This is a genomic window from Corallococcus sp. AB011P (assembly GCF_003611605.1).
In the GTDB taxonomy this organism is placed as follows: domain Bacteria; phylum Myxococcota; class Myxococcia; order Myxococcales; family Myxococcaceae; genus Corallococcus; species Corallococcus coralloides.
Genome location: NZ_RAVX01000008.1, coordinates 229,732 through 287,402, shown reverse-complemented (window position 1 = coordinate 287,402; position 57,671 = coordinate 229,732). Strand labels below are relative to the sequence as shown.

General features: G+C 68.3%; 47 protein-coding genes and 1 tRNA gene (2 of these 48 only partly in view). 25 read left to right on the top strand and 23 right to left on the bottom strand.

The window, feature by feature from the left end; translation table 11 throughout:
• Positions 1-1,988 carry the 3' portion of a CHC2 zinc finger domain-containing protein gene (locus tag D7X30_RS22430; protein WP_120564974.1) on the top strand. The gene continues 1,024 nt to the left of window position 1, outside the view, so only the last 1,988 of its 3,012 coding nucleotides appear in the window; its start codon lies beyond the left edge, outside the window; its stop codon occupies positions 1,986-1,988.
• Positions 1,989-2,075: 87 nt separating this feature from the next.
• Here the strand turns inward: D7X30_RS22430 and D7X30_RS22425 are convergent, their stop codons facing one another.
• Positions 2,076-2,828, bottom strand: coding sequence for an ATP-binding protein (locus tag D7X30_RS22425; protein WP_120564973.1), 753 nt, complete (start codon positions 2,826-2,828; stop codon positions 2,076-2,078).
• Positions 2,825-4,336 (bottom strand): IS21 family transposase, encoded by a 1,512-nt coding sequence (istA, locus tag D7X30_RS22420; RefSeq protein ID WP_158619325.1) that lies wholly within the window; start codon positions 4,334-4,336, stop codon positions 2,825-2,827. Before istA ends, D7X30_RS22425 begins: the two co-directional genes overlap by 4 nt.
• Positions 4,337-5,420: 1,084 nt before the next feature.
• Here istA and D7X30_RS22415 point away from each other — a divergent pair.
• The 5 genes from D7X30_RS22415 to D7X30_RS22395 all read left to right on the top strand — a co-directional run bounded on the left by D7X30_RS22415 (position 5,421) and on the right by D7X30_RS22395 (position 8,797).
• A complete protein-coding gene (locus tag D7X30_RS22415; RefSeq protein ID WP_120564971.1) occupies positions 5,421-5,978 on the top strand; it encodes a DUF2924 domain-containing protein in 558 nt (185 codons plus the stop codon).
• Positions 5,975-6,175, top strand: coding sequence for a hypothetical protein (locus tag D7X30_RS22410; protein WP_120564970.1), 201 nt, complete (start codon positions 5,975-5,977; stop codon positions 6,173-6,175). Before D7X30_RS22415 ends, D7X30_RS22410 begins: the two co-directional genes overlap by 4 nt.
• On the top strand, positions 6,172-7,719 hold the full coding sequence (locus D7X30_RS22405; protein ID WP_120564969.1) for a recombinase family protein: 1,548 nt from the start codon (positions 6,172-6,174) through the stop codon (positions 7,717-7,719). The genes D7X30_RS22410 and D7X30_RS22405 overlap by 4 nt, the downstream gene beginning before the upstream one ends.
• A complete protein-coding gene (locus D7X30_RS22400) occupies positions 7,716-8,138 on the top strand; it encodes a hypothetical protein (RefSeq protein WP_120564968.1) in 423 nt (140 codons plus the stop codon). The genes D7X30_RS22405 and D7X30_RS22400 overlap by 4 nt, the downstream gene beginning before the upstream one ends.
• Positions 8,139-8,254: 116 nt before the next feature.
• A complete protein-coding gene (locus tag D7X30_RS22395; RefSeq protein ID WP_120564967.1) occupies positions 8,255-8,797 on the top strand; it encodes a PspA in 543 nt (180 codons plus the stop codon).
• Positions 8,798-8,878: 81 nt separating this feature from the next.
• Here the strand turns inward: D7X30_RS22395 and D7X30_RS22390 are convergent, their stop codons facing one another.
• Entirely contained in the window at positions 8,879-9,259 is a 381-nt protein-coding gene (locus D7X30_RS22390; RefSeq protein WP_120564966.1) for a DUSAM domain-containing protein, read from the bottom strand.
• 257 nt (positions 9,260-9,516) lie between these two features.
• On the opposite strand from D7X30_RS22390, the gene D7X30_RS22385 reads away from it, so the two are divergent.
• Positions 9,517-10,689, top strand: a complete 1,173-nt coding sequence (locus tag D7X30_RS22385; RefSeq protein WP_120564965.1) for a serine/threonine-protein kinase — start codon at positions 9,517-9,519, stop codon at positions 10,687-10,689.
• 7 nt (positions 10,690-10,696) lie between these two features.
• Entirely contained in the window at positions 10,697-11,080 is a 384-nt protein-coding gene (locus tag D7X30_RS22380; protein ID WP_120564964.1) for a hypothetical protein, read from the top strand.
• A gap of 223 nt (positions 11,081-11,303) precedes the next feature.
• On the opposite strand, the gene D7X30_RS43435 is transcribed toward D7X30_RS22380, so the two are convergent.
• Positions 11,304-11,651 carry a helix-turn-helix domain-containing protein gene (locus D7X30_RS43435; protein WP_120564963.1) on the bottom strand — a complete coding sequence of 116 codons (348 nt, stop codon included), beginning with the start codon at positions 11,649-11,651 and terminating at the stop codon, positions 11,304-11,306.
• A 52-nt stretch (positions 11,652-11,703) separates the two neighbouring features.
• A complete protein-coding gene (locus D7X30_RS22370) occupies positions 11,704-12,021 on the bottom strand; it encodes a helix-turn-helix transcriptional regulator (RefSeq protein WP_233591708.1) in 318 nt (105 codons plus the stop codon).
• 258 nt (positions 12,022-12,279) lie between these two features.
• Between D7X30_RS22370 and D7X30_RS22365 the strand changes: the two genes are divergently transcribed.
• The 7 genes from D7X30_RS22365 to D7X30_RS42010 all read left to right on the top strand — a co-directional run bounded on the left by D7X30_RS22365 (position 12,280) and on the right by D7X30_RS42010 (position 24,909).
• Positions 12,280-14,217 (top strand): serine/threonine-protein kinase, encoded by a 1,938-nt coding sequence (locus D7X30_RS22365; protein ID WP_120564961.1) that lies wholly within the window; start codon positions 12,280-12,282, stop codon positions 14,215-14,217.
• Positions 14,218-14,278: 61 nt separating this feature from the next.
• The gene (locus tag D7X30_RS22360) at positions 14,279-15,199 is read left to right on the top strand and encodes a DUF2381 family protein (RefSeq protein WP_120564960.1); all 921 of its coding nucleotides are present in this window, start codon (positions 14,279-14,281) and stop codon (positions 15,197-15,199) included.
• A 431-nt stretch (positions 15,200-15,630) separates the two neighbouring features.
• Positions 15,631-17,076 carry a hypothetical protein gene (locus tag D7X30_RS22355; protein ID WP_120564959.1) on the top strand — a complete coding sequence of 482 codons (1,446 nt, stop codon included), beginning with the start codon at positions 15,631-15,633 and terminating at the stop codon, positions 17,074-17,076.
• Complete coding sequence (locus D7X30_RS22350; RefSeq protein ID WP_120564958.1) at positions 17,066-19,261, top strand: hypothetical protein; 2,196 nt, start codon at positions 17,066-17,068, stop codon at positions 19,259-19,261. The genes D7X30_RS22355 and D7X30_RS22350 overlap by 11 nt, the downstream gene beginning before the upstream one ends.
• Positions 19,258-20,592 carry a hypothetical protein gene (locus tag D7X30_RS22345; RefSeq protein WP_370051532.1) on the top strand — a complete coding sequence of 445 codons (1,335 nt, stop codon included), beginning with the start codon at positions 19,258-19,260 and terminating at the stop codon, positions 20,590-20,592. Before D7X30_RS22350 ends, D7X30_RS22345 begins: the two co-directional genes overlap by 4 nt.
• Positions 20,593-21,217: 625 nt before the next feature.
• Entirely contained in the window at positions 21,218-24,337 is a 3,120-nt protein-coding gene (locus D7X30_RS41700) for a reverse transcriptase domain-containing protein (RefSeq protein ID WP_370051530.1), read from the top strand.
• Positions 24,338-24,747: 410 nt separating this feature from the next.
• On the top strand, positions 24,748-24,909 hold the full coding sequence (locus tag D7X30_RS42010) for a hypothetical protein (protein ID WP_158619323.1): 162 nt from the start codon (positions 24,748-24,750) through the stop codon (positions 24,907-24,909).
• A gap of 871 nt (positions 24,910-25,780) precedes the next feature.
• Here D7X30_RS42010 and D7X30_RS22335 read toward each other — a convergent pair.
• A tRNA-Asn gene (locus tag D7X30_RS22335) sits at positions 25,781-25,853 on the bottom strand.
• A gap of 141 nt (positions 25,854-25,994) precedes the next feature.
• On the opposite strand from D7X30_RS22335, the gene D7X30_RS22330 reads away from it, so the two are divergent.
• From D7X30_RS22330 to D7X30_RS22305, 6 genes are all read left to right on the top strand, one after another.
• Positions 25,995-27,188: an RsmB/NOP family class I SAM-dependent RNA methyltransferase gene (locus D7X30_RS22330; protein ID WP_199724485.1), complete on the top strand. Its 1,194-nt coding sequence runs from the start codon at positions 25,995-25,997 to the stop codon at positions 27,186-27,188.
• A gap of 157 nt (positions 27,189-27,345) precedes the next feature.
• Positions 27,346-28,260, top strand: coding sequence for an LD-carboxypeptidase (locus D7X30_RS22325; RefSeq protein ID WP_120564955.1), 915 nt, complete (start codon positions 27,346-27,348; stop codon positions 28,258-28,260).
• On the top strand, positions 28,257-29,420 hold the full coding sequence (locus D7X30_RS22320; RefSeq protein WP_120564954.1) for a serine hydrolase: 1,164 nt from the start codon (positions 28,257-28,259) through the stop codon (positions 29,418-29,420). Before D7X30_RS22325 ends, D7X30_RS22320 begins: the two co-directional genes overlap by 4 nt.
• A gap of 12 nt (positions 29,421-29,432) precedes the next feature.
• Complete coding sequence (gene mpl / locus D7X30_RS22315) at positions 29,433-30,902, top strand: UDP-N-acetylmuramate:L-alanyl-gamma-D-glutamyl-meso-diaminopimelate ligase (protein ID WP_120564953.1); 1,470 nt, start codon at positions 29,433-29,435, stop codon at positions 30,900-30,902.
• A 3-nt stretch (positions 30,903-30,905) separates the two neighbouring features.
• Positions 30,906-31,490: a TlpA disulfide reductase family protein gene (locus D7X30_RS22310; protein ID WP_120564952.1), complete on the top strand. Its 585-nt coding sequence runs from the start codon at positions 30,906-30,908 to the stop codon at positions 31,488-31,490.
• A 24-nt stretch (positions 31,491-31,514) separates the two neighbouring features.
• Positions 31,515-32,339 carry an inositol monophosphatase family protein gene (locus D7X30_RS22305; protein ID WP_120564951.1) on the top strand — a complete coding sequence of 275 codons (825 nt, stop codon included), beginning with the start codon at positions 31,515-31,517 and terminating at the stop codon, positions 32,337-32,339.
• Here D7X30_RS22305 and D7X30_RS22300 read toward each other — a convergent pair.
• The 12 genes from D7X30_RS22300 to mglB form a co-directional block, all read right to left on the bottom strand.
• Positions 32,336-32,950, bottom strand: a complete 615-nt coding sequence (locus tag D7X30_RS22300) for a polysaccharide biosynthesis/export family protein (protein WP_120564950.1) — start codon at positions 32,948-32,950, stop codon at positions 32,336-32,338. The two genes, D7X30_RS22305 and D7X30_RS22300, sit on opposite strands and share 4 nt — an antisense overlap.
• A 14-nt stretch (positions 32,951-32,964) precedes the next feature.
• The gene (locus tag D7X30_RS22295; protein WP_120564949.1) at positions 32,965-34,224 is read right to left on the bottom strand and encodes a hypothetical protein; all 1,260 of its coding nucleotides are present in this window, start codon (positions 34,222-34,224) and stop codon (positions 32,965-32,967) included.
• Positions 34,225-34,334: 110 nt separating this feature from the next.
• Positions 34,335-34,898 carry a hypothetical protein gene (locus D7X30_RS22290; RefSeq protein WP_014394786.1) on the bottom strand — a complete coding sequence of 188 codons (564 nt, stop codon included), beginning with the start codon at positions 34,896-34,898 and terminating at the stop codon, positions 34,335-34,337.
• Positions 34,899-35,016: 118 nt separating this feature from the next.
• Positions 35,017-35,463, bottom strand: a complete 447-nt coding sequence (locus D7X30_RS22285) for a cyclic nucleotide-binding domain-containing protein (protein WP_120564948.1) — start codon at positions 35,461-35,463, stop codon at positions 35,017-35,019.
• Between the two features lie 47 nt (positions 35,464-35,510).
• Positions 35,511-36,860 carry an AgmX/PglI C-terminal domain-containing protein gene (locus D7X30_RS22280; protein ID WP_120564947.1) on the bottom strand — a complete coding sequence of 450 codons (1,350 nt, stop codon included), beginning with the start codon at positions 36,858-36,860 and terminating at the stop codon, positions 35,511-35,513.
• Between the two features lie 4 nt (positions 36,861-36,864).
• A complete protein-coding gene (locus D7X30_RS22275) occupies positions 36,865-37,155 on the bottom strand; it encodes a hypothetical protein (protein WP_120564946.1) in 291 nt (96 codons plus the stop codon).
• 15 nt (positions 37,156-37,170) lie between these two features.
• Entirely contained in the window at positions 37,171-38,538 is a 1,368-nt protein-coding gene (locus D7X30_RS22270; protein ID WP_120564945.1) for a tetratricopeptide repeat protein, read from the bottom strand.
• On the bottom strand, positions 38,535-41,963 hold the full coding sequence (locus D7X30_RS22265; protein WP_120564944.1) for a tetratricopeptide repeat protein: 3,429 nt from the start codon (positions 41,961-41,963) through the stop codon (positions 38,535-38,537). The genes D7X30_RS22270 and D7X30_RS22265 overlap by 4 nt, the downstream gene beginning before the upstream one ends.
• 5 nt (positions 41,964-41,968) lie before the next feature.
• A complete protein-coding gene (locus D7X30_RS22260) occupies positions 41,969-44,374 on the bottom strand; it encodes a tetratricopeptide repeat protein (protein ID WP_120564943.1) in 2,406 nt (801 codons plus the stop codon).
• A 13-nt stretch (positions 44,375-44,387) separates the two neighbouring features.
• Positions 44,388-45,197: a dihydrolipoamide acetyltransferase gene (locus D7X30_RS22255; protein ID WP_120564942.1), complete on the bottom strand. Its 810-nt coding sequence runs from the start codon at positions 45,195-45,197 to the stop codon at positions 44,388-44,390.
• A 108-nt stretch (positions 45,198-45,305) separates the two neighbouring features.
• The gene (mglA, locus tag D7X30_RS22250) at positions 45,306-45,893 is read right to left on the bottom strand and encodes a gliding-motility regulator Ras-like GTPase MglA (protein WP_014394794.1); all 588 of its coding nucleotides are present in this window, start codon (positions 45,891-45,893) and stop codon (positions 45,306-45,308) included.
• Positions 45,894-45,904: 11 nt separating this feature from the next.
• Positions 45,905-46,384 (bottom strand): gliding-motility regulator GTPase-activating protein MglB, encoded by a 480-nt coding sequence (gene mglB / locus D7X30_RS22245; protein WP_002637270.1) that lies wholly within the window; start codon positions 46,382-46,384, stop codon positions 45,905-45,907.
• 223 nt (positions 46,385-46,607) lie between these two features.
• Between mglB and D7X30_RS22240 the strand changes: the two genes are divergently transcribed.
• Genes D7X30_RS22240 through D7X30_RS22230 form a run of 3 tightly spaced genes read left to right on the top strand, consistent with a single transcriptional unit; the run spans position 46,608 to position 52,098 of the window.
• The gene (locus tag D7X30_RS22240; RefSeq protein ID WP_120564941.1) at positions 46,608-48,173 is read left to right on the top strand and encodes a carboxypeptidase regulatory-like domain-containing protein; all 1,566 of its coding nucleotides are present in this window, start codon (positions 46,608-46,610) and stop codon (positions 48,171-48,173) included.
• 49 nt (positions 48,174-48,222) lie between these two features.
• A complete protein-coding gene (locus D7X30_RS22235; protein WP_120564940.1) occupies positions 48,223-50,190 on the top strand; it encodes a hypothetical protein in 1,968 nt (655 codons plus the stop codon).
• A gap of 3 nt (positions 50,191-50,193) precedes the next feature.
• Positions 50,194-52,098: a protein kinase gene (locus tag D7X30_RS22230; protein WP_120564939.1), complete on the top strand. Its 1,905-nt coding sequence runs from the start codon at positions 50,194-50,196 to the stop codon at positions 52,096-52,098.
• Between the two features lie 54 nt (positions 52,099-52,152).
• Here D7X30_RS22230 and recR read toward each other — a convergent pair whose 3' ends face one another.
• The 5 genes from recR to D7X30_RS22205 form a co-directional block, all read right to left on the bottom strand.
• Positions 52,153-52,746, bottom strand: coding sequence for a recombination mediator RecR (gene recR / locus D7X30_RS22225; RefSeq protein ID WP_120564938.1), 594 nt, complete (start codon positions 52,744-52,746; stop codon positions 52,153-52,155).
• A gap of 6 nt (positions 52,747-52,752) precedes the next feature.
• Positions 52,753-53,070, bottom strand: a complete 318-nt coding sequence (locus D7X30_RS22220) for a YbaB/EbfC family nucleoid-associated protein (RefSeq protein ID WP_120564937.1) — start codon at positions 53,068-53,070, stop codon at positions 52,753-52,755.
• A gap of 98 nt (positions 53,071-53,168) precedes the next feature.
• On the bottom strand, positions 53,169-54,548 hold the full coding sequence (locus D7X30_RS42990) for a DNA polymerase III subunit gamma/tau (RefSeq protein ID WP_233591706.1): 1,380 nt from the start codon (positions 54,546-54,548) through the stop codon (positions 53,169-53,171).
• Between the two features lie 181 nt (positions 54,549-54,729).
• Positions 54,730-55,938, bottom strand: a complete 1,209-nt coding sequence (gene dnaX, locus D7X30_RS22210; protein WP_120564936.1) for a DNA polymerase III subunit gamma/tau — start codon at positions 55,936-55,938, stop codon at positions 54,730-54,732.
• A gap of 77 nt (positions 55,939-56,015) precedes the next feature.
• Positions 56,016-57,554, bottom strand: a complete 1,539-nt coding sequence (locus D7X30_RS22205; RefSeq protein WP_120564935.1) for an NAD(P)/FAD-dependent oxidoreductase — start codon at positions 57,552-57,554, stop codon at positions 56,016-56,018.
• Between the two features lie 109 nt (positions 57,555-57,663).
• Here D7X30_RS22205 and D7X30_RS22200 point away from each other — a divergent pair, with 109 nt between their 5' ends.
• On the top strand, positions 57,664-57,671 hold the beginning of the coding sequence (locus D7X30_RS22200) for a glycosyltransferase family 39 protein (RefSeq protein ID WP_120564934.1). It continues 1,465 nt past the right edge of the window; only the first 8 of its 1,473 coding nucleotides appear in the window; its start codon is at positions 57,664-57,666; its stop codon lies beyond the right edge, outside the window.

Sequence of the window (57,671 nt, the reverse complement as noted above, 5' to 3'; positions counted from 1 at the left end):
GCGTCGCCCTGCTTCCACGTCCGCAGGGCACCGAGAAGGTGGACGTCAACGCGCTTGTCGCGTCGCAGGGCGCCGCGACGCTTCACGAAGTCCTCGGACGCGCGAGGGCATACCCGGAGTACCTGCTGGATGGCATTCCAGAGAGTGCGCCCAAGGCAGACTTGGACAAGGCGCTGGCGCCCCTCCTGGCCTCATTGCAGCAATGCACGGCAGTCCGAGCCGACGTGGTGCTGGACGCCATTTCGGCGAAGTTTGGCCTCCGGAGGCGGGCACTCAACGCCAACCTCAAGGGGGTGGTGGCGGAGAAGGAGGCGGCGGCCACGGCGCAGCGCCGTGCGTCCGCCGCGCGCCCGGAAATCAACGTGGGCAACCGCCAACTCTGGGCCATTGTCACCGAGGCGCGCCAAGCCGTGGTGCAGGCGAATGAGCGTCGCATGCGGGCTGCCAGCACGCAGGGCTTCGCCAATGAGGCGGCGCCACTCTTTGTGCGAGGCAACGCCCTCGTGCAACTCGCGCAGCCCGAGAAGGAGGCGCCCATTCTCTCGGAGATGACGGAGGCCGCCGTCTACGGAGTCCTCCTCCGGGAGGCGACGTGGGTAACGGAAGTCGAGGGCAGGCCGCACTCCGTCTTCCCGCCGAAGGACGTCGCGCGGGACTTCCTCGCGTACCCGCCCCCGGGCCTTCCCCCAGTGGAGGCCGTCATTACCACGCCGGTATTCGGCCAGGACGGGAAGCTCCTCCTGACGCCCGGGCTGCACCCGGAGGACAGACTCTGGCTGGAGCCCACTCCTGCGCTTCACCTCGGCGCCGTGTCCGAGCGGCCGACACCCGAGGAGGTTGCAGCCGCACGTGCCCTCTTCTTTGACGACGTCTTCGTGGACTTCCCATTTGCCCACCCCAGCGATAAGGCACATGCCCTCGCCGCCGTCCTCCTCCCCTTCGTCCGGCGGATGATTGAGGGGTGCACCCCCCTCCACGTCGTAGAGGCGCCCGCTGTCGGATCCGGCAAGGGCCTCTTGTGCGACCTCGTCTCGTGGGTGGCGACGGGCAGGGCGTTCGCCATTGGCACCTTGCCTGAGAATGAAGAGGAGATTCGAAAGACGCTCACCGCCGAGCTCGCCCTGGCGCGCCCCCTCATCCTCCTCGACAACGCCAATGAGAAGGCGACGCTCTCCTCCGCGGCCCTCGCCGCCATGCTGACGAGTACCTCCTGGACGGACCGTCTCCTGGGCAAGACGCAGAAGCTGACGCTGCCCAATACCGCGATGTGGATGCTCACCGGCAACAACCCGAAGCTTTCAAAGGACATTGCCCGTCGCTCCGTGCGCATCCGCATCGACCCCAAACTGGACAGGGCCTGGACGCGAAGTCGCTTCAAGCATGACCCGATTATCCTCTGGGTGAAGGAGCACCGGAGCGAGTTGGTGCGTGCGGCCCTGACGCTCGTGCAGGCGTGGATTGCCGCGGGGAGGCCCCTGGGGCGCGAGCGGCTGGGTTCCTTCGAGCACTGGGCGGCCGTCATGGGCGGCCTTCTCAAGGTGGCTGGGGTAGAGGGCTTCCTCGGCAACCTCGACGAGCTTTATGCGAATGCGGACGTCGAAGGGGAGTCCTGGCGCGAATTCGTGCAGTCCTGGTGGGCAGCCCACGGGACGGCGGAGGTGCTCGTCTCCAGTCTCAACGAGCTCTGCGAGAAGGACGAACTGATGCTGCAGGTGCGAGGCGAGGGCGGCTCCCGCTCGCAGCAGAGCCGGCTGGGCCGAGCGCTGCAAACGGCGAGGGACCGAGTCTTTGGGGACTTGCGGGTGGTGGTGCGGAACCAGGACCGCAAGAAGCGGACGATGTACGCACTCCAGAAGCTGGCGGGCGAGCCGGAGGTGAATACTGTCGTCACCGGCCCGAAGGAGATCCACTTCCACCGGAATCACCGAGGACCAGAGGACCACCCGGTGATTCCGAGGCGGTTCTCCGCCCGAGCCGACAGCGCATGAGGTGCACAGGGCCAATTGCGCTCGTGGCTGGCGGCGCGGGCGGGCTGAGGGGTCCTCGCCGGTCGAGGGTGGTGGGCGCGTGGCGCGTCAGGTTTCTGGATTTCGGAAGCCCTTGCCGTCGAGAAGAAAGCGCTCGGAGCGCTCTGTCAGACGCTCGGCGATGACCTGCGCGTTGAGCGCGTCGGGAAACACCTTGGGCCATTCCTTGAAGGCCCGATTGGTGGTGATGCAAGTCGAGCGGCGATGGTCGTAGCGCTCGCTGATGACTTGAAAGGCAAGCTTGGCCTGTGCGGCGTCCATCGCGAGCACCGCGAAGTCGTCGAGGACCAGCAGGTCAGCCTTCACGAAGCGGCGGAGCGCCTTCTCCAGGCCACCGTGAAGCTCCGCGCCGTGCAGCTCATTGAGCATGCGTGCCGCGCTGATGACGACGACGCGGCGGTTGGCCTGGCACACGCGCCATGCCAGTGCCCGCGCGAGGTACGTCTTCCCGGTGCCAGGCAGACCGATGAAGAGGGGGTTGATGCCTTTGTCGAGGAATGCGACATCGTGCAGCGCGAGGTAGCGTCCTTTGAGTTTCTTGCGCACCGGGCAGAAGTTGAAGTCGAAGCCATCGACGGTGTTCACCTCGGGGAAGCAGGCGCCCCTCACCTTCGCGGCGACAGAGCTGCGCATCCGGCTGATTCTCTCTTCATCACACAGTCGGCTCACCACCTCGAGCGCGGGCAGATTCTCTTCTGCCGCCTTTGTCAGCAGTGCGGACAGAGTCGAGGCCATGCCTGGCAAGCGCAGCCACTTCAGCTTCGCCAGTGTGAGTTCGACGACGTCCTCGCTGTCGTTCATGGCGCGTCCTCGACTGCGTCAGCCACCAGCATCCTCGAGCTGGGGACAAGGGTGTCGTAGACGGAGAGGTCCGGCTCCGAGAGCGAAATCTCGTCGAGTTCCGGTTGGCCCAGCCGCAGCGGCGCCGCGCTGGGGACGAGCCCCTTCTTTTGCCGCAGGACATACTCGACATAGTCCGCGCCGACATGGCCGGACCTCATCACATCCTCCATTGCCGCCGCGGTCGCCGAGGTGCCGAAGACTTCGGCGAAGAAGACGAGGCGTACCGACTCGCGCTGCAGCGACTTGCTGCCCGCGGCGGCCACCTTGAAGTAGCGCGTAGCGATGTCGCCCATGCGCTGCAACACGGGCGAGAGGGTGCCCTTGCGCGCGCCAGGCTTCGTCTCCAGCGCGGCTTGTCGGTGCACCGCCAATTCGATGTCCTGCCCGACACTCCAGCCTCGCTGGTGGCACGCCACTTCCTTCATCCCGAGGAAGACGCGCACCCAGTCGTCGTTGGCGCGTACCACCACCTGCTGCCCGATGAGGCCAGGTGGCACCGAGTAGAAGTTCCTGTCGAAGCGCACCCGGAAGGACTTCGTCACCCCGACGCCTTCCAATTCATCCGTCTCGAAGCGCGCCGAGGACAGCGGCCTGAGCACCTGCTTCTCCTCATGCTGGAAGACAAGCGCGGGCACCTTGCCTGTGACTTCATGCACGCGGTTGTTGGCGAAGTCATCGCGCCACTTCACGGCCTGGACATTCAAGTCCATCAAATCCGTGAAGCGCCGTCCGGGCCAGAAGCGCTCTCGCACGAAACCGATGGGGCGTTCGACGCGGCCCTTCTCGTTGCCGCGTCGCACGTTGCATGCTCGCACAGCGAAGCCTCGTGAGCGCGCGTAGTCGAGGAAAGTCGTGTTGAAGACGACACCCTTGTCGGTGTGCTGCAGCACCACCGTCCTCATGTTGTCGAAGATGTCGACGTGCGTCGTCCCGCCGAAGAAGCGCAGTCCGTTCTCCATTCTTCGCAGCAAACTGCCCATTGACTGACTCAAGGCGAATTCAAGATACAGGTAGCGTGAATGGCACAGCGCCATGACGAAAGCGCTGACGCGCCTCGGAATGCCTGGCAACGCGAATCCGAAGTCGGCCCAGTCCACCTGCACGGCCTCGCCCGGCGCAAACCTCAAGGTGAGGAAGGCTTCCTTCTCGCGCGGCCGAATCCTCCGCATCCGTTCGCGCAGGATGCTGACGCCGCCCTGATATCCTTCGTGGCGCAGACGCTCCAGCACCGCCGGTGCCCGGAGCTCGGGTGTGTCGTCCAACAGTTGCTTCAACATCGCCTCGTACGGCATCAGCAGAGACGTGCGCGGCTCAACGGGCGCCCGCCTCGGCTGGGGCCGCTTCGCCACGAGGCCGCGCACGGTGTTGCGCGACATGTGCAGACGCTTGGCGATGGCCCGGATGCTGACTCCGTCGACCAAGTGCAACTTCAGCACTTCAGCCTGCCGACCCACATCTGTCTTCACGGTGGCCTCCTGTCTCGAAGCCCCACCCAACCAGGACGACCGCACACCGCGCAGCACAGGGGGACCCCCAGGGGCGCCGCACCGCGCCGCTCGATGAACCTTCCGCTCGTCCTGATTCCTGCGTCGTCGCGCGTGTCACGGGGCTTCTCCGTTTCCGCGACATCCAATGCGCAATCCTCCGGTTTCCTGGAAGACTGATCCGCCACGCGACGCTCCCGTCGTCGCGCTCGCCTCAGGCGCTCCGCGTCTCGATGGTCATCACGGCCTTCAGGCGAACGCCGGTGCTTTCGGCGAGCGGCACGGACCGACACTCGCCGGGATGCGCTGGCGCACGCTGGCCCGCAGTACCGCTGGCCGCGCTCGCACCTGCCGCACAAGCCAAACGCCACACCGCACCACCTGCACTCCCGCGCTCGTAGTTCCACCCATCGCGTGGGCGAGAAGTCGACAGCGGGCACCTGATGCCGCAGTCTCCAGGCTTCGAGACAACGCGGCTCCTCCCGCTGGGCGGCCTGGCTGCCTCCAGGTCGCCCGTCTCACTCACTCCCGCGACCAGCCTTGAGCCGACCCCACCCCCTCGCCAGTTTCGCGACCACAGGGGGCCTCCGCTCGCTTCGCTCGCTCCGGCACCGCCCCGCACCACCTCCCATCACCATGACGGGCATGCGCTTCCAGGTGAGGTCGCGGCTGCTCGCTCCGGTACCGCCGCGCACCACCTGTCATCACCCTTGCTGACCCGGTCCTCGGTGATTCCGGTGGAAATGGATCCCTACGCGGCCGGTGACGACAGTGAATACGGCCACGACTGCCGCGGAGGCGCCGGAAGTCGACCCTTGGGCGTAGCAACTGCCCTGCGCCTCCCTGCGGCAGCGCTGCGAGGATGCTGTGGAGGGCGTGCTGTCCGAGGCGCTCTGGGAGTTGTGGCTGCGTCGACATGCGCAGCCGCAACGACAGACGCCCGCGTGGAGCGCGGAGGAGAGCGCGCATGGCTGAGCCCCAGACTCTCGACTTGTCTTCTTTTGGGGACAGAGCGTCCATGGCTTTCGCCCGAGGGCATGCCGCCCCGGACGAAGGAGAAACCACCATGGCGAAGAAGGGGACTGCACGTGCCGCGCGCACGCAGTTGGCGGACGTGCCACAGCAGCTGGCCGCGCTGGCCAGCATGTCGGTGCCGGATTTGGCGGAGAAGTACCAGGAGCTGTACGGCGAGCCAACGCGCAGCCGCAACCGGGACTACCTGAAGAAGCGCCTGGCCTTCCGGATTCAGGAGCTGGCTGAAGGAGGGCTCTCCACGCGCGCCGTCGCACGCATCTCGGAGCTGGGCGACAAGCTGCCCGAGCGCTGGATGATGCGGCAGGTGGCGGAGACGAAGCCCTCCGCGCCGCCTCCGCCTGCCGCTGCGGACGCACGTGCGCCCGCTGCGGACGGACGCGACGCGCGCCTGCCGCCTCCGGGCACGGTGCTGACGCGCGTGTTCAAGGGCACGCAGCACCGGGTGACGGTGCGCGAGGACGGAATTGAATACGAGGGCCAGCTCCACCGCAGCCTCTCCAGCGTGGCCAAGCTGATTACGGGCACGGCCTGGAATGGCTTCACCTTCTTCAACCTCAAGGACGGCAGCTCGAAGGCGGTGCCGCGATGAGTGGCCCTGCATTCTTCCAGACGCACATGGGGCAGCGCTTCTTCGAGGGGACGGTGCCGCAGATTCTCCGAGAGCTGCGCCGCCTCAACGACAACCTGGAGCGGCCGGTGGCCGTGGCGGAGCAGTTCGCCGGGCAGGAGCAGTCCTCATGCGCCGAGCCTGTGGAGCCGACGCCCGGGGATTCGGAGGGGAAATGAGGAAGAGCAAGTCGCCACCCACAGACGCGAAGCGCTGCGCAGTCTATACGCGCAAGTCCACCGCGGCGGGCCTGGAGATGGAGTTCAACTCCCTGGACGCCCAGCGCGAGACCTGCCTCGCCTACGTGCGGAGTCAACCGGGTTGGACGGTGGTGGACGAGAGGTACGACGACGGCGGCTTCACGGGCGCCAATATGGACCGGCCGGCCTTCCAGCGGTTGCTACAGGACGTCGACGCGGGCCGGGTGGACGTGGTGGTGGCGTACAAGGTGGACCGTCTCTCGCGCAGCCTCCTCGACTTCGCGAAAGTCATGGAGCGCCTCAACGCGGCGGGCGCTTCCCTCGTCCTGGTGACCCAGAACTTCTCTACTGCAAACGCAATGGGGCGCCTCACCCTCAACATGCTGATGTCCTTCGCCGAATTCGAGCGGGAGATGATTTCGGAGAGGACGCGGGACAAGGTGGCTGCCGCGCGCCGCAAGGGGATGTGGACGGGGGGGCGCGCGCCGCTGGGCTACGACGTGAAGGACAAGCGCCTCGTGGTGAATGAGTACGAGGCGGTGGTGGTGGGAGAGGCCTTCGAGCTGTACCTCCAGCACCAGCAGGCCTCGACGGTGGCGCGCCTCCTCAATGAGACGGGGCGCAAGACGAAGCGGTACGAGGCCCGGAGCGGTGCCACGCGCGCGGCTCGGGCTTGGACGACGCAGGATGTGCTGCGCCTCTTGAGGAGTCCCTTATACGCGGGCTTCGTGCCCTACGGAGACGAGACGCACCCGGGTGAGCACCCGGCGATTGTAGACGGGGCCACCTTCCACCGGGTGCAGGACATGCTGGAGGGCCCCGGCCTCCAGTACCACGGGCGCAACCCCGACTACGTGCTGCGAGGCCTGTTGCGCTGCGGCCTGTGCTGCGAGGCGATGACGCCCGGCTCGACGCGCAAGGGCACGCGCGAGTACCGCTACTACCGCTGCACCACGCGGGACAAGCAGGGGAAGGAGGGGTGCCGGGCTGCTCCCATTCCGGCAGCCGCCATGGAGGACTTCGTCGTCGCGCGGCTGCGGGAAGTCTCCGTCGGCGAGGGCTTCGCGGCGCAGGTACACGCCCGGCTCACCGGGCGGCTGGAGGAGAAGCACAAGGCCCTGCGTGTCGAGCGCTCGCAGTTGCCGAGGGATTTGGCCAAGCGCGCCGGGGAGTCGAGGAAGTGGGTGGACTCCCTCGCCAAGCTGGAGGGCCCCGCCCGGCGCATTGTCGAGGAGAAGCTGACGGCCACAGAGGAGGAGGTCGCCGGCATGAGGAAGCGACTGGCGGCGGTGGAGCGCGCCCTGGACGCCACGCAGGGGGAGCGGTTGGAGGTGGCGTGGGTGGCCCAGGCCCTGGCGGACTTCGACGCGGTGTGGGACGCCCTCACCGCCATGAACCGGGGGCGCCTGCTACGAGCCCTCGTTGGCCGGGTGGTGGTGAACGAGGCGACGGGCCAGGTCGACGTTTACCTGTCCCATGCCGGTGAGGCCGCAGCGCCCGAGCGCGAGGAGGCAGCAGCGTGAGCGCAAGCCCCGAATCCCAGCCGGCGGAGGCCGGCCTCGTCAGCGCGCACTTCCACCGCGTGCGTCGCTCGAAGGTGCGCTTCCGAGAGGGGGCGCCGCCGTCGCCGCGAGAGGTGGCGCGCCGGACGGCACACGCCGCGGGAATGCTGGCCCTGGCGCACCATGTGGAGTCCGCCATTGAGAGGGGGCTCATGGCGAGCGCGGCGGACGTCGCGAGTCAACTGGGCTTTACCCGGGCGCGTGTGACGCACCTGTTGGACTTGCGGTTGCTGGCGCCCGACATCCAGGAGGAGGTGCTGTTCCTCGAGGCCGTGGATGGGGAGGAGCCCCTCAGCGAGCGAGTCCTCCGGGCCATTGCACACGCGGGGACGTGGGAGGTGCAGCGCGAGCGCTGGCGCGAGGTGAAGGCTTCATTCTGAGACGGGAGTCCGAATACCCGGACTCCTTGGTGTAGCGTGAGTGCAAGAGGCTGAATTGTTGTCCGCGTTGAGCGTGCGCGGGCTGGATGCCCCGCGAGGAAAGAGAGCGAGAGCACATGCAGAACGACATGAAGAGCACCATTCAGGCTGCGGTGGCAGAAGAGGTGGGGAAGGCGATGGCCCGGCAGTTGGATCTGCTGGAGAAGATTGCTCAGTTCCTGGGCATTGAGCCTGGCTCGAATCCCGCGTCGTCCGCGCCGAAGCGCACCCCTGTGCCTCCTCCCGCGTCGAAGCGCCCGCCCGCGCCCCCCACCGGGCCCGCGCCGAAGCGCCCGTCCTCGGTGCCCGTGCGGAAGTGGGTGAAGCCGAAGCCGGAGGCCGCGCCTAAGCCCACGAGGACGAAGGCCGCGCCCCAGAATCGCCGAGGGAGCCCGCGTGCGGCGGGACGTACAGCGGCGGTCGCCACGCCCAGCTCCAGTCCCAGCCCCGCGACGTCTGTCACATACGCGGAGGGGCAGGAGGTGCGCTACAAGCAGGGGCGGGGCACCTTCTCGGCGAAGGTGACGGCCGTCGACGCGAAGGCGAAGACGGTGACGGTGGAGCGCGTCTCTGATGGCAAGCAGGTGGTGCGCCCCTTCGACAAGGTGACGCCCGCCTGAGTCTGGGCCGCGAAGCGCCCTCTCCGGAGGGCGCTCCTGCGGCCAGTCGCTCGAGGGTTGCAAAGCGAGCCGCGCTCATCGTTACGGCGCGTCGGCCATGTCTTCGAGCTGCCCCTCGGCGAGGGCGCGGTAGTGGGGCACGACTTCCACCTTGAGCACGTCCCGCATCTCCTGGCGGGCGCGGCCGAAGTCCCCCTTGTCTTTGTACTGGTACATCCGGTGCAACGCATCCATGAGCCTGTGGGAGCCTTCTCGGATGCGCTGAGACTCCTCACGTAAGAGGCCCAACGCACCCTCCTCCGTGGCGAGCGCGCTCTCGGCTTCACTGTCGCTGATGCCCACCTCGGAGGCCGTGCGCCTCAGCAGTGCCTTCGCCTCAGTTGTGAGGGCCAGGCGCGCTCCTGTGGTGGAGACACGACGTGCCAATTCGCGGATCGGGCCCCAGTCAACGGTTTCACTCACGAGTCATTTCCCTTTGCGAGCAGTCCAAGCCTGCGTGCGAAGCCAGAGCTGGGGCCTCTTGCACCCAGGGGAGGGATAGGCGCTCATGGGGCTGCGGCCTGTCCGCTGCGGGTGTCAGAGAGCTTCACAGGTAATCAAGGTCATGTTAATTCGACGGTCGAGTCAACTATACCTTGGCGTTCCCGGAAGGGTGCCCGGTGGCGGCGAGCCTCGTTGCCCCTGGGGCCGCACCCCTTCACTCAGGAGGATTCACAGCCATGTCGAAGCGTTCGGAAGACGATGTGACGACGGAGGATTTTCCGCGCAGAGTCCCCACCCTGTCTGCACCCAGCGGGGCGCACTTCCTCTTCGAGGTGGAGGGCGTGCGTTACGAAGCGGTGCGGGAGCTGGAGGTGCGGCCGAGTGGCGAGCGGCTGCTGAGGGCGGAGCGGCGCGTGGCGGATGGCGCGCTATCCGGCCCCTGTCTGGTCCGTAGGATCGCCAGCCCATCCACGTACATGCAGCGCAAGCGGATGATTGAAGAGGTGCAGTTGGCCTTTCGCCTCAACCACCCCAACATCGCTCAAGTCTTCCACATGCAGGTGGATGAGGAGGAGGACGCCCCCTACGTCATCATGGAGGACGTGGGTGGGCCGTCGCTGGAGACGCTGGTATGTGCGGCGTTGGTGAGAGGGCAGCCCCTCTCGGAGGGCTTCTGCTTGTACGTGGGCGCGGAGGTGGCGGACGCACTGCACCATGCGCACACGCTGACGTCGGAGAAGGGAGTGCCCCTGGGCATTGTCCACCGCGACGTGAGCCCTCGTCACATTGCGCTGGGGCAGCATGGAGAGGTGAAGGTGCTGGACTTCGGAGCGGCGTACTCGCTGCTGGTGGGGCGGGAGGAGTCGCCGGAGAATCTGCTCCGAGGCGACGTTGCCTATGCCAGCCCCGAATACCTGCGCAAGGAAGGGCTGACGCCGCGCTCCGATGTCTTCAGCCTGGGGGTGTTGCTGGTGGAGGCCTTGACGAACAAACACCTCTTCGAGGTGCACGACCTCCCGGTGGTGGCGGCGAAGGAGAGCCGGTTCCAGGCGGAGATGCAGCCCTCTCTGCCCTTGGGGCAGATGCAGGCTCTCATGGAGTCCTTCGGACCGGATGTCGTCGAGAAGGCGGTGGCCCACCTCAATGCGGACCTCAAGGCGGTGCTGCACACCGCGCTGCGCCTCAATCCCGAGGAGCGCTTCGCGACGGCGGCGGACCTGCGGGATGCGCTGCATGGTGCCGCCCACGCCCAGCTCCGCGAGCCCTACGGGCGCGCGGAAGCCACCAAGGAGACAGCCCGTGTCGTGTCCGAGGGCGGAGTGCTGCGTGACGAGGTGGAGTTCGGCGAGGCCGGCCTCTACCCGGTTGGGCTGGAGAAGCACGAGTTAGGTCTCCCGAAGAAAGAGTAGGCCGCAGATGCTCTGCTTTCGTGTGGCCTGCAATGGCCGGCACCTTGCCACCGCGGGGGTGCCGGACTTCGGAGTCCTCTCCACCATTCTGACGTGGGTGCGCCGCCCCGACGACGAGTCCAACGCCAACCCGGAGTTGGAACTCCACGTGGGAGGCTCCGTGGGCAGGCAGTACGGCGAGAACCTGATGTGGTGTGACGTACCCATCCGCGCGGGCGACGTCCTTACGGTGGAGGTGCGTGACGACCTGGAGTCCGACCCTCCGCGGACGCGCCGTGTCGACGAGGAGGCGGGGCTGGACGATATTTCCCGCCTGCGGTTGCAGCAGAAGCGTCTGGAAAAGCTACTCGCCGAGGTGAACGAGGAGCTGCGGGAGTGCGGCGGGGCGTAGCGGGGTGCCTCCTCCTTCGGATGGGGAGGTGCTTCGTCATCGCCGGGGACCGCTCATGCTGGGGGACGCGCGTGCTCCAGTGCAGGGCTCCGAGGTATGGGGCTCTGCCCGCCAGGCCTGCTCCCTGCTTGGAGTCGCCAGAGCGCTGGCCGCAAGTCGCTTGGCACTGGGGGAGAAGGTGGTGCGGGCCGTTTTGCGGCGCCCCTCCTCCCAGGAAGCTGCTTCAGCGGGCCAACTCGGTGGTGATGCGGACGAGGGCATCCAACTTCGCCGCATCGAGCTTCCGCGCGAGGAAGAGGAGCCGGCGCAAGGTGACGTCGTCGTCGGGCCGAGTTGGACTCCCGCTGCTGGGCGACTCGGTGAGGCCCATCATGTCTTCCGGAGAGACCATCAACTCGATGCACAACTTCTTCAGCGTCTCGACGCTGGGAACCATGTGCCCGCGTTCAACTCTGCTGTAGACGGCAGGGGCCATCCCCACCCGCTCCGCGACTTGGACCTGCGTCAGGCTCATCTGCTCCCGGGCGAGGCGGGCGATGGCACCCAGGTGCGTTGCAAGCTGTTCGTTCATAGGTACAAAGAAGTATACCCGAATTGCCAGTTGTCATGGGAACACCATTCCATCAGCGCACGTCCCGCAGAAGTTGGATGAGGGCGAGCGCCTGGTGCGCGTCCAACTCGTGCACACGGCGGAGCAGGGCCTCCTTGGCGGCAGCGACGACGTCGGGTGGCAGCGAGGCGGTATAGCCCAATAACTCGTTGGGAGTGGTTCGGAGGGCGGGGCACAGACGGTACAGCGTCTGGACGCTGGGGAGCATTCGTCCCCGCTCGAGTCGGCTGTAGACGACGGGAGAGATGTCGATGAGGTGGGCCACGTCCACCTGTGTCAGGTTGGCGCGAAGACGGGCTGCGCGCGCGGTGTCGCCGATGATGGCGGACAAGGGGCGGGAGGGCTCCTTCGGAAGGGCGAGAGTGCGGATGTCAGGGTGGATATACATTCCCAAGGAACTGTACCCGATAGTCTAATTGACTTCACCTAGTCGAATGGCTTGGAGCTACTTGGGGATAGTGGTTGGAGGTGGGGGAAGACTTCGCGCGATTTCCCTGGGCTTCTGGTAGCGTGGGCCGGCGCGGGGAGGGAACCGCATGCGCGTGGCCGCAGTCCTGCTGTCCTACAGAGTCGCCAGGAGGACGTCGCCATGAGGGACAACGGCCCCCGGGCCGTGCTGTCCCCCGGGGACGTGGTGAAGGGCTACACGGTGGTGAGGCACCTGGACCAAGGTGGCTTCGGCACCGTGTACCTCGCGACGCAGGAGGGGCAGCCCTACGCGCTGAAGCTCGTGGAGCGGCAGGGGCGGGTGGAGAAGGAAGTCACCATCCTCTTGCGCCTGAAGCACCCCAACGTGGTGGGGATTCGCGGCTTCTCCTACTGGCAGGCCGGGGAGCGCGACTTCGCCCTCATCGCCATGGAGTACGTGGAGGGGCGGAAGCTGAGCGCGTGGGTGAAGGAGGAGAACCCCTCGGCCCGGCAGATTGCGAAGGTGGCGCTCGACGTGGCGCGGGCGCTGGCGGCCTCTCACGCGGCGGGAGTGGTGCACCGAGACGTGAAGGACGCCAACGTCATGGTGCGCGACGCGGACGGCCTGGCGGTGCTGGTGGACTACGGCATAGGGGACTACGAGGGCGCACCTCCCGGTGTCACCCAGTCCATGCTGCCGCCCGGGACGATGGAGTACCGGCCCCCCGAGGCCTGGCTATTCGTGGAGCAGCACACGGGGCACAGAGGCGCCCGTTACGTGTCGGTCCCCTCGGACGACATGTGGGCTCTGGGCACTGTCCTCTACCGCCTCCTCACGGCGAGGCTGCCCTTCGACGCGGCGACGGACCCGGAGTACGTCCAGAGTGTCATTCGCAAGTCGCCGGTACCTCCTCACCTCGCCAACCGCTTCGTCCCGGAGCGGCTGAGCATGTTGTGCATGCGGCTGCTGGAGAAGGACCCTGCTGCGCGTCCGGAGGCGAGCGCTGTCTGTGCGGCCTTGGAAGAGCTCCTGTCTGGGGCGGAAGGGGAGGTGTGGGACACGCCCTTGTTTGACTCGTATGGCCCGAACTCGGCCACCACCGAGGGCGAGGCGGGCGCGCTGGTTCGGTGGGCGAAGCGGCCCCTGCGCCAGATGCGCCGTGGCAAGGCGCCTGGGCCGGAGCTGCCGGGAGCGGGCCCGCCCGCGGCATTGTTGTCCCAAGCCGCTCCGGTAGCTGATGCAACGCGGCCCCTCGAGGCGGAGCTGCCGGGCTTGGCGCCCGAGGCGGGGGTGGGGGCGGAAGCCGCAATGGATGCGGACGCCGCGCCGCAAGCGGCGCCTGTGGCCCCTGGCGTCGAGGTTGGGCGGCGCTCGTTCCTCGCGCGACTCAGGATGGGACGCGTGCTGGGCGTGGGGCTGCTGGCCATGGCCCTCGCGTCTGGGGCGTACTTCTCACAGCGGACGGCCTCACCTCAGTCGCAGGCCGCCCCCGGCCAAGAAGTAGCGCCATATACAAAGAAACCTCAAGCTGCCCCGGCCGCAGCTCCCACCGGGCCGGAGGCAACACCTGCGGCCGTCGCTCCCCCCGCGACGCTTCCCGAGGTGACTGCCACCGTGACGACGACGAAGAGTGACTCCCCGACCTCCCCGCCGGTGCCTGCCAAGAAGGCCACGAGGAGCGTCAGCAGTGCCTTGGCGACGACGGCCCTTTGTGGCGCGCTGGCCTGCTCGGGCCCCCAGGTGCGCCCTGCTCCGGATCCTGAACCGTGCCCGGCAGGCTCCACCAAGGGCATGAAGATGCTCGGTATGGGGATTGGGGACGAGGAGGGGGCGAGCTTCATCCGGGAGGACTCAAAATTCGTAACGGTGAAAGAAGGCACCGCACAGATTATCCTGGGCTCGGACATGGCCACTCTGTCTGGGCGGCTCATTATTGCCGACCGCGTCTATGTTCGACTGACTCGAGCACGATTTCGCGGAGAGAGCTTCCCCGTGTGCCTGGAGGTGCTGGACAGCTCAGGTAACCGCGGGCTGGCGATAAAAGGCGGAGGAGGGGAGTCCGGAAAGGCTCGCGTGTTCTCTGCCGTTACTGTCAAGGCAGTGAGTGAGTTTGAGTGAAGTGTTGCTGTCTGGCAGACGCTCGTGAGTCGCCGCTGGCTTGGTCCAGGAGAAACGTCGCGTGCATTATTCCGTGTCGGCCGTGCTGCTTTTCCTCCTCCTCGCGGGAGAGGGGGCGGCTCTGGCTCAATCGCCCGAATCCTCCGTGGGGCTGAGTGTTCGCCGAATCGAGCTGGTCTCGGATGATGCTCAGCCATCAGTTGAAGTGGCGGTGAGCCCAGGGCTTTCGACGGTGTTTCTCTTTGATTCAGAGGTGAGCCGAGAGGGGCTGATCCTCGAGGGACGCGAGCGTTTCGCGATGGTGGACGCTGGGCTCAATACCTTGCGCTTGGTCCCTTCAGAGAAAATCTCGGCGGGAGAGCGGCTCAAGCTGACGGTGCGTTTCCTGGATGGAGCGGCCCCGGCGAGTTCGACGTTTGTCCTGGTTTCGCACCCGGCACGGTCAGAGGCGCTCGTCGAGGTCTATCGGCGCAGGAGGGGTGTCGAGACATACCAGGAGGAGGCTCGTCAGGCGCGCATCGAGGCTGAGCGATGCCGAGAGGAGAATGAGCGTCTACGCGCGGAGCGAAGTGCTCCGGATGGGCTGACGGGACTCATCTCGACAGCAGTCCTCAGCAAGCGAGGCGTTGGCTTCCGCGACCTGACCGAGGGTGTGACCCCAGCCCCGGGGGGGGCTGCGGTCAAGCAGTATGTCTATGCATATCGCGCAACCCGAAGGGTGGCTGTTGAGGTCACCTTCATGTCACGGGGGGACGCCCAGCCGTGGACAGCAGTGGGGGCGATGCTCCGAGGCAAGGCCAACGACGAGCTGAAGGTGCTTCAAGTGTGGCAATCAGGCCCTGTGGCCCCTGGCTCTGGGGTCCAGCGCGTGGTGGTAGAGGCCGAGGCTGCATTCGAGTCCCCCCAAGGGAGCTTCACGCTGAAACTCTGGGACGCGGATGGGCGCCGCACCGTCACCCTGGGCAACGTCACCTTCCCATAGGCTGGAGTGTGCGCGAGTGGATTCGTCATCACTGATGGCTGCGTACGCCCTGCTGGCGACACTACTGCACTGCCTTCAATCGTTGCACCTCGATGTAGGCGTCAGGCTTTCGAACTGCGCAGGAACTTCCATCACCGTCATGTGAGGTGCGTGCTGACGGGCGTCATGCGCCGAGCGGCCAACTGAGCTTCGTCGTGCAGCATGCCCGAAGGACGCTGAGGAGCGCCGCCGCGGTCATGTCTATTCGCGCGGTCGGCGCCGTGAGCGGGCTGACGCCGTAGCGTGGCGTGGCACGTCTGTCTATCCCCCGACGGGCCGGGTCGTCCGTGACTCTTTCAGTGCAATGCCCCGCTTGGTCCTCTGCCTTGTCGGACCGAACAGGGAACCTCTGTCCTGAGCGCCCCTGCTGGGCGTCTTCCATGGAGGCGTCGATGGGCATGCATTGGAGTTGGGCCGTCGTCTTGCTGCTGCTGTCGCCCGGGGCGGGATGGGCGCAGGAGGCTGTCGCCCCGGAGGACTTCGACGCCATCGCGCGCAGGCTGGAGGAGGCCATCTCGGACAAGTCTTCTGGCGAGGAAGACGAGGACGAGGCTCCTTCCAAGGAGGATGCCTCGTCGCCCGCCACGTCCGACTCGGTACCCCCGTGGACGAACCTGCTGCGCATGGACGCGGCGACGTTGACGTTGCTGCCTCGGAGGGGCGAGGGCGCCGAAGAAGGCTTCGTGCAGGTGGAGCCCATGGTGGCCCTGGGGAAAGGAGAGTCGTTGCGCCTCATTCTCGGGGTGCCGGTACGGCTGCGATTGTGGGGTGGAGGGGAGGGCGCGGGCCTCGTGAGGAAGGAGGACTGGGACACGCTGTCCGACTGGGGGCAGGTGGTTCGCCTCTTCATGGTGGGAGGGGATACGCCCAACTCGGTGTGGCTGGGGATGATGGAGGGTTACTCCCTCTTGTCCGGGCACCTGGTGCGGCGCTACGGCAACCGCGTCAACCCCGACTACCACCCGGCCGGCGTCATCGCGACGGGGACACTGGGGCCGGTATACGCGGAGGCCTTCGCCTCGGACGTGTTGAGCGCTCGCCTGGCGGGGGCGGAGGTGGCCCTGGACGTGCAGCACGTCCTCTTCGGCCGGCCCCCTGTCCCGGGCCGCTACACGCTGGCGCTGTCGGCGGTGCATGACTGGGGGCGGATGGACGGCACCGCGCGGCCCATGACGCTGGCGCACGTGGACGCCACCGCCGTGGTGTTGCGGCGAGGGCGCAAGGGGCAGAGGGTGGAGGCGCACCTGCTGGGCGGCTGGGGTGGACGCCCGGGCGAGGGCGGAGCCTGGGGCGCGGTGGTGGGCGTGGGCGTGGATGCGCTGACGTCGACGGTGGACATGCGCGCGCGCCTGGAAGGCCGCCTTCAGCGCGGAGGTTTCCGCCAGGGCGCTTTCGGCCCGGACTATGAGTTGGCGCGCTTCCAGGTGGCGGGCCCGGCTTCCGTGCCGCTGGCGGAAGCGTCCTTCCCGGAGGGAGCTTCCGCCTACGGGGAGGTGATTCTCAACTGGGACGCGGTGCGGCTGAGTGGCATGCGCCAGCGACACCTCTTCCTCTCCCTGGGAGTGGAGGCCTTCTCCTGGGGCCGGGTGGACGTGGACGGGCGGGTGGAGGCGCAGCTCTTCCACCGGGACTTGAGCCTGGGTGTCGGTGGGCTGGCGACGGCCATGGGCCAGTCGGGAGCGCGCTACGTCGTCTCGGGGGAGGCCCGATGGCGTTTCCTGGGAGGCAACCTCTACGCGCTGGGGCAGGGTGGCACGCTGCTGTTTCCCACGCTGGAGGGGACGCTGCGGCCGGGGGCCTTCGCGGCCTTGGGGCTGGGGGTGGACAATGCGCGCTGAGCGACTGCTGCGCGGCGGAGCCGGCCTGGTGCTGGCCCTGGCACTCCTCACGTCGGGGTGTGCCTCGCTGCCCTCTCGGGCGGGCCCTGGGGGCACCCTGGCTGTCGTCTCGGCCTCGACACCCATGACGGCCTTGGGGCGCGCTGCCGTCGCGAGTCTCCCCGAGGACGACGCCCACGAGGACTTCGACGACGAGCAGTCCGCAGCCGGACCGCTTCTGCACCGCCGCCGGGCCACGCCGTCTCCCCCGAATCCCGGCGGAGGCGAGACGGCACCCCTGCGAGTGGTGGGGGCCCTGGCAGGTGTGTGCGGGGACGTCCCCTCGGGGTGGCCGCACCTGGACTCGGAGGACGAGGTGCTGGCGCCCTTCCTGGCGTGCACCACGCCCGCAGCCTTCCTGGCCTTGCAGCGCCAGGCGGACATGCCCCGGCTGGTAGAGGCCCTCTCGGACTGGAACGCCGTCCGGCTGGGCGCCCTGGGCCCCCTGGAGTCCGAGGCTGCCCGCGTCCTCCTCAAGAAGCGCGCGGCCTTCCTCGCCACCGCCGTCGAGAAGCACGGCCTGGCCAAGGCGGAAGTCCTCGCCCTCTTCGTCCTGCACACCACCCACGACGACGAGGTGAGGCAGCTGCTGCGCCTGCTGGCCGAGGACAAGCTGCTCAAGCGCGCCCTGGGGGCCATGGAGGTGGTGCGCGAGGAGCTGAAGCAGCGAGGCATGGCCCTCACCGACTTCCCGGAGCGGGACTTCCGTGCTGGCGACATCGCGCGGGGACTGGGGAGGGCCGCGGATGACGTCAGGGCCTCCATTCCAGTTGTCGGTGGGCTCCGGGGCGTGGAGGCGTCCTACCTGCCCGCGCAGCTCCCACCGCTCTACCAGGAAGCGTACCAGGATGTGGAGAACGCCCAATTCCTGGGGGCCTTCGCGCCGGGCAACGTGGCCCTGGCGTCCTTCGACCACCTCACCTTCGGGGTGCCGCTGGGCTTCTACCACCTGGTGGCGGGGACGGCGCAGGGCGGGGCCTCTCTCGCCAAGGGGGAGTACGAGGAGGCCACGCGGCAGTTGGCGCCCGCGGCCCTCATGGTGGGCCTGTACGCGGGAGGGAAGGGGGCGAGCGCATTCCGTGAAGCTGGCGTCTCCCGGTTGGAGCGCGCTCGCCTCCAGGCGGTGGTGTCCCGCGTGGAGGCACTGAAGGCAGTGCTGGAGAGGTTGGAGGCGCGAGTCGGCGAGGGCGTCGTGGGAGAGTTGGCCCGCTACCTCCAGCAGGACCGGGGCGCAGCCATTCTGGTGGCGGAGTGGGGCGAAGCCGGCGCGCTGGCTCTTCACGAGGCGCGAGGCAACGTGGCTCAAGCACAGGCCACGTTGGCGGTGCGGTCCCGCGAGCCCCCGAGTGTCGCGACGGCCGGCGGGGGCTCCGGGAGAAGGGGCGGTACTCGGCCCTCCATGCCACCTGAGGCGGCAGGCCTCCCGGCCGAAGTGGCGGAGGCCAAGTTCAAGCAGTTGGAGGCGGAGTTCCCGGGAGAGCGACTGTCGATGGAGGTGGCGGAGTTGGCGAGGCACCGCGAGGCTCTGCGGAAGGCGGCTCCTGCCGAAGTCACTGCGGAGCCCCTCTGGGCCGACTACGTGGCGTACCTGGAGACGAGGGCCGCGGAAATCAAGCAGGGGATCGCGGAGAAGGGGCCCCTGAAGTGGGCTGGCTACCAGGTGCTGAGAGACAGGTACGCTCGGGGCCTGGACTTCGAGAGGACTATGGTTGCCATCCTGGAGGCGGACGCGGCCCTGCCGCGGGCGAAGCGGAGGTGGCTCAAGGACTTCGACCAGCCGCGCATCGAGACGCATGTGGGGGTGGCGAAGGCGGACATCCGCTTCGCGGACGTGCTCGTCATCGAAGAAAGACCCTCCCCGGGTCAGCCACCTCGGGTGGAGACGTTCAGCTTCAAGAGTCGGGACCTTAAGGCGTTGGACAAGGATTCCCTGGCTGCACAAATGACTACGGACGCGAGCAGCGCTCTGCGGTATTACGGTGGTGAATTAAACATCCTCCGAGAAGGGATGCGACAGCAGGCACGAGTCCAGAGGGTTCGCCTCGTTTATGAAGGGACTCTCAAGCCTACGAAACCGGAAGCTTGGGAGACCGCATTGAGACGCACGCAGAGGAAAGTTCCCGCAGTGGAGGTGCTGGTCCAATGAGTGCCCCGAAGACTCCCTGCACGAGCGAAGTTGATCACCTTCTGCTCACCCTCAATGGCACGTTCAGGGACCAAACTGAAATGGAGGTTGAGCTTGTCCCGTTTCTCAATGCACTTGAAAAGTGCGCAGGGGACTGGGCTCCCGATATCGTCAAGGGGGCGCGGAAACGAAGGTATGCACGCGCTGCCTTCTGGCAGGCACTGAAAGAGCGGCGCGACGATGACAGCGCGTCTGTCGCGCTTTACCGCGCAGAATCTCCTGCTGTGGAGTTGACGCTTGAACTCTGGCTGCCGCCCCACCCTTCTGAGATCAACGTCTGGCTCGATGTACAACCGCTCGCTCACTTCTCGAACGAAGGGGACTGTAGAGGGATCGTCGAGATGGTCCGAGCTTGGGCGACTCACTATCCGGCTTCCTATGCTGCCGCACACAGTATGGCTGACCGCGAGTTGGCGGGCTTCCCTCATTTCGGTCGTGAAGCTGAGGTGTCTCGGAGGGATGGCTTCGACAAGGTTTATGAGCTGTGTTGGCTGAACGTCTTCGGCTCCCATCTCGTGGAGAGCGTGGGTCGTGAGCGGATGCTCTCGACTCCTGCGCACCTCGTGGAGGAGCTGCCCAATGGCTCCGTCCTCCTGGTGCTGAGGCCCACTGCCGCCGACTTCGCCAGTGAGGATGCACGCGTGGCGCAGGCCCGTGCGCATGTCCATCTGCGGCCAGACCTCGACTTCGACACGGTGCTGCGAACGCTGCGTGAGCGCAGTGCCGCGCTCGCTCCGGTGGAACCCCGCTTCCACCCTGACCTGGCGCCGCTCCTCTCGCGGCTGCCGGACGAATTCGCCATCAGCGAGCGGCAACGGAAGACTGCCGAGCTCAACGCCTTCCGGCCTCCTGTGCCTGAAGAGTGGCTGCCGGTTGCCCTTCCATCGGACGTGGCGAATCCGGAGCGCGTCCTCGAATCTTACGGAGACCTGTCTGAAGGACTCGTGGCAGCGCTGCACACGAAGGTGCCCAGCATCTTCGACGCGACGCCCGAGTCCCTCACTGACCTCGATTTCTACTTCTGGCGGGAGAACTTCCCGGAGCGGTATGAGCGGGACCTCATCGACGAGCACACAGCTCCGGCTCTCGGGGCATTCCTGGGCGGCGTGTTGGTGCGGCGGCTGGGGGGCACGTGGGTTCCGCGGCAGAAGAGGGAAGAGTCCCAGGTGCGCGTTGGTAAGCGCGTCTGGCTGCCCTTCCTCCGTGCGCGTCGGTACATGCAGTCCCGCCAGTCGCTGTTGGAGTATTCGCTCACCCAGTTCTTCCATGAGGCGGAGCGTTACCGCCCCTGACTGGGAGCTGCCGCTCCTCGCGCGCCAGTCAGTGCTGGCTGGTGCGCAGTCCAAAGGGAGGCGAGTCGCGCTGGGGGCATGGCCACAGGCGCCAGTCGGCCAGCGTCTGTCTAATTTTGCCCACGCATCCTCGGTATAACGGCGGCTCTCGTCGTGGTGACGGTCGTACCGGCGCGTCGCTCACTTGCCTTGACGCTCTGCCCAATGTGGCCTTGATGCACCCGTGACGCAGCGACCGAATTTTGGGTAGGCACAGATGGTGATGAAATTTGGATAGGTCGCCACGAAGCATTCACCACTGCTCGTCTGGCGCAATGCGGCCCGACTCCGTCCCCCGGATTGTGGGCAGAGATGGGGTGAACAGGACCCCTCCGGTGCGCCAACGACTCCTCCCAGCAGTCGTCGCGTACGAATATGCTTGTTCAGCAGGGGACGAGGCATGTGAGCATTGAGGCCTGCGCCCGATAGTGGCAACAGATGGCTCGGACCAGAAAGTATCTCACTGACGGCCAGGCGACCCGTTACAAGGAGTTGCTTCTCGAATGACGGACACTGCCGAAAATCCACTCATGGAGGAGTTGGCCTACCCTCGGCCTAGCATCCTCCGGCTCAAATCCTGAAACGCATGGCCTCCGGGTTGCCCATTCTACAAGATCATCTGCTTTGGTCCTATCGACTGGCCAAGTTCGAAGTGGCGGCTGAGCGCCGTGGTACGGGTCGACTCAACTTTGCTCAGTTCGAACAAAACTTGGCTGTCAACCTAAAGGCGCTCGGTGAGCGAGGGGTGACATCTGATCGAATATTCAGGTCCGAGAGGATCGGGCGAGTGTGGGTCCGTCCGAAGTCCATAGGGCGTCGAGATCCCCCCAAGAGCAATAGTTCTTTCATATCGATCCCAGAACAGCCGATTGAGCATAGAATCGGGAGATTGAATGTTCGGGTCCTGCTAGAGCCGAGTCCTGAATTCGCCATTAGCGAGGTGCTCTGGCTCCGTGCCTATGGCCCAGCACTTGATGCCATGCTGACGCCGTCATGTCTCGCAAACCGACTTGACGTACGAGGGATGCCGGCTCGAATACCTGTCGCCGGTCGCAGAATCTATAAGTACTGGGTCCCAGCGTATCGCTCTTTTCGCGAAGCAGCACTTGCCGAGGCGCGCTTGTTGCTAACGCATGAGGGTGGCCGATGCACCTTGGCCGCCCTTGACCTGGCTAGCTATTTTGACTGCATCGATCCGCGCTTCTTGATTGAAGAGTCGTTTATCCACAAAATCAAGCGCGCCGCGCTTTGGGGTGGAATTCCTTTTAACCCAGATGAGTATGCTGACTCAACCCAGGGGCTGCTTGATGCATTTGGGCGCTACCGCGCTCATGTTGGAGAGGCAATTGGAGTAGAGTCCACCATAGGAGTTCCTGTCGGCTCCTTGACTGCTCGGTTGATTGCGAATCTGGCGCTGTGTGAGTTTGATGATGTCATTTCGGCGCGGCCTGGCGTCACCTATTACGGTCGCTATGTTGATGATATCCTCATCGTGCAGCGGCGAGAGGAAACACCTGCATTGGCTCCCCATGAGCTCATCGCCCATCTTCTACCCCTGAGTCAGGAGCAAGGAAGTACGGGTCGATATGTATTGGATGGGCAGGCCATTGGGCGAACTGGCTCCAGTTTTGAAATCCAGGCAGCAAAGTTAAGAGTATTCAATCTCGAGGGGCCCCAAGGACTAGAATATCTAGGTGCTGTTGCTGGCGAGCTAGAACTTGTCTCCAGCGAGCGCCGACGCTTTCTTGATCCTCGAAGTGAGCACTTGCAACACTTGATGTCTGCTTCGCCTGGAGCAGAGCCGATTCGGGCACTTCGCGAGGCAGATGCCCTTAATCTCCGAAAACTTGCTGTGAGTTCGGTTTGCGAGAAGGTCATGACCGCAGCGGCGATGCTGTCGCGTGAAGAGGCCAGTAAGTTCTCGCGATTGCATCTCGGAACGGTCGGCCGAATAGCAACCGATTGGTCCCGATGGGTGGACCTTCTAGATCAATCCAACAAGATTCTTGCTGCCGCGCTAGTTGCTGGCGATGTCAAGACGGCCAATGAAGTGTTCGACTCTCTGTGGAGTCGAGTTGCCGGACTGGCCGGTGACCATGGACGCTCTATCAGGGTTCACTGGGGTCCAAACAAAATTGCCGCATCCCTCGCTCGCAAAAGGTTGCAAGAATGGGTTGCGGAGCTGCTCATGGAGACCATCTGCAGCTCTGCGCTATTTAATGAGCAGGGATTTAGTTGTCGAGGAGTCCGAGTTCTCGACGATGGATTTAGCTTTCGGAAGAAAGCCCTCTCTCCTGATACGCTCTTGCGATATGCACAACTGCTCTCCAGTTCTGACTTGCGATGGGTTGATAGAGAGACAGACTTCTACATGGGGTGCGCCCTGGCCGTGCGCCCACCAGAGGCCCTGGCCTCCTTGAGAGATGAGGCAATCGACTCTCAGGGTGACTCCGAAAGAGTGATGAGAATCAGGGAGTTTCGCAATGCATGTGAGAAGATAGGGGACCCGATTTACTCCAACCTGAGTGAGATTGATCTGCTGCTGCTCGCTCGGCCACCTAGTTACGCCGACATCATGTTGCGATGGCTTCGCGCCGAGCACTCCCTTGTCGATCTTGTTTGCGTTGTCAATGCGGTCCGCGGAACCAGATATTCAGCATCTGCAATGGAAGAGATCGAAGGAGGGGCTGCGGTTGTCGCCATTCCCCCCAAGGGGCACTCTGCTGACAGCCTGGGCGAGGCTCAGTTGGTTCTTGGAAATCTGTGTACCGAAGACGAATGGTGGCAATCCTCGCTCACCTCGCCTGTGTTGAGCAGAGAGCGTCAAGGCCGACTCTCAAGGGTTCTCAATCAAGCAATCGAGGCTGCGGGGCGAGCGAAGCAACGGGGCATAGCAACGATGCTTGTCCTGCCTGAACTCTCATTGCCTCGCCGTTGGCTTCGTGAGGTGGTGCGGCATATTGGCAACAACGAGCCGTCGCTCTCGTTGATCGCTGGCGTCGAATATGAGGTTGTTGGTGATAAGGTGTACAATGAGGCGGTTGCCTTTGTTCCTCGTGCATATATGTCCGCAGCGGGTTGGATCTGGACAAAGCGTCGACCAGCGCACCACGAGGCACCTCTACTCCGTAAGGAGAAATTTGAATTCGCGACGCGTGCGACAGATCGTCGATTTACCGTGCTTCACAGCGAACATGGTCGTTTCATTCCCCTGATTTGCAGTGAACTGCTCGAGGTTGATGCCAGATCAAACTTACTTGGGCGTGTTGATCTGTTGTTAGTGCCCGCCTGGAATAAGGACGTCACCAGCTTCGAGTACCTGGTTCATTCGACGGCGCTAGAACTACATAGCTTTGTCGGGGTGGCCAACAACGGCATCTACTCGGATTGTCGCGTTCGTGGCCCTTACTCAGATCCATGGAGGCGTGAAGCTTCGCGCCTCATTGCTCGGGGACAGAATGAGACGGTCGTTGTGGATCTTCAGATTGGGCTCCTGCGAAAATACCGCGCAGACCCTAGTCTCTACGAACACGAGCGAAAGACGATTCACGAGGATTGGCCTGAATGGAAACCTATGCCCCCTGGCATGGTTTCCTTCGCTCCTGTGCCGAGCCGCCCCCCTTCGAAGACAGGCGGAGATGAAGCGGCTCCGCAACCTCTTGAGATCAAGGCAGAACGACAGTCTCCCAATGGGGGCGGGAGCTGATTGGAGTCTTGTCTACGTTGTTGCGTACCACCTCTTGACCTCTTGGCTGCGTGGATTGCTCCGGTGTTGCGTGACTTGCGCGGACGAGCCGAGGTGCTCGCTGCGCTCCCGGACAGCTCGCTCTGTCCTTGGCCGGATGGACACGCAATGAGCCTGAGACGTCAGTCCACCCAGCCCTGACCCGGAACGCGAGGAACACATCCATTTGGGCTCGCAGGGGCCGGGATACCAGGTGCTCGCCGAGTTCACCGCGTCATGGAGGTCGAGACGTGACCCGCCCGGGTCACCCGAATCCAGGGGCGCGCAACTCCAGGCCCTCCCAAAATAAAATTCGTGAACGGTGAACGGTGAACGTCGAGCGGCACCGTGTCTCTCAAGATGCCGCTCCGCGAGGAATGGGGGGAGCCAACATGACGACCATTCACTGCAACGGCTCACGTCCCGTCGAGCCGAGGGCACAGGACCGCGTCGAGGACCAGGCAGGGCCTCGGCAGCCGACGCGCAACGAGCGGGCCCGGCCCGGAGAGAACCGGGATGCGTTCCAGCCGGCGGCGGTGACGCCCTCGGCTTAACGCAGCGCGAGGATGAGTGGCTTGCCGCCGGCTGGAAGGACGGAGGCGTGGAACTTCGGTGGTGGAGCTGGGGCGGGTGCGGCTTTCTCCAGACGTTCTTCCTTGGGCGGCGCGCCTGGCTCGAAACGTCTCGGGGAGCCGTGGCGCTGCTGTTGCCGCCTACGCGACTGGTTCTCGTTCACGCACAGCCTCTCGCTGACGACAGCGCAGCCCCGCCTCGGTAGACAAGCGGAGCCGTCGTGGGCCGGTCGCGGCGGACTTCTGCGCGGGCCACTAGAACGCTCAGCACATGAGGGGGCGAACGCGGGCGCATCCTCAGGCTGTCTTCTCGGTCCAGAAGCCTCATTCAGGGGCACGCGCACCGCGTGGAGAAGAGCAGAGAGGCGGGACAGAGGGCTGTTCCGGTCGAGAAGCGCGGCCGAGACAGCAGCCTGAGAGCTGTCTCGGAGAATCTGCGCCGCGCGACGAAATCGTGAATACCCGGTAACTACCAGCCGCGTTTCGCTCTCTCGCTTAACAGGTGGCCCAATTCGTCATTCTGAAAAAGGGAAATGGCGTAATCCTGGAAGGTACGACATCGAAAGCCCTGGATTATCAGAATCGGTTGCCTGCGGTGGTTAACAAAACTGTTAACCACTCTCGGCCTCTCTCTCCCCAAAACGGGTGAAAGAGCGGTCCAGAGGGCCCAATCTGCAGCGGCGGAGCGGGGGCATCTCGCTCTGCGGGGTAGAGAGCCGAGAGCGCCCTCTTCAGCACCGCGAGCCAGAATCCCTTGGGATTCAGCGGCTTAAGCACGAAGGCCCCGCGATGTCATCGCGAGGCCCTTGTTAAGCAAAAAGGGCCCTACCAGTTGGTAGGGCCCTTCAAGTAGCTCCCCGACGTGGACTCGAACCACGGACATGGTGATTAACAGTCACCCGCTCTACCAGCTGAGCTATCGGGGAATATGTCCCGTCGCGGCGGTGCGTTGCCGTGACGGATGCGACTTCTAGAGAACCGAGCCTGCCCTGTCAACTGTCCTGTTCGATCCGATCTCCCGGCTTACTTCGCAGCCCTGGTCCGCGCTCCAGGGACTGAGCCCTGTCGTGTCCGAGGCGCTTGCCCGTGTCCTCTCGGGCGACCCCGCCGAGCGCGTCCTTGACCGGACCCTGCGCTCCCATCGCGACCTGTCCCGCGAGGGACGCCAGGCACTGAAGGAGGCCGTCTTCAACGTGGGCCTCTGGCGCCGCCGCCTGGGGTTCCTCCTGGACTCGCCGGATGCGCCGCCCTCCCAGCTCCTGTTCGCGCTCCTGCATGGCCTGGTGGGTGTTTCCGCCCCGGAGGCCGCGTCGTGGGTGGGGCTGGCGGCTCCGGTGCCTTTGCGGATCGGGACGCCCCCGTCGCTGGCGCTCCGGGCCTCGTTGCCGGACTGGCTCTCGGACCACTTCGTCCGTGAGTTGGGGACGGAGGCGGAGGACTTCTGCGCCCATCTCAACGTTCCGGGTCCCATCACGCTCCGGGTGAACCCGGCCCGCATCTCCCGTGAGTCCCTGGCCTCGCGGCTGGCCTCCGAGGGTGTCACGACCCGCCCTGGGGCCTGGAGCCCGCTGGCCCTTCATGTCGACGGACCCCGACCGAACCTCTATGCCCTGCCTTCCCTCCGTGAAGGCCTGCTCGAGGTCCAGGACGAGGGCAGCCAGCTCCTGGGGCTCCTCGTGGAGGCTCAGCCTGGGGAGACCGTGCTGGACCTTTGCGCCGGGGCAGGGGGCAAGACGCTCCAACTGGGCGCGGCCATGAAGGACTCCGGCCGGCTGCTCGCCTACGACCCGGATGCGGAACGGCTGGACCGGCTCCAGCAGCGCGCCTCCCGTGCCGGGCTCAACCGCGTCCAGGTGCTCCGGACGCCTCCGTCGCCGGGCCTCAACGCCGACCGTGTCCTCGCGGATGCTCCCTGTTCCGAGCTGGGTTCGCTCCGCCGCGGCCCGGACCTCCGCTTCCGGCTCACCCCGGACTCGCTCTCCCGGTACACCGCCATCCAGCGGGACATCCTGGCCCGCGCTGGGGACGTGGTGCGCCCCGGTGGCCGGGTCGTCTACGCGACGTGCACCATCAACCGGGCGGAGAACCAGGACGTGGTCGCGGACTTCCTCCGCTCCCGCCCTGACTTCCGGGCCGTCACTCCGGGCGCCGGGTGGCTTCCGGATGCGTGCGTCCAGGACGGTTTCCTCTTCGTCACCCCGCACCGCCACTGCACGGATGGGTTCTTCGCCGCGGTGCTGGAACGAAACGTGGAGGGGTAGGGCGGGCCGACGCCAAACCTGTCCGACAGTCGGACAGGTTTCCGGTGACGGGCGGGCGGACGAGCGCTCCACGGGGCCTCGTTCCTCCGTCCTGCGGTACTCAACGCTTCGGGCCCCGGCCTCCCTGAAACACCGTTTCACCCTCGCACCGGGTGCTATGAAGCGCTGCGTGCGTTGGCTCAAGCCCCTTCCGCTCCGTCCCCGCGACACGGTGCAGGTCGTCGCCCCCGCGGGCCCCTTCGAACAGGCCCCCTTCGAGGCAGGCCTGCGCATCCTCTCCGAGCGCTACTCCCCGGTGGTCCGGCCCGATATCGGCGCCTCGCACCGTTACCTCGCCGGGGATGACGTCCGCCGCCAGGAGGAGCTGTCGCATGCGTTCCTCGACCGCGCCTCCCGCGCCATCTTCTGCGCCCGGGGCGGCTATGGCAGCTCTCGCCTGTTGCCGGAGCTGCCCATCGACAAGGCCGGCCCCGTCGCCTTCACCGGCTTCTCCGACCTGACGTCCATCCACTGCGCGCTCCAGGCCCTCGGCCGCGTCTCCATCCACGCGCCCGTGCTCACGCAGCTGGGCCGCCAGTCCACCCAGGTCCACGACTACTTCTTCCGCCTGCTCGAATCCGCGGAGGCCCCGCCGCCCCTCAACGGCAACGCCACCTACGTCCCCGGCACCGCCGAGGGCGTCCTCGTGGGCGGCAACCTGTCCGTGTTCTCCCGGCTCCTGGGCACGCCGTACATGCCGCCGCTCGACGGCGCCGTGCTCCTCCTGGAGGACGTCACCGAGCGCCCCTACCGCATCGACCGCATGTGGACCCATCTGCGGCTCGCCGGTGTCTTCTCCCGCGTGCGCGGCATCGTCCTGGGCGACTTCACCGCCTGCGAGGAGAAGGACGCGAACTACTCCAGCGCGGACGTGCTCCGTGAGCTGGCGCGCGACGCGAAGCTGCCCTGCGCCGCGGGCTTCCCCATCGGCCATGGCGCCATCAACTACCCCGTGGCCCTGGGCACTCACGTGCGCCTGGACGCGGACGCCGCGCGCCTCACCTTCCTCGAAGGCGCGGTGAGCCCCGGATGAGCCAGCACCCCATCGCCAACCTCCAGGCCGTGCTCGATGACGGCGTGGAGCTGGGCATCTTCCCGTCCGCCCAGGCCGTGGTGCTCCACAAGGGCATGCAGGTCTTCGGCGGCGTCGCCGGCAACGTGAAGGGCGATACGAGATTCGACCTCGCGTCCCTCACCAAGGCCATGTCCACCACCGCGCTCTTCCTGCGCCTGTGGACCGAGGGCAAGGTGGGCCCGGACACGCTCGTGTCCCGCTACTTCCCCGGGTCGCCCGCGGGCGATGCGGGTGTCACCGTCGCCGACCTGCTCTACCACCGCTCCGGACTGCCGGCCTTCGTCCCGTTCTTCGCGGAGGCACTCAAGGCCCACCCGGAGCTGCTCGACGCCGGCTGCCCTGCCTCCGTCCGCGCGCAGGTCCACGCGGACGTCCTGCACGCCGCCGCCGCCACGCCGCTCGACGCGCCCGTGGGCACGAAGTCCGTGTACAGCGACGTGGGCTTCATCCTCCTGGGTGACATCCTCGCCCGCGCCGGTGGTGCTCCGCTGGACGTGCTCTTCCACCGCCACGTCGCGGAGCCGCTGGAGCTGAAGGCCCGCTTCCACCGCCTCACCGACTTCCCCGCAGACGGCGCCACCGCACCCACCGGCGCCATGCGTCCGCGCGAACCCGCTCCCGGCCAGGAGTCGCTGTGGAAGGACGTGCCTTCGCAGCCGTCCCGCCCCGCGGAGGTGGATGACGACAACGCCTGGGTGCTGGACGGCGTCGCGGGACACGCGGGCCTCTTCGGCACCGCCGTGGACGTGGCCCGCTTCGGCCAGGCCGTGCTGGAGGGCGCCGCGGGCACGCATGCCGCGATTGCTCCGGGGCCCTTGTGGCACCGCGCGCTCTCCACGGATCCGCTCGTGGCCGGCAGCACCCGCTCCATGGGCTTCGACTCTCCGTCGAAGGGCCATTCCAGCGCGGGCCGCTTCATCGGCGACACGCCTCCGGGCGCGGTGGGCCACCTGGGCTTCACCGGCACCAGCCTCTGGGTGGACCTGAGGCGGTCGCTCGTCGTCGCGCTCATCACCAACCGCGTGGCCCAGGGCCGTCAGGACCTGCGCATCCGCGACTTCCGCCCCGCCTTCCACGAGCTCGTCGTGGAGGCGCTCGACCTCCACGTCCTCCCCTGAGGAAACCGCAGCATGGCTGACGACAACGGCAACGTCCTCGACTCACTCGACCCTCAGTCCGTGCGCCGCATCCACCTGGTGGGCGTGGCCGGCACCGGCATGGGCTCCTTCGCTGGCATGCTCAAGGCCGCCGGCTACGACGTCACCGGCAGCGACGAGAACGTCTACCCGCCCATGAGCGACATGCTCCGCACGTGGGGCATCCCCGTCAGCACGCCGTACGCGCCCGCCAACCTGGACTCGGCGAAGCCGGACCTGGTCATCATCGGCAACGTCATCCGCCGCGTGAACCCGGAGGCCACCGCCGTGCGCGAGCGGGGCCTGAAGCAGATGAGCTTCCCCGCCGCGCTGGGCACGCTCTTCCTGGACCGCTCGCACTCCGTGGTCGTCGCCGGCACGCACGGCAAGACGACGACGTCCTCGCTCATGGCCCACGTGCTGGTGGCCGCGGGCAAGGACCCGTCCTTCCTCGTGGGCGGCGTCACCCAGAACTACGCGGGCAACTACCGCGTGGGGAAGGGCCCGCACTTCGTCGTGGAAGGCGACGAGTACGACACCGCCTACTGGGACAAGGGCTCCAAGTTCCTCCACTACCGGCCGCGCACCGCCATCGTCACCAGCGTGGAGTTCGACCACGCGGACATCTTCCGCGACCTGCCCCACTACGAGGCCACGTTCGAGAAGTTCGTGCGCCTGGTGCCCAAGGACGGCCAGCTCGTGGTCTGCGCCGCGTACCCCAACGCCGTGCGCATCGCGCGCGGAGGCACCGCGCCCGTCAGCACCTACGTGGCCAAGGAGGGCGCGGACGCGGACTACACGCCGAAGAACATCTCCTTCGGTCCCGAGGGCGCCCGCTTCAACGTCGTGGAGAAGGGCCAGGACCTGGGCACCGTGACGCTGCCCATGTCCGGCGCGCACAACGTGGAGAACGCGCTCGCGGTCATCGCCGCCGCGCGCGGCCTGGGCCTCTCCTTCGCCGAAATCCAGCAGGGCCTGTCCACCTTCCAGGGCGTGAAGCGCCGGCAGGAGGTGCGCGCGGAGGTGGACGGCGTGCTCGTGGTGGACGACTTCGCGCACCACCCCACCGCCGTGCGCGAAACCATCGCCGCCATCCACCACCGCTACCCGGACCGGCCTCTGTGGGCCATCTTCGAGCCGCGCTCCAACACCAGCCGCCGCAACATCCACCAGGAGGACTACGCGCACGCCTTCCCCGGCGCCGCGCGCGCCAGCCTCAAGGTGCCCGAGCGCCACGACAAGGTGCCCGAGGGCGAGGAGCTCAACGTCCCCAAGCTCATCGAAGCGCTCAAGGGCCAGGGCATCGCCGCGGACGGCGCCACCGACGTGCAGACGTTGGTGGACCGCGTCGCTTCCGAGGCGAAGTCCGGCGACGTGCTGCTCGTCATGAGCAACGGCTCCTTCGGGGGCTTCATCGACAAGCTGCTCACCGCCCTGAAGGCCCGGGCGGGGAAGGGAACCTGAGCCATGCGCCGCCCGTTCCTCCTCTCGCTGGGAGCCCTGGCGTTCGCCATGGGCTGTGCCTCGTCGTCGCCTTCGTCACTGCCGCCGCTCACGGACCGCACCGGTGACGGGACGCGCTCCAGCAGCTCCGCCCTGGAGTCGTCGAACAAGGCCTCGGGCCAGCCGCTGGTCTTCCAGGTGAAGCGCTACCCGGACAACAGCCCGTATGACTTGAAGAGCGACCGCGGACAGGTCGTCCTGTTGGACGTGTGGGCCACGTGGTGCGAGCCCTGCAAGGACGCGCTGCCCATGTACGCGCAGCTCCAGAAGGAGTACGGCTCGCGCGGCTTCAAGGCGTACGCCCTCAACGTGGACGAGGACGTGCGCGCCATTCCTCCCTTCCTGGAGGAGGCGAAGGTGGAGCTGCCCATCCTCCTGGACGCCAACGCGCTGGTGTCCGAGCGCCTGCTGAAGGTGCGGCTCATGCCCACCACCTTCCTCATTGATCGCAAGGGCGTCATCCGGCACGTGCACGAGGGCTTCGCCGAGGAGTTCCTCCAGAAGTTCCAGACGGAAATCGAGCAGCTGCTCGCCGAGCCCGCCTCCTAGCGCGCACCCGAGGGAAACGCATCCATGGCCCACGAACCGGAAACGCCCGCCGCGCTGCGCCGCACCGCGGAGGAGGGCGCCCGCATGGCCGGAGGCATCCTCCGCGAGCGCTTCCCCCAGCACCGCACTATCGAGTTCAAGGGCGGCATCGACCTCGTCACGGACGCGGACCGCGCCTCCGAGGCCGCGCTCCTGGACTTCCTGCGCCAGCGCCACCCGCACCACGCCATCCTCGCGGAGGAGAGCGGCGCCACGCAGGGCTCCGACACCTTCCGCTGGATCGTGGATCCGCTGGACGGCACCACCAACTACTCGCACCAGGTGCCGCACTTCTGCGTCAGCGTGGCGGTGGAAAGCCCGGAGGGCACCGTGGCGGGCGCCGTCTACGACCCCATGCGCGACGAGCTCTTCTCCGCCGCGAAGGGGGAGGGCGCCACGCTCAACGGCGTGCCCCTGAAGGCCAGCCCCACGGCCACGCTGGAGCGGGCGCTCCTGTGCACGGGCTTTCCCTATGACGTGCGCGAGCGCCCGGACCTGCCCGTGGGCCTCTTCTCCCAGCTCATCCTCCTGGCGCAGGGCATGCGCCGCACCGGCAGCGCCGCGCTGGACCTGGCGTACGTCGCGGCCGGCCGCTTCGACGGCTACTTCGAGTTCGGCCTCAAGCCCTGGGACATCGCCGCGGGCGGCCTGCTGGTGGCGGAGGCCGGCGGCGTCATCGTGCACATCGACGGGCGGCCCTTCGACGTGCTCAAGGGCGACGTGCTGGCGAGCGGCGCGAACCTGGCGCCCCAGCTCATGACCCAGGCGAAGCGCTTCCTGGATGAAATCGGCTGGACGTCGCGCGACTAGAAGAAGCTCTCCGGCACGAAGACGATGTCGCCGGCCTGGAGCAGGAAGTTGCGCTCGCGGCCCACGCCAATGTCCTCCACGGGCACGCGAATCTTGCGCTCCTGCCCGTCCACCACGCGCGTGACGAGCGTGTTGTTCTTCGCCGCCAGCTTGGTGAAGCCACCGGCCAGCGTAATCGCCTGGATGATGGACACCTCGCCGGTGACGGGGAAGGTGCCGGGTTTCTGCACTTCCCCGAAGACGAAGATCTTCTGCGAGTTGTACTCCCGCACCAGCACGGACACCTGCGGGCGGCGCAGGTAGCGCGCCAGACAATCGCGCAGCGCGTCCGCCGCGGCGCTGGCGGTGAGGCCGGACAGCGACACCTTGCCGCACAGCGGATAGTCGATGGTGCCTTCCGGCGACACACGCCAGGTGCCGGAGTGCTCGGGCTCCTGGAAGACGCGCACCTCCACCACGTCCCCGGGGCCCAGGTTGCCGCCGGACGTCGCCGCGGCCTCCGCGGCCGATGCGGGCGTGGGCGGAGGCGGCGGCGGGCGCGTGTCCGCGTGACACGCCGCCAACACCGCGAGGAGGACCGGCAGGATGAAGCGGAGCCGCGAGGAACGCATGGGCGCGGAAGGCCTCAGTAGGAGACGGACACCCGCGCGTAGCCTTCGTGGCGGGTGTAGTTGAGGCCAGCGGCGCCCAGCGACGAGGAGCGCGTGCCCAGCATGTAGCCCACCGCGCCCACCAGCCACGGGCGGATTTGATACTCGGGCCCCAGGTCCAGCGTCACCAGCGTGTCGCCGCGGCCGCCCGCGAAGGAGAGAAAGTCCAGCGCGCCCGTGGCGTGCAGCGCGAGCCGGCTGCCCATCACGGAGCGTCCTTCCGCGTAGACGCGGTCGTCGCGGAAGGTGCCGTAGGCGGCCACCGGTTGGAAGGCGCGCAGGTAGCCGCCCTTCACCGTGAGCGACGGGCCCAGGAGGTACGTGCCTTCCAACTGGCCCACCATGGTGCCGCCGCCGCTCGAGCCCAGGTTCTGGCTCCAGCCGGCCTTCGCAGTCAGGGTAATCCGCGGGGACACCAGGCCGGAGACTCCCGCCATGGCGTGCAGGATGGCCGCGCTGGGCGTGGTGGTGTCGTTGAAGTAGCCCCGGTACTGCAGGCCCGTGTCCACCACCACCGCCGTCTTGGGCAGGAAGCGCCAGCGGCCCTCCGCGCCCAGGCGCAGGTTGCCGTAGTTGAACTGGCTGGCGGCGAGCGGATCACACGCGGCGTCGGTGCAACCGATGGGCGTCATGCCGCCCAGGGGCTCGAAGAACTCCATCGCGTACGCCAGCGACGGGGTGACTTCCAGCGCGCCGCCGCCGGGCTTCCACTGCGCCTTCACGCGCGCCTCGTTGAAGAGGCTGAGGATGCCCGCGCCCAGCGCCGCCGTGCGCGTGCGGTCCGAGCGCGTCAGCTCGTCGCCCACCTCCACGGACAGCTCGCTCTCCTGGTTGAACCGCAGCGCCAGGTCCGCCGCGCCCTCCAGGTGTGACGCCGCGCCGGAGCCCGTCGTGAGCAGGCCCGTGTAGGCCACGTAGTCCAGGTTGCCACGCAGCGCGATGGCCAGCTTGGGGGACGGCACGTCCAGCATCAGCCCGGGGCGGATGTGCAGCGCCAGCTCCCCCGACAGGTCCGGGGACAGGGGGCCCGTGCCCGCCTCGCGGAAGTAGCCCACGCCGCTGTCCAGCCGCGTCTCCAGCTCCAGCGTCGGGTGCAGCCGCCCGTTGCCCACCTTCAGGCCATTGCCGCCCGGAGGCCGCCCGCCCGCGAAGGCCTGCGCCGACGCCGTCAGCGGCAGGAGCGCCGCGAGCGCCAGGGCCCCAAGGGCCAGACGGAATGTCCCAGGCTGCTTCATGGTGTCAGAGGCGCTCCACGTGGTGAGACGGCGGGCATAGCACGCGGGTTCCCGCACCGGAACAAACGGTCCAGGGCCGGGACCGCGGCAGGTGGGAGGATGCCAGCCACTCAGTCCACGGGGCTCGCGGGCGGGGGACGGACAACCAGGTCCGGCGGCGGCGGGGGCCGCGTGGGATCTCCACCGGGCAGGTTGTCGGGCTCCTCCACCTCCACGAAGAGGTTCTCGTCGGTGCGGAAGGCGAGCTGGCCGATGCACTCCTCGGCCTCCGAGCGCAGCTGGCCCACCTTCTGCTGGGCGATCATCACCTTGGTGAATTCGTGCTCGCCGGGCGCCGCCTCGCTCTTGCTGACGGCCTCCTGGAGGGCGACGTCGGCCTGCTCGGAGATGCGCAGCAGGCCCTTGATCTGCGTCAGCTTCTCGTTGGCGCAGTTGAGCTTCACCACGTCCTTGGTGCGCCGCGCCTCCTCGACCTTCTCGAACACCTGGCGGAGCGACTCCCGCATGCCGCCCAGGGCCTGCGTGCTGCGCTCCAGCTTCTGGCTGTCCGGCACGTCACCGGCCTTGTCCAGCGCGGGCGGAGCGGGGCGCGGCGGCGACGCGGGCGACTGCGCGAGCGCCATCCCGGAGGTGACGAGTCCTCCGACCACGGCGAGCATTCCCAGGGTGCGCATGCGCCTCACGAATCCTTCCGGCCCTTCCCAAGCTTCGAGAGTCGAGCGTAGGAGCGAGGGGGAGGGGTGTCAACGCAATGCCCCATCGCCCCGGAGTCCGGCTTTCAGACGCCGGGAGTCAGTCCTGGGGGGCCAGGCGGGCGTTGGCCTCGCGCAGGCGGGCGGACAGGCTGCGCGCGATGTTCACGACGATGAAGGTGAAGCCGTCCGCGTGCGCCAGCCGGAAGGTCCGCAAATCCTGTGCGGTGAGCTGGAGCAGCTCCACCTCGCCCAGGGCGCGCACGGTGGCGGAGCGGTGGTCCTTGTCGATGAGGCCCATCTCCCCGAAGAACTCCGGCGGGCCCAGGACGGTGAGGGGCTTCACCTCGTTGCTCGTACCCCGGCGCACCACCTCCACCTGGCCACGCACGATGACGAAGAGGCTGTCACCCAGGTCGCCCTCCTCGAACACCACCTCGCCGTGCGCGTAGCGGTACAGCCGTGCCAGCTCCGCCAGCCGCGCGAGCTCGGCGGGGGCCAGCATCTCGAAGAGGGGGGATGTGGCGATGACAGCCAGCTTCTCCATGTGCTCCCCGCGGGTCCGGTGCCTCCGGAAGGTCCGGACGGTCGAGCCTATTCCCCTGGCGAGAAGATGAACGGGTAGCTGACGGGGACGTCGTCACTCGGTTTGAAAGGGAACGTCCAGGCGCGCATGGTGGTCTTGATGCAGTTGATGACCTCGTCGGAGCGCAGGGTGGACTCCTCCACCTCCACGTTGCTGGCGCGGCCTTGCGGCGTCAGGTCGAAGCGGACCATCACCTTGCCCTTGAGGGAGGGGTCGCGCTTGAGCCCGTTCTCGTAGCAGCGCTGGATGGAGGCCTTGCGGCTCTGGATGAAGCGGGCCAGGTCCTTGGGCTTGACCTCGGAGCTGTCCACTTCCGGCACCGAGTCCACGACCTGGGGCACCTTGACGACCTGCTTGCGGCCGGTGTCCACGGTGCCCGCGCCGGAGGTCTGCGTCGCGCCGATGCCCGCCACCTTGCCGCCGGTGTCCCCCTGCGGGTTGGCGATGCCGTTGCCGCCGCCGGAGCCCGCCGTGAGCGCGCCACCCGCTGTCGCACCCGCGAGCGCCTCCGCCACGTTGGCGCCGCTGCCGGTGCTCCCGAGCACGTCCGCGATGGCGTCCCCGCCGCCGGGGCCCTTGCCGCCCAGCAGCTTGAGGATGCCGGTGTTGCCCACCTTCTCCGTGAGCTGCTGCCGGCGTTCCGCGCTGTTGGCGGGCGCGGGCGTCGCGTCCGTGGAGGCAGGCTTCTTCGTGGGAGCCTTCGGCTCGTCAGGCTTCTTCTCCCCGGTGGCGACCGCCTCCTTGGGCTCCTCCTTCTTCGCGGGCTGGGGCGGGATGATGGCGCGCACGAAGCGGTCTTCCAACTGGTCCAGCTCCACCTCCCGCTCCACCGGCGTGGGCTGGGCGACGATGAGCGCGACGCTCAGCACATAGAGCACCAGCATCGACAGGAGGATGCCGAAGAAGACGCGGTCCACCGTTCGCCACGGACTGGCCTTCAGCTCCGGGGGGAGGGTGGGCTTGGAGCCCTCCGCGGGCGCGGGGATGAAGTGGAAGAAGAGCGTGGCGTCCGGCAGGTCCACCTTGCCGCGGGCGCTCTCCTGCAACGGCAGGTCGAAGGTGTCGTCCGCGCGGCGCGTGGCGAGTCCCTGGGAGCGCAGCGCGTCGAAGTCCACGTCCGACGAGCCCAGGTTGACGCGGCCCTGCATGTGCTCGTCGATGATGAGGTGGAACTGCTGGCCGCGGTTCTCCAGCACCTTGAAGCGCGGCGGGCGCGCCTCGGACGGAGGCATGACGATGGTGTTGCGGGCGTCCTCGCCAATGGTGACGGAGTCGTGGAGCAGGTGGTGCTCTTCGACGATGCGCCCGTCCTGGATGACGCCGACGCGCAGCAACTTGGGGCGGGTTTGAAGGGCCATGGATCTAGAACGGGTCCTGCTGCACGCTCTGGACCACCTTGGGCACGAAGCTCTCCGTGCGGTTCAGGTCGTCGAAGCTCGGCTTGGAGCGGTCGAGGAAATAGAAGGCTTCCGGCTTCTGGATGCGCCCCTCGACCTTGATGGCCTCCAGGCGGATGGTCTTGGCCGGCTTCTTCGTCGCCGGAGCCTGGGGCGCTGGCGTCGCGCCGCCCGCCGCCTTCTTCGTGGACGCGGGGTCCTCCGCCCAGGACGGACCGGAGACGGCGAGCAGCAGCAGCAGGAGGGCGGGGCGCATGGCGGAAGGTCGTGGCTACCGGACGTCTGTGGACACCTTACCCGAGGCGCCCGGCCGCGTGGCAGGGGGCCCGGGGGGCGAGGCGGGGGTCGGGTTTGCCTCGGGGGCTTTCGCGGGGACGGCGGCTTCGGCGGCCTTCTTCAGGCCCTCCTTGCGCTCGCGCTCGCGGCGGCGGGTCTCCCGGTCGATGCTCTTCTGCGCGTCCTTGAGGTACTGCGCGGTGCGCTCGTCGGTGCCGCCCTTGGACTTGTACTGCTCCAGGAAGGACGCGGCCTTCTGGAGGCGCTCCAGGGCGTCCATACCTGCGGGCTCCAGGTCCAGGTGGAGCAGGCCCAGGTTGAAGTACACGTCCTTCGTGTCGGGCTGGAGCTGGAGCGTGCGCTCGTACTCGGCCAGGGCGCGGGGGAAGTCGCCTTCGCCGCGGTACGCGTTGCCCAGGTTGAGGTGGGCGGCGGCGAAGTCCGGCGCGGCCTTCACGGAGGCCTCCAGCTCCACGCGGGCGCCGGCGTAGTCCTCGCCCTGGTTGAGCAGGGTGCCCAGGTTGTTGCGCGCCTCGGCGAAGTCCGGCCTGAGCGCGATGGCCTGGCGGAAGCGCTCCAATGCCTGGGGGCGCTCCTTGAGGCCCAGGTGCACCAGGCCCAGGGCGTTGAGGGTGGCCGCGTCCTGCGCGTCGATGGCGAGCGCGTTGCCCAGCACCATGGACGCCAGCTCGTACTTGCCCTCGCGGGCGTACACCTGCGCGAGCACCTGCATCGCGGGCACGTGCTGTTCGCTGACCTGGAGCGCGCGGCGGGCCTCCGCGACGGCGGCCGGGTGCTTCTTCTGCAGCAGCAGGTTCAACGCCAGCGCCGTGCGCCGGGCCACCGAGTCCTGCTTCGTCAGCGCCTCGCGCAGCTCCGCCTCCAGCGACGCCGCGCGGCCCGTGCGCGCCGCCAGCCGCACCAGGCAGTCCCACGCGGCTTCCTGGTTCGGGTCCAGCGCCAGCGCCTGACGGTAGGAGCGCTCCGCGTCCGGGAAGCGGCCCTGGCGCTCCTGCACGATGCCCAGGTTCGTCCACGCGGGGCCCAGCTTCGGGGACTTCTCCAGCAGGGCCTTGAGCGCGGTCTCCGCGATGGTCAGCTCACCGCGCCGGGCGACCTCCACCGCGCTGGTGAAGTCCTTCTCCGGGCCGGCGAGCGACTTCGCGACCGGCGCCGGTTCCTTCGCCTGGGGCTTCGCGTCACCAGACTTCGCGTCACCAGACTTCGGCGACGTGCTGACGGCGGTGGCGGGTCCGGCTTCCGGCCCGGTGAGCTTCGAGTCCTTGCGCGTCTCCGGACCGGAGGCGCAGGCGGACAGCCAGAGCACGAGCCCGGTGAGCGCGAACTTGCGGCCCGCGTTCATGGCGTGCCCCCTTCCGTGAGCCGGGTCGCCTTGTCCGGGTCGACGCGCGCGGGCGCGGGCGGCGCGGCGAGGCTGCCCAGCAGGCCATCCGGATACACGGTCTCCGACGCGAGCGCGCCCCGGGCCTCCTTGAGGACGGGGTACTCCTTGGGGCGGAAGCGGTTGAGGGACTCCAGCGTGCGGCGCGTCCACTCGTTGGAGACGCGGTTGTTGCGCGCCTCCTTGAGCGTGGCGGCGTAGCTCTCCACCGCGCGGTCCTCCAGGGCCACGGTGCGCTGCGTGAGCATGTCCTGGTACGTCAGCACCGCCTCGTCCCCCAGGCGCTTCACTTCCGGAGGCACGGGCGCGTCCAGCAGCGTGGCCGCGAAGCGCTCCAGGGCGTAGCCGCGCCGGTAGAACGACGCCAGCGACCACTCCAGCTGCTTGTACGGCAGGACCTTCGCGTACGCGGCATCCACCGTCTTCACGGCTTCGGTCTTCTTGCTGAAGCTCTTCTCCAGCGCCTTGCCGGAGCCGCTGAGCTTCAACGCGTCGAAGCGCTGGAACTCCAGCTCGGCCAGTTGGAAGCGGCTGTACGCGGCGGCTTCCGCGGCGCGCAGCTGCGTGTCCGGCTTCAGCTTGCGGCGGTCGAAGTCATCCGCGGCGGCGGCGTACGCGCGCTCGGCTTCCTTCGCGTTGCCGCGCTTCTTCCACGCGTCGCCCAGGCGGCGCTTCGCGTCCACCACCAGCTCCACCTGGTCCGCCTTGCTGGCGAACTTGCGGACGAAGGCCTCCAGCGCCTGGATTTCTCCCTTGGTGTCGCCCTGCTTCTCCAGGATGCGAGCCGCGCGGTACTGGTTCTCCGGCGCGTTCTTCCCGTGGGGGTACAGCTCCACGCAGCGCTGGAAGGCGGCGGCGGCCTCCGCGTAGCGCTGCTGTCCTTCGAGCAGCGACGCCGCGTTGTAGAGCGCGGCCTCTCGCTCCTCGGCCTTCGGATAGTCCTTCACCAGCTTCTGGTAGCTGGTGACGGCCTTGTCGAAGTCGTAGGACTTCTGCGCGTTCAGGGCCACGCGGAACAGCGCGGTGTGCGCCCACGGCGACTTCGGGTAGTCGCGGTAGATGCGCTCGTAGAGCTTCATCGCGGAGTCGAAGCGGCGCAGCTCCTCGTAGGCCACCGCCGCGTTGTTGAGCGCCTTGTCCGCGAACTCGTGCCGGGGGGCCTCCTCCACCAGCTGGAGGTACTTCTTCGCCGCCTCGTCGTAGCGCTTCTGCGTGGCCAGTTGGTCCGCCAGGTTGAAGCGGCCGGCGAGCTTGAACTTCATCAGCTCGCGGTACTGCTCACTGGACGGGTCCACCACCTGCGCGTTGCTGGCGAGCCGCGCGCTGACCTCCTCCACGCTCTTCCAGTCCTGGTCGATGAGGAAGGACTCGATGATGAGGTTGGTGGCGTAGCCGGCCACCGGGTTGCGCGGGTACGCCTGCACCACGCGCTCGAAGCGGGGGCGGGCCTGGGCGAAGTCGTCGTGCGTGTAGAACAGCTCCGCGGCCTGGTAGGCGATGCCCGGCGCGGCCTCCTCCTTGGGCAGCAGCGCCACGTACGCGTCGGACGCCTTCACGAGCGCGGCCTCCGTCGGGGCCAGGGCCACGGGCGCGTGCGCGCTGTCCTTGGGGCGCTCGCTGGCGCGCAGCGGCTTGCGCTCCGGCACGCGGCCCGCCTTCACGTCCTCGTCCAGCTGCGCCTTCCAGGCGAGCACCGCGTTGTGCGCGGACACGTCCCGGTAGGTGTTGTCCTGGTTGGAGTCGCGCACGGCCGAGTACTCCTTCGCCGCCGCGCCGTACGCGTCCGAGTTGAAGAGGGACTCGGCGTGGAAGAAGCGCATCGCGTACGCGGTCTTGCTGCGCGGGAAGCGCTCCAGGTAGGTGCCGTACGCGCGCGCCGCGGCGGCGTAGGTGGCCTTCGCCTCCGCGTCCTTGCCCTCCTTCTGGAAGGTCTGCGCCTGCTGGTGCTGGTACGCGGCGGCGGAGTAGAGGCTCTGCTCGGCGAGCGTCTGCGCGTGCGACAGCGCGTTCGGGTCGTCCTTGTTCTTCTCGTACCAGGCGCCGCCGGGCAGGTAGTCGTTGGCCAGCTTCTCCGACTCGCGCGCGTACAGGTCCATGCGCCGGTCGCGCTCGTAGGCCTGGACGATGCGCTGCTGCAGGCGGGGCGCGTCCGTGGTGAGCGGGTGGGTGGACAGCACCTGCTGATACGCGGCGATGGCCTCCGTGTTGCGGAGCTGGTCGAAGTAGACGTTGCCCAGCCGCCGGTACACCTCCGCCTCGTAGGGCCGCCCGCCGCGCTTCGCGAAGAGGTCGCGGGCCCTGGCCACGCCGCCCCAGGTCTCGTCCGCCAGCGACAGCGCGATGTACTGGAGCGCCTCCGAGCGCAGGTCGCCTTCGTCCGCCTTGCTGCCGGACTGCTGGTGGGACTGGTAGTGGTCCAGGAGCAGCAGGAAGCTGTCCACGGACTCCTCGAACCAGTTCATGCGGTAGTACGTCCAGGCCAGCTTGTAGCGGGCCTTGTCGTAGAACCGGTGCTCCGTGTCGCGCGTGGCGGCGGTGTACGCGTCCGCGGCCTTGCGCAGCGCCTCCGGGTCGGTCTCCTCCTCGAACCAGTACTCGCCGATGCGCGTCCACGCGTCAGTGGCGAAGCGGCTCTTCGGATAGCGCGTGGTGAGCTGCTGGTAGGTGGCGAGGCTCTCCTCGTCCTTGTGCTGTTCGTTGAGGCAGTACGCCAGCAGGTACAGGGAGCCGTCGTTGAGCTTGTAGTCCGGGAAGCGCGCGAGCAGCGTGCGGTACACGCCGATGGACGGCGTGAAGTCCACGTCCGGCTCCGGCGGCAGGTCCGCCATCGCCTCGTCGGACATCGTGCGCACGCGCTCCGCGTAGTCCTTGCGCGCCAGCTGGTGCTCGTCCGCGGAGCGCTCGTAGTACAGCTCCGCCAGCCGGAACATCACGTCCGGCGTGGCACGAGGCTCGTCCGGGTAGCGCCGCAGGAAGTCCTCGAAGCGGGCGATGGCGTCCAGCCGTTGCGTGCGCTCCTGCGACTCCAGCGCGGTGAGCGTCTTCTCGTAGGCGTTGTTGAGCGCCGAGCGCTTCTGCTGGTAGCGCCGCTCGATGAGCTGCCTCACCTCGCGGTGGAAGTCGCGCGACTCCGCCTCGTACGCCTCCAGCGCGCGGCTCACGTCGCGCAGCAGCTTCTCCTGTTCGGGCGTGTGGCCCAGGCCGTCCAGGTAGCGCGAGGTGTTGGGCGCGGGCGGTGCCGCGGGCGCCGGCTGGGACTTCGCGGGGGCCGCGGGCGCGGAAGGCGTGGAGGACTTCTTCGCGGCCTGGCCAGGCGTCTTGGCCTTCGCGGCGTGAGCGGCCAGCGGCGCCAGGGCGATGAGGAGGGCGAGGGCAGGGCGGCGCATGGCCTTCAGTCCCCCCCTTCCGACGACAGGACGTCCTTGAACTCCAGGTCGAGCGCGCGCAGTGCGTCCGACTTCTCCTTGGCGACCTTCTGGATGTTCGCGGTGTTGTCCTGCGTGCGGCTGAAGGCCACGTCCACCGTGCCAGTGTCGGCCTTGAGCACCAGGTCGTAGAACTGCTGCCGCACGCGGCGGAAGCTCTCGTAGGCGATGCGGCCCACCAGGTTGCGCGCGTCACCGGACGCGGCGGCCACCTCCAACTCGTAGCCCTGGAGCAGCGCCTGCTCCACGCGCACCTTGTCGCGGATGGACTTCACGCGGTTCTCCAGCCGCGCGCGCAGCGCCACCCGGGCCACCGCCACCCGTCCGCGCAGCGAGTCGATGCGCGTGCGCACCGTGTGCATGCGCAACAGCACGCGGGTGTCCTCGCCGGACAGCCGGCCTTCACCGGCGCGCAGGACGCCGTGCTCCTGCTGGAGCGCGGCGGAGTAGCGGGCGCGGATGGCGGCCTCGCCCTCCAGCGACGTGTCCGTGGACTGGCGCTCACTGGCGAGCCGGGCGCGCGTGCGGTCCAGCTCCACCTGCAGGTCCCTCAGCGTGGCGATCTCCGCCTGGAGCTGCACCAGGAACTCGCGCTCCTCGGCGGGGTCGGCCTGCCGCTCGTCGCGCGTGTCCTCCACCCACTTGCGGATGGCGGCGGCGTTGGCGTGCAGGCTCTGGAGCTCATAGCCCACGCGGAAGGCCTCGCGGTCCACCACGTCCACCTTCGCCTGCATGCGGTGGCGGCGCTCCTCCAGCTCCTTGTTGGTGGTGGGCAGCGCCGCGAAGCGCAGCCGCTGGGCCTCGCGCGCGCCCTGGGCGACGAGCAGCTTCTCGCGCTCGGCGGGCGTCAGCTTCTCCTCCACCAGCGCGGCCTCCGCCTGCACCAGGGACTGCTCCACGGCGGTGAGCGCGGTGTCCACGGCCTCCGTGCGGACGTAGCCCTCCTGCAGCTCCGGGAAGGCCTCCAGCCCGCGCGCGTCCAGCGCCTCCAGGATGCGCTCCGCGATGGCCTTCGCCTCGCCCGCGCCCTGACGGCCGCTGTCCAGGTCGCCCACCATCCGCACCGCGTCCGCGACCTCCTTCTGCGTGGACGCGTACTTCAGCGCCAGCGGGGGCAAGAGCGTGCTCACGTCCAGCGAGCGCTCGTTGCGCGCGAGCAGGTTGTCGAAGTACGCGACCGGGTCATGGTTCACGCGCAGGAGCGCGTCCACCTTGTCGCGCGCGGGCGTGAACATGCGCGCCACGCCGTCATACGTCTCCAGCGCCTCGTCGTACTGGCGCAGCTTCTGGAGCAGGTGCCCCTGGAGGATGCGCGCCTCGGGAGCGAGCTGCGAGTCCGGCGCGACGAGCAGCAGGATGTCCGTGGCGTTCTTCGCCTGCGTGAAGTCCTGCTTGCGCACGTACGTCCACGCGACCTCCAGCAGCGACTCCGGGAAGAACTCGCTCTCGCGCGGAATCTGGCCGTAGTGGTCCAGCGCCTCGTCGTAGCGGCCCGTCTCGTACATCAGCCGGCCCAACGACAGGAACGCGAGCTCGCGGAAGCGCTGGGCCTCCGCCTCCGCGAGGCCGGTGGACACCACGGCCTCCGGCCCGGTGCCCACGATGCGCTGGAACTGCGCGATGGCGGCCGGGTAGTCCCCGCTCTGCACGCTCAGGACGCCCAGGTGGTAGACGGCCTGCACTCGGAAGGCGCCGGGCGCCTGCGCCAGCGGAGCGAACAACGCGCGCGAGCGCTGCTGGTGCTCGTCCGGCGTCAAATCCATGCGCTTGAACGTGCCGCGCGCGTGCACGTAGGCGATGTCCGGCGCCAGCACGCCGCCCGACAGCTGCCGCGCCTTCTCCACGTACGCGTCGATGCCGTCGAACTGCTGGAGCCTGCCCGCCACCGCGAGGTAGCGGCTCACGGCCTCCTTGTAGCGCTGCGGCGTCAGGTTCAGCGACAGCATGTCGCGCAGGTACACCCTCGCGCCGATGTCGTTCTTCTGCTGGTAGAGCGCATCCGCCAGATAGAAGACCGCCTCCGGGTAGCGCGGGTTCGCCTTGAACGCCGGGTCGCTCACCAGGTCGTAGAAGAGGACGGACGCGGCGGCCCAGTCCCCCAGGAGCGAATACACCTCGCCCTCGGAGAAGCGCTTGAGCTGCGAGTCGGTGCTGCTGGGCTCGGGGCGCTCCGTGAACTGCGTCTCCACGAAGCGCAGCGACAGCTCCGCGGTGCGCAGCTGCGCCTCCACCGCTTCCACCGAGGCCGCGCGCGAGCTCAACGAAGCGGGCATGGGCGGCAGCGCGGCTCCCGGCTTGGAGGCCTGGGGCGCCGGAGCGGGCGCGGCCCCGAGGGACAGCGCGAGGGCCAGGGCGTGCAGCGTCGCGGTCACGGCCTTGCGCTCCCTACTTCGGCTCGCTGGAGGTGGTGGCCGGCGCGGCGGGTGTCCCCGGAGCGCCTTCCGTCTCCGAGCCGGAGCCGGCGGGCCGGTTCGCGCGCGTGTCCTTGGCCACTTCAATGTCGTAGCGCACCGCGGGCCGGTCCTTCAGGTCCGTGGTGAGGCCGCCCTTCTCCACACCCACCACGTTCACCGTGGTGACCTTTCCGGACTCCGCGTTGAAGGTGTAACTGGATTGCACCTTGAACTTGTAGCCCTCCAGGTAGCTGAACACGCCGTAGCCGCTGCCCCGGTACACGAGGCGCACCGCGAGCTGGTGCTGGCCCGGCACGATGCGGCCGTTGAAGACCTCCAGCGACTGGTGCCGGTTCAGGTCTCCCTGCGTGTCCACCTGGGTGAAGATGGGCGCGCCGTCCAGCGCGTACACCACCGACTCCAGCTGGAACGCGTTGCCCATCTCGTTCTTGTGCACCAGCACCGCGCGGGCGCCGGTGGACAGCTCGCCGCCCATCACCGACTCCTGGAGCAGCAGCAGGCGCGCCTTGGAGCGGTAGATCTTCTCCTTCAGGTCGACGACCTGCTCCTCCAGCGTCTTCACGCGGGACGTGAAGGCCTCATCCGCCGTCTGGTCGCCCGTGGGTGCCTGCGCGGCGGGGGCGGCCTGCGGCGTGCCAGCGGCCGGAGATGCAGCGGCGGCCGGCGCGGCGGCGGGAGGCGGGGAAGCAGGGGAGGGGGACGCGCCTTGCGCGAACACCGGCCCGGACAGGCCAGCGCTCAGCAGCGCGAGGAGACGGAAGGTGGCGGATGCGACGCGCACGGTACGACCTCGGAAGGCGGCTCTGCCCGACGGCACGAGGTCATACCATCCTTTGCCGGGGGCTGCCCGGTGGGGGGTAGCCCGCCGGGCAGGACAGCAGGCGGAGTGTCAACCGCCCTTGCGCAGCTCGGTGAGGACCAGCTTGGCCACGGCCTTGAGCGTGTCGAACACGCCCACGCCCGTGGGCGCCACGGCCTGGTACTCCGGGATGTTCCGCGGGTTGAGCGCCTTGCGCATCTCCTCCACGGTCACCGCGTTGGGCAGGTCGCGCTTGTTGTACTGCACGACGTACGGAATCTTGTTCAGGTCGTAGCCCTGCTCCGCCAGGTTGATGCGCAGGTTCTCCAACGACTCCATGTTGGCTTCCATGCGCTCAATCTGGCTGTCGGCGACGAACACCACGCCGTCCACGCCCTTGAGGATGAGCTTGCGGCTGGCGTCGTAGAACACCTGGCCGGGCACCGTGTAGAGGTGGAAGCGCGTCTTGAAGCCGCGGATCTCACCGAGCGACAGCGGCAGGAAGTCGAAGAAGAGCGTGCGGTCCGTCTCCGTGGAGAGGGAGATCAGCTTGCCCTTCGTGTCCGCCGCGGTCTTGTTGTAGATGTACTGAAGGTTGGTCGTCTTCCCGCAGAGACCCGGCCCGTAATAGACAATCTTGCAGTTGATTTCGCGGGATGAGTAATTGATGAAGGACATGGCTTCCCGGGTTACTCGCTGAAGAGGTTGTCGATATCGTCGTCGGAGATCTCGGCGAACGGCGAACCGGCTCCGGGGCTGTCGGTCTTCTTCACGAGGCTTTCGAAGATCTTCGTCAGCTCGTCGCTGGCCTTCTTGATGCGCAAGCGCACCAGACCCAGGCTCGTGCGGTTGTCGAAGATGACGACCAGCACCACGCGGCTGCCCACGATGGTCATGTAGAGGCTGTCCTTCGCCCCTTCATGGAACTGGTTGGGGAACTCGTTCTCCCCGATCAGCTTCGCCAGACCACCCATGGCGGCCACGTTTCCGGCCGTCAGCGACGCGAGCGACGTGGTGTCGATGTTCTGCGTCTGGCCGGCCGAGGAGATGAGCTGGCCGTTCTTGTCGACGAGGAAGACCACCTTCGCGTTCGCGTCCTTGGTGAGCCGGTCGCAAACGGCGTTGATCTTGGTGAACTCCTCTTCGTACATCACCAGTTGCGTGCCCATGGGCGTATGCGCTCCTCAGCGTTCGCTCGCCCCGCGCACGGCGGCGCTCCGATGTTTCTGGAGTGAATCCCGGAGGTTAGACGAGGCGCTACCGACCGCCGTCATGCTTAGCAAAGCAGTTCCACTCCAGCAAGAAGCCAGCCGTGATCCGCGCCGCTTCTTGAAGGAATGACGGCTTCGCGGGTTGGGACACCTGCCCCTCTTCTCTATACTCTCCCGGGCCTTGCGCCGCCCGAGCCCCCTCACCGACATCCTCCCGCGCCTCGTCGTCCTCGTCCTGGCGCTCGCCTGTACCGGGGCCGCCCATGCGCAGGCCCCCGAGTCCGAGCGCGCCTCGTTGCGCCTTCGTTACGGCCTGTCCTCCCGCCAGGGTGAGCAGGTGGATGTAGGGCCCGGGCTCACCTACAGCGGCCTGACGCCGAACGACGTGGCGCTGACGTTGATGGGCTGGGCGGGGACGTACCTGGGTGGACAGGTGGATCTCCAGCGCGAGGCCTTCGAGCTGCGGGACGCGTCGTCGCGCGTGACGGGCGGCAGCCTGGTGCGCGGCTCGCTGGGGCCGCGAGGGCGGTTGTTCCTGGGGCCGGTGCGGCTGGAGCTGGGCGCGGGCTACGGCTTCGCGCAGCTGCCGCTGTTCGGCGGGTTCACCTATGCGCCGGTGTTGCAGCGGGGTGTGCGGCACTCGGCGCTGATTTCAGGTCGGGTGCTGGTGGCGCTGCCGGCGCAGCTTCAGTTGGAGGCGCGAGGCGAGGTGCCGCTGACGCTCTCCGCGCACGCGGCGGACGGGCTGAAGGCGTCGTCGTCCGGCTACGTGGTGGGCGCGGCGCTGTCGTATCCGGTGGTGCGCAGGGACGGCTGGACGGGGCGCCTGCTCCTGGACGTGCAGCAGGCGCACGACACGATGGAGCTGGAGGACAGCGGCCTGCGCTCCGAGCAGCGGATGCGCCGCATTGGCCTGGGCTTCGAGGTGGTGCTGGGCAGCGTGGGCCGGACGTCGCGGCCCGTGGGCCCGCGCCAGGCCTTCGTCGCGCTGAGCGTGGTGGACGCGGAGACGGGCGCACCGCTTCCGGGCGCGCACGTGCGCGTGCCCTCCTTGAAGACGCCGGGCACGGACGAGGAGCTGGTCGCGGACGCGCAGGGACATCTGAGGGTGCTGCTCCCCGAGGGCGCGCAGTCCACGCAGGCGAGCGTGGACGGCTATGAGGACGCGACGGCGGTCGCCACCGTCAGCGGTGATGCCACGGAGAGCGCGCCGGTCCAGCTCCGCCTGAGCAAGAAGGCGCCGAAGACGGGCTCCCTCAAGGTGAAGGTGGTGCAGGGCAAGGACAGCGCGCCGGTTGTGGACGTGCAGGTCGTCTCTGGCTCCGCGCAGCTGCGCACGAACAAGGCCGGCGAGGTGCTGCTGGAGGGGCTGGAGCCGGGGCCCGTGGCCGTGGCGATGTCCGCGCCGGGCTTCCGCCCCTCGGAAGAGGCCGCGGTGGTGGTGGCGGGGCAGACGTCGGAGCTGGTGGTGGTGCTGTCGCAGGACCGCAAGGGCGAGCTGGCCACGCTGGTGGGCCAGGTGCGCAGCGCGCGCAGCGGCCAGCCCCTGGTGGCGACGGTGATCATTCCCCAGGCGAAGGTGCGCACGCGCACGGACAAGAGCGGCGCCTTCACCGCGCGCGTCCGTGGCGGCACGTACCGCATCACCCTGTCCGCGCCGGGGCACGTGACCCAGACGAAGATGGTCACCGTGCGCGAAGGCGAGCAGGCCATTCTCAACGTTGATCTGTTCCCGAGGGGCCGGTGAGTCGCGCGGCAGTGCCGCGACGCGCCCGTCCGTCGTCGTCGAGGTTTCAGTGAGTCCTGTCCGCATCCTGGCGCTGTCGCTGCTCGTCCTCCTCTCCGGCTGTTCGGGGTGTGAACGCGAGGAGGCGCCAAAACCTCCGCCAGTGGTGGAGGTGGACGCGGGGGCCGTCGTTCCCATTGGACGCCTGGAAGGGCTGTCCGGCGACGTGCGCCTGGAGCGCGGCGGCAAGGTGGGGCCGGCGGTGGAGGGGCCGCTGCTCGCGGGCGACGCGGTGGAGACCGGTGAGAGCGGATCCGCGACGGTGCGCTTCCCGGGCGACCGGACGGTGGAGGTGGGCAGCGAGGGCCGGTTCGCGGTGGGCTCGGACGCGACGGGCATCGTGATGAAGGTGGAGCGCGGCATCGTGCTGTCGCGCGTGCCCGCGGGCGGGAAGGCGGACAGCGCGGGCTCCAAGGTGACGTTGAACATCCTCACCCCCTTCGGCCTCACGCGCGTGGGGCCGGATCCGTCGGAGGTGAAGGTCGCGGTGGCGGAGGACTCGGCGCGGGTGGAGGTGAAGCTGGGCGCCATCGAGCTGGTCTCCAAGGACGGCAAGACGCTGCGCGCGGCGCAGGGCGACGCGGTGGACCTGACCCGCGAGCGCGCGCAGGTGACGCCCGCGGCCCCGCGTGTCGTGGAGCTGGCGCCCATCCCGGTGACGGTGCGCGCGACCTCGGGCGTCGCGGAGGTGAAGGCGAAGGACTCGGGCCGCTGGCGCAAGGTGCGCCGCGAGGGCGAGGTGCTGGCCTTTGGCGACGGCGTGCGGACGAAGGGCGGCGAGGCGGTGCTGTCCCTCAAGGACAGCGGCACGGTGCTGACGCTCGCTCCAGGCGCGGAGGCGGTGCTGGAGAGCGCGGGACAGCAGGGCACCGTCGATGAGGCGCGCGTCAACCTGCTCCAGGGTCTGTTGGCCGTGCAGCTCGCCATGGGACGAGAGAGCCGCGTGGTGCTGCCGGGGATGACGGTGGAGTCCGGCGGAGGCGCGAGGTTGGAGATCCGCCGCACCGACGCCGGCATGCAGGTGGCGGCGCACACGGGCGACGTGACGCTGCGGCGGGGCGAGGCGCGGCAGGCGCTGCGCGCCGGTGAGCGCGCCACCGTGGGCACGGATGGCAACGCGAAGGTGGAGCCGCTGGAGGAGGCGGTGGTCGCGGTGGGCCCGGGCGACGGCACGGAGGTCTACCACCGGGGCCTTGCGGAGGTGGCGCTCACCTGGGAGGGCGAGGGCGACGCGGTGGTGGAGGCGGCGCAGGACGCGGCCTTCAAGCGCCCGGTGCTCTGGGGGCGCGTGCACCGCGCTTCCGTCAACGTGTCCGCGCTGGCGAAGGGCACGCTGTACTGGCGGGCGCGCAAGGAGGACGGCACGCAGGTGGCGGCGGGCAGCGTCCACTTCGCTCCGGAGTCCCCCACCAGTTCGCTGGCGCGTGTGCGCAACGTGGTGCCGGAGGGGCCGGAGAAGACGACCATCTTCTACCAGGACAAGCCCCCGGCGGTGACGTTCACCTACGGCGAGGAACCGCAGGCCCGTAGCTATCGCGTGGCGGTGTACAAGGCGGGCTCGTTGGCGACGCCGGTGGTGCAGCGCACGGTGTCGGAGCCGCGCGCGGCGTTGGAGGCGGGACAGCTGGGCGAGGGCAGCTACCTGTGGTCCGTCACGCCGCTGTCGCAGGCGGGCGCGGCCCTCAAGGGCGGGCGGATGAACAAGCTGGAGCTCGTCTATGACAACTCGGTGGTGGGGCTGGTGGTGGACAGCCCGCGCCAGGGTGTGCCGGCGGCGGAGAAGGTGCGGGCTGCGGGTGTGGCGCCCGTGAACGCTCGCCTGTCCATCAACGGACGGGCCGTGCCCCTGGACGCCAAGCACCGCTTCGATACCTGGGTGGCCCCCATGGGAATGCCCCCCCTGCTGGTGTTTAAGATGACGCGTCCCGGTGCCCCGGACGTACTCACGGTGCGCACCCTGAAACCGCGAGGACCTTGAGGGATGGCACAGACCAGCGTTCCCATTCCGGATCCCGCCGGCGCATCCGCCGCGACGCTCCTCCAGCCGTATGGGCAGTACGTGCTCGTGCGCAAGCTGGCCGAGGGCGGCATGGCGGAGATCTTCCTCGCCAAGCTACTGGGCGCGGACGGCTTCGAGCGCAACGTGGTGCTCAAGCGGATGCTGCCGGCGCTGTCGGCCATCCCGGACTTCGTGGAGATGTTCCGCGACGAGGCGCGGCTCGCGGCGAAGCTGTCGCATCCGCACATCGTGCAGATCCACGAACTGGGCTTCACGGACGGCTGCTACTACATCTGCATGGAGTACCTCGCGGGCGAGGACTTCTCCACGACGCTGCGGCTCGCGGGCCGGCGCCGCCAGTACGTGCCGCTGCCGGTGGTGATGCGGGTGCTCATCGACGCGGCGCGAGGCCTGCACTTCGCGCACACCTTCACCAACGAGCAGGGCCAGCCACTGCACGTGGTGCACCGGGACGTGTCGCCGTCCAACCTGTACGTGACGTACCAGGGCCAGGTGAAGGTGCTGGACTTCGGCATCGCCAAGGCCGAGTCGCGCCTGGTCCAGACGCGCACGGGCGTGGTGAAGGGCAAGTACATCTACATGGCGCCGGAGCAGGCGCAGGGGAAGGAGGTCGACCACCGCGCGGACGTCTTCTCCCTGGGGGTCAGCCTCTACGAGGCCGTCACGCACGTGCGGCCCTTCTCCCGCGAGAACGACCTGGCGGTGCTCAACGCGCTGCTGCAGGGCGAGTTCGAGAAGCCGCGCGCGCTGAGGGCGGACCTGCCGGAGGGCCTGGAGGCCATCATCCTCAAGGCCATGGCGTTCAAGCCGGAGGACCGGTACGCGACGTCGGACGCGTTCGCGGATGCGCTGGAGGCCTTCGCGGCGGAGTTCCAGGGCGGAGCCGCGAGCGCCCCGACGCTGGGCACGTTCCTGCGCAACCACTTCGGCGAGGAGCGCGTCACGGAGAAGACGCGCATCCCCACGCTGGCCACGCTCACCGCCGCGCGTCCGACGGACCCCGAGTTCGCGGCCATCTCGCCGCCCGTCGCCGGCGCTGGGACCCACACCTACGGGCAGCAGGTGTCCCGTCCGAGCAGCACGGGCGTGAGGGCGCTGACCTCGCAGAACAAGGCGGCCCCCGCGCAGGCGCAGGCTCCCGAGCCGGAGGTCGTGCCGAGCGCGCCTGTGGCGAAGCCTGCGTCCCGGCGCTGGCTCCTGGGCGTGGTGGGGGGCCTGGGGCTGGTGGCCGCGGGAGTGGCGTTCGTCGTCGCGCGGCCCGGTGGCACCGCGACCAACGTCACGCCTCCGCCTCCGGCACAGCAGGCCGTCGCGCCCGTGGCGAATGGGACTCCAGCGGCCCCGGCCCAGGGCTCACAGGCTCCGGCGCAGCAGGCCGCCGCGGGCATGCAGGGACAGGGCGCACCCACGGGGGCGCAGGCCCAGGGGCCTGAAGGCACCGCGCCTGGGGCCGTGCCGGACGACACGCCGGGCGGTGACGCGGTGGCGACGTCCGTCACGGATTCGCGCCCCGTGGACGACGGGGCGGAGGACACGTCCCATCGCAAGGGGGTGAAGAAGCCGGCGGTGAAGGAGCCCGTGTCGCTGGGCATCGACGACATCCAGCGCGTGGTGTCCGGCGGCCGCTCGAAAATCACCGGCTGCTTCGAGCGCTACAAGGCCGACCTGCCGGCGGCCTCGGGCGAGGTGCAGGTGGAGCTCACCATCGTGTCCTCGGGCAAGGTGCGCGCGGGCACGCGCGGACCGCTGGCGTCCACGGCGGTGGGCCGCTGCCTGGAGACGCAGGCCCAGAGCCTGCGCTTCCCGGTGCACCGCGACCAGGAGGTCACGGTGTTGATGCCGTTCTCGTGGAAGGTGACGCAGTAGCCGGTGCGGCGGCTTTTCCGTCCCGCGTTCAGCGCGCGGGACGGGCCAGCGCCGTCACAGGTCTCGGCGGGCGGACAATGCCTTGGCGAGCGTGGCCTGGTCCGCGAACTCCAGGTCGCCGCCCATGGGCAGGCCCTGGGCGATGCGCGTCACCCGCAGGCCCATCGGCTTGAGCAGCCGCGTGAGGTAGAGCGCGGTGGCTTCACCCTCGATGTCCGGGTTGGTGGCGAGGATGATCTCCTCCACCCGGCTGTCGTTGAGGCGCAGCAGCAGCTCCTTGATGCGCAGTTGCTCCGGGCCCACGCCTTCCAGCGGGGACAGCACGCCGTGCAGCACGTGGTAGCGGCCCTTGAACTCGCGGGTGCGCTCCAGCGCCATCAGGTCCGAGTACGTCTCCACCACGCACAGGGCGCGCTCGTCGCGGCGGTTGTCGCGACAGAAGCCGCACAGCTCCGAGTCGGTGAGGGAGAAACAGCGCACGCACAGGTGCACCTTCTCCTTCACCTCGCGGATGGCCTGTGAGAGGTCGACGGCGAACTCGCCCGGCGCCCGCAGGATGTGGAACGCGAGGCGCTGGGCGGTCTTCTCACCAATGCCCGGCAGCTTCGCGAGCTGGGCGACCAGGCGATTCAGCGGATCGGGCGTCATCCGTCTTTAGTTAATGCCGGGGATCTTCACGCCGCCGGAGATCTTCGCCAGCTCGGCGTTCATGTGCTGACGGCTGTTCGCCAGGGCAGCGTTCACGGCGGCGGTGACGAGGTCCTCGAGCATCCCCGTGTCGTTGGGGTCGATGGCGCTCTTGTCGATCTTGATGCTGCGGATCTCCTGCACGCAGTTGGCGACGACCGTCACGAGGCCCTCGCCGGACTTCGCCTCGACGGTCTCTTCCGCCAGCTGCTTCTTCCGCTCCTCGATCTTCTCGGTGAGCTTGTTCGCCTGCCGGATGAAGTAGTTCAGGTCGATGCCGGGCATGTGCTTCCTCGGTCCCCGGTCGTGGGAGCGCGGGGCCGCCATGGCGCCGCTCGGAGCAGGGACGTTGCCGCGCACCCTAGCGGGGCCGCGCGGCGTTGTCAGTCGTCAGGAGCGGCGGGGACGTCCGGGAGGTTGGCCGGTGGCCGCTCGGGCTCGTAGACCTGGATGTGTTCGATTTCGCCGCCCAGCATCTTGAGGATGGCCCGCACGGACGCGTGGGAGCGCACCTTGCCCTCGGTGCTCTTCTCGTGGGTGTTGCGGGTCTGGGTGTCCTGCTCGGAGAGGCTCTGCCCCATGCCGCCCGGGAGGGCGTCCTGGGTCTGGGGCACGTCCGTGATGGTGAGCTTCACGGCCCGGCCGAAGTGCGAGGCCAGCGCCGCGTCCACCGTGGCCTTGCCCCCGGGCGACACCACGGCGGCCTTGTGGAAGGCGGCGGTGGGCGGGAAGCCCAGGATGATTTCCCCCGCCTTCATGGACTGGAGGCGGCCGTTGGCGAGCGCCGTGCCGTGGCGCACGGACGTGGACTTCACGGTCTCCACGGCGGCGCGCCAGCGCTCGGGCAGGGAGCGGTTGGGGTTGTCGCGGCTGGTGGCGACGGGCGCCATCGCGGGAGGAGGCTCGGGTTCCGGCGGCTCCGGTTCGGGGGCGGCGGGCTCCGCGACGGGGATGCACTCGCCGGAGGCACAGCCTTCGGCGGAGCCCTCTTCCGGGAACATGCGCTCGTCCGCGTCCTCATCGCCGTGCCGCGGAGGTTCGGGCGGGGCCACGGGCTCCGGCTTGCGCATGTTGGTGATGCGCACGGTGGGCGTGGCGGGTTCGGGCGCGCGAGCCGCGGGCGTGGGCTCGGGGGCGGGAGCCGGGGGCTGGGCGCCGCCGTTGCGGAGGAAGGAGAGGGGACGGGCCGCGGAGGGGGGCAGGTCGTCCATGACGACGCCCGGGGCCGGAGGGGCCTCCATCGCGGGGGCCGCGCCGCCGCCATTGCGCAGGAAGGACAGTGGGCGCGCGGCGGACGGAGGCAAGTCGTCCATCACCACCGGCGCGGGAGGCACGGCGGCGGGAGGGGGAACGGGGCCGCTCGCGCCACCGCCATTGCGAAGGAAGGAGAGGGGACGGGCCGCCGCGGGGGACAGGCCCTCCATCAGCGCGGCTGGTGGCGTCCGGGTGGCCACGGCGGACGCACCGGCCGGGACCGGCTCACCGCGTGATGCAGAGGGTGCCGGAGCGCGCGTGTCATCGAAGGGCCGGACGGTGGCCCCTGCATGAGTGGATGGGCCCTGCTCATCGAACGGACGCGGCGTTGCCCCCACGTGCGCGGACGGACCCTGCGTGTCCGCCATGCGCGGCGGGGCCACCGTCGACGCGGATGCGGACGGAGGCACCGGACGCGACGAGGTGTCCGCGTGCGCGGACGGGCCCTGCGTTTCGAACGGACGCGGCGTTGCCCCCACGTGCGCGGACGGACCCTGCGTGTCCGCCATGCGCGGCGGGGCCACCGTCGACGCGGATGCGGACGGAGGTGCCGGACGCGACGTGGCCTCCGCGTGCGCGGACGGACCCTGCGCATCGAACGGACGCGGCGTGGCGCCCGTTTGCGCGGGAGCACCCGGACCTTCGACAGGGCGTGGCGCCGCTACGGGCGCGCGGACTTCGGCCTGGACCTCAGACGCGAAAGTTCGCGGGACCGGAGCGACCTCCTGGCGCTCCGGTCGTGTTCTTCGCGCCTTCCGCGCCAAGGCCCGCTGACAGCCGCTCCACGCGGGCCAGCAGGTCGGGAATGGAACCGGCCGGGGACAGCTGGATGGCCTTGAGCAGCGCCATCTCCAGCGCCAACCGGGGCTGCGCCGCTCGCGACACGTCCCAGATGCAGCCGTGCACGATGTCGAACAGCCGCGACAGCTGCGCCGTGTCCGCTTCCTTCGCCAGCGCCAACAGCGCCTTCTGCTCGGACTCGGCCAGCTCCGCGGGCGCCTCACCCAGCGACTTCGTCACGAAGAGATGCCGCAACTGCAGCGCCAGTTCCTCCGCCAGCCGCTTCAGGTCCAGGCCCCGGTTGAACACCTCATCCACGCGGCCCAGCACGCGCTTCGCGTCCTTGCGGACCAGCGCCTCCGCGAAGTCCTGCACCACCGTGCGGTCGATGGCGCCCATCGCCTCCGCGACGGCCTCGTCCGTGGGGGTGGGACCGCACGACGCGAGAATCTGATCCAACAGGCTCAGCGCGTCGCGCATGCCGCCTTCGGACTGGCGCACCACCAGCGACAGCGACTGCTCGGAGATGCCCGCGCCTTCCGCCTGGCAGATCTCCTTCAGCCGCTGGAGCATCCGCGCCGCGGAGATGCGCCGGAAGTTGTGGCGCTGGCAGCGCGACAGGATGGTGTCCGGGAGCTTGTGCGCCTCCGTCGTCGCGAAGATGAACTTCACGTGACCGGGCGGCTCCTCCAGCGTCTTCAGGAGCGCGTTGAACGCCGCGCCGGAGAGCATGTGGACTTCGTCGATGATGTAGATCTTGTGGCGGTCGCGTTGCGGCAGGTACTTCGCGTTCTCGCGAATCTCGCGCACGTTCTCGACGCCGTTGTTGGACGCACCGTCGATCTCCGCCACGTCCACGCTGGTGCCGGTGGTGATTTCGGTGCACGCCCGGCAGGTGCCGCACGGGGTCGCCGTGGGGCCCTGCTCACAGTTGAGCGCCTTGGCGAGCAGGCGGGCGGCCGTCGTCTTGCCCACCCCTCGAGGACCGCAGAACAGGTACGCGTGCGCGACCCGGTCCATCTTGATGGCGTTCCCGATGGTCCGGACCACGTGCTCCTGGCCGGTCATGTCATCGAACTTCTGCGGGCGCCATTTGCGGGCGAGGACGAGGTAGCTCATGGGGACAACCATCTAAACACGGCGGGCAAAAGGATCCATGGAACGTCCATTCCGCCCGCCGTGAGACGCACTCCGTGTCAGCGTCCGAGCGCCTGTAGCACCACGTTGGCCGCGTTGTGGCCCGCAGCGCCGATGACACTTCCAGCGGGGTGGCAGCCCGCGCTGCAGAAGTAGAGCCCCTGCACGGGCGTCTCATAGGGCAGCCGGTCGGTGAACCCGCGCTTGTTGTCCACATGATGGATGTGGCCGCGGGTGATGCCGAAGTGGGACTCAATCTTCGGCGGCGTGAGCGCGAAGTACTCCTGCACCAGGTCGCTGGTACCGGGCGCGAAGCGGTCGCAGATGGACAAGAGGTGCTTCACGTAGCGCGCCTCCTCCTTCTCCCAGGTGGTGCCCTCCAGCTTCTCTGGCACCCACTCCACGAAGAGGGCGGAGTTGTGGTGCCCTTCCTCATCCTTCAGGGTCGGGTCCACCGTGGTGTGCACGTACCACTCGATGGAGGGGAACTCCGCCAGCCGGCCCTCCTTCGCTTCCTTGTAGCCGTGCGCCAGCGCCCCCAGCACGTCGTCCTCCTGGGGCAGCAGGTGGATGGTGGGACCGAACTGGCCCCGGTCCTCCGGCAGGCAGGTGAAGGTGGGCAGGGACTTGAGGCACAGGTTCACCTTGAGCGTGGTGCCCGGCGAGGACATCCCGTCCACCATGCTCCGGTACTCCTTGTTCAGCGCCTCCGAGTCCACCAGCTTCATCGTGCGGAACGGGTCCGCGTTGGAGACCACGATCTTCGCGGACAGCTCCTCGCCGTTCTCCAGCACCACGCCCTTCACCACGCCGCTGTCCACACGCACCGACGCCACCTTCGCGTTCGTACGCAGCTGGGCGCCGTGCTTGCGCGCAATCGCCGCGATGCGCTGGGTGACGGTGCCCATGCCGCCTTCGACGATCATCCATGTGCCGCCACTGCCCGGCAGCCGGCAGAGGTTGTGCACCAGCAGGTTCATGCCCGTGCCCGGCGTGTCGTAGCCACCGTCCAGGCCGGAGAACGCGTCGGTGACGGCGTACATCGCCTTCACGAAGTCGGACTTGTAGCCGAAGCGCTCCAGGTACTCGCGCGCCGTGCCGCGACACAGATGGATGAAGTGCTGGCGCAGGGCCGGGCGCACGTAGCGCTCCGCCGTCTCCTCCAGCGACACGGGAGGCAGGAGCCACGCGGGCGCCAGGTCCTCGCGCAGCGCCGCCAGCTCCGTGTTCATGGCGACGTGGGCGTTCCAGTCCGCCTCGGAGAAGAACTCGCGGAACTGCCGCTCCAGCTCCCGCTCATCCGAGCCGAAGAGCAGGTAGCGCTTGTCCATCGTGGGAAGGAAGTAGTGCGGGTCGCGGCGCTTGAGGGGCAGCTCCATCTGGAGCTCCTGGAGCAACTCCGGCGGCATCAGCCCCAGGAGGTACGCGCCGGTGGAGACGCCCAGCTTCGGAGCCGTGCGGAACGGGTACTCCGTCTTGCACGCGCCGCCCACCTGGTCCTTCTCTTCCAGCACGGTGACCGACAGGCCCCGGCGCGCGAGCATCGCCGCCGCGACAAGTCCGTTGTGGCCCGCGCCCACCACGATGACGTCTGGCATGGTCTTCCTCCTTGGGGAAAAGGCCGTTCCTACCCGAGCCGCGGCCTCCCCGACAAACACCGTGCGTCTTGCGCTGGACGTCAGGGCCGGAAAGAGTCGCGCCCGCCACGTGAACGC

Coding starts and splice junctions, on each gene's coding strand:
- D7X30_RS41700 (WP_370051530.1), top strand. CDS start 21,218: ATGGCCTCCGGGTTGCCCATTCTACAAGATCATCTGCTTTGGTCCTAT.
- D7X30_RS22230 (WP_120564939.1), top strand. CDS start 50,194: ATGGCACAGACCAGCGTTCCCATTCCGGATCCCGCCGGCGCATCCGCC.
- D7X30_RS22385 (WP_120564965.1), top strand. CDS start 9,517: ATGTCGAAGCGTTCGGAAGACGATGTGACGACGGAGGATTTTCCGCGC.
- D7X30_RS22280 (WP_120564947.1), bottom strand. CDS start 36,860: ATGGCCCTTCAAACCCGCCCCAAGTTGCTGCGCGTCGGCGTCATCCAG.
- D7X30_RS22350 (WP_120564958.1), top strand. CDS start 17,066: ATGCGCGCTGAGCGACTGCTGCGCGGCGGAGCCGGCCTGGTGCTGGCC.
- D7X30_RS43435 (WP_120564963.1), bottom strand. CDS start 11,651: ATGAACGAACAGCTTGCAACGCACCTGGGTGCCATCGCCCGCCTCGCC.
- D7X30_RS22285 (WP_120564948.1), bottom strand. CDS start 35,463: ATGGAGAAGCTGGCTGTCATCGCCACATCCCCCCTCTTCGAGATGCTG.
- D7X30_RS22290 (WP_014394786.1), bottom strand. CDS start 34,898: ATGCGCACCCTGGGAATGCTCGCCGTGGTCGGAGGACTCGTCACCTCC.
- D7X30_RS22300 (WP_120564950.1), bottom strand. CDS start 32,950: ATGCGTTCCTCGCGGCTCCGCTTCATCCTGCCGGTCCTCCTCGCGGTG.
- D7X30_RS22220 (WP_120564937.1), bottom strand. CDS start 53,070: ATGCCCGGCATCGACCTGAACTACTTCATCCGGCAGGCGAACAAGCTC.
- mglB (WP_002637270.1), bottom strand. CDS start 46,384: ATGGGCACGCAACTGGTGATGTACGAAGAGGAGTTCACCAAGATCAAC.
- dnaX (WP_120564936.1), bottom strand. CDS start 55,938: ATGAGCTACCTCGTCCTCGCCCGCAAATGGCGCCCGCAGAAGTTCGAT.
- D7X30_RS22355 (WP_120564959.1), top strand. CDS start 15,631: ATGGGCATGCATTGGAGTTGGGCCGTCGTCTTGCTGCTGCTGTCGCCC.
- D7X30_RS22270 (WP_120564945.1), bottom strand. CDS start 38,538: ATGAACGCGGGCCGCAAGTTCGCGCTCACCGGGCTCGTGCTCTGGCTG.
- D7X30_RS22320 (WP_120564954.1), top strand. CDS start 28,257: ATGAGCCAGCACCCCATCGCCAACCTCCAGGCCGTGCTCGATGACGGC.
- recR (WP_120564938.1), bottom strand. CDS start 52,746: ATGACGCCCGATCCGCTGAATCGCCTGGTCGCCCAGCTCGCGAAGCTG.
- D7X30_RS42990 (WP_233591706.1), bottom strand. CDS start 54,548: ATGGCGGACACGCAGGGTCCGTCCGCGCACGTGGGGGCAACGCCGCGT.
- mpl (WP_120564953.1), top strand. CDS start 29,433: ATGGCTGACGACAACGGCAACGTCCTCGACTCACTCGACCCTCAGTCC.
- D7X30_RS22365 (WP_120564961.1), top strand. CDS start 12,280: ATGAGGGACAACGGCCCCCGGGCCGTGCTGTCCCCCGGGGACGTGGTG.
- D7X30_RS22395 (WP_120564967.1), top strand. CDS start 8,255: ATGCAGAACGACATGAAGAGCACCATTCAGGCTGCGGTGGCAGAAGAG.
- D7X30_RS22265 (WP_120564944.1), bottom strand. CDS start 41,963: ATGCGCCGCCCTGCCCTCGCCCTCCTCATCGCCCTGGCGCCGCTGGCC.
- D7X30_RS22295 (WP_120564949.1), bottom strand. CDS start 34,224: ATGAAGCAGCCTGGGACATTCCGTCTGGCCCTTGGGGCCCTGGCGCTC.
- D7X30_RS22325 (WP_120564955.1), top strand. CDS start 27,346: ATGAAGCGCTGCGTGCGTTGGCTCAAGCCCCTTCCGCTCCGTCCCCGC.
- D7X30_RS22410 (WP_120564970.1), top strand. CDS start 5,975: ATGAGTGGCCCTGCATTCTTCCAGACGCACATGGGGCAGCGCTTCTTC.
- D7X30_RS22305 (WP_120564951.1), top strand. CDS start 31,515: ATGGCCCACGAACCGGAAACGCCCGCCGCGCTGCGCCGCACCGCGGAG.
- D7X30_RS22425 (WP_120564973.1), bottom strand. CDS start 2,828: ATGAACGACAGCGAGGACGTCGTCGAACTCACACTGGCGAAGCTGAAG.
- mglA (WP_014394794.1), bottom strand. CDS start 45,893: ATGTCCTTCATCAATTACTCATCCCGCGAAATCAACTGCAAGATTGTC.
- D7X30_RS42010 (WP_158619323.1), top strand. CDS start 24,748: ATGACGACCATTCACTGCAACGGCTCACGTCCCGTCGAGCCGAGGGCA.
- D7X30_RS22205 (WP_120564935.1), bottom strand. CDS start 57,554: ATGCCAGACGTCATCGTGGTGGGCGCGGGCCACAACGGACTTGTCGCG.
- D7X30_RS22345 (WP_370051532.1), top strand. CDS start 19,258: ATGAGTGCCCCGAAGACTCCCTGCACGAGCGAAGTTGATCACCTTCTG.
- D7X30_RS22275 (WP_120564946.1), bottom strand. CDS start 37,155: ATGCGCCCCGCCCTCCTGCTGCTGCTGCTCGCCGTCTCCGGTCCGTCC.
- D7X30_RS22310 (WP_120564952.1), top strand. CDS start 30,906: ATGCGCCGCCCGTTCCTCCTCTCGCTGGGAGCCCTGGCGTTCGCCATG.
- D7X30_RS22380 (WP_120564964.1), top strand. CDS start 10,697: ATGCTCTGCTTTCGTGTGGCCTGCAATGGCCGGCACCTTGCCACCGCG.
- D7X30_RS22405 (WP_120564969.1), top strand. CDS start 6,172: ATGAGGAAGAGCAAGTCGCCACCCACAGACGCGAAGCGCTGCGCAGTC.
- D7X30_RS22415 (WP_120564971.1), top strand. CDS start 5,421: ATGGCGAAGAAGGGGACTGCACGTGCCGCGCGCACGCAGTTGGCGGAC.